This is a genomic window from Methylobacterium sp. 77 (assembly GCF_000372825.1).
GTDB lineage: Bacteria > Pseudomonadota > Alphaproteobacteria > Rhizobiales > Beijerinckiaceae > Methylobacterium.
The window spans coordinates 272524-328565 of the sequence record NZ_KB910516.1 but is presented as its reverse complement, the minus strand read 5'-3'; the positions used below and the strand labels follow the sequence as shown (position 1 = coordinate 328565).

General features: G+C 66.4%; 55 protein-coding genes and 1 tRNA gene (1 of these 56 running past the window's edge). 31 read left to right on the top strand and 25 right to left on the bottom strand.

All coding sequences use genetic code 11. From position 1 onward, the window contains the following. On the top strand, positions 1-669 hold the 3' end of the coding sequence (locus A3OK_RS0101485; RefSeq protein WP_019903160.1) for a DEAD/DEAH box helicase. It extends 963 nt beyond the left edge of the window; 669 of the gene's 1632 nt are visible here — the last part of the coding sequence; the start codon falls outside the window, past its left edge; it ends in the stop codon at positions 667-669. 13 nt (positions 670-682) lie between these two features. Here A3OK_RS0101485 and A3OK_RS0101480 read toward each other — a convergent pair whose 3' ends face one another. After that, a complete protein-coding gene (locus A3OK_RS0101480) occupies positions 683-1120 on the bottom strand; it encodes a nuclear transport factor 2 family protein (RefSeq protein ID WP_019903159.1) in 438 nt (145 codons plus the stop codon). 189 nt (positions 1121-1309) lie between these two features. Here A3OK_RS0101480 and A3OK_RS0101475 point away from each other — a divergent pair, with 189 nt between their 5' ends. The 11 genes from A3OK_RS0101475 to A3OK_RS0101420 all read left to right on the top strand — a co-directional run bounded on the left by A3OK_RS0101475 (position 1310) and on the right by A3OK_RS0101420 (position 12337). Continuing rightward, entirely contained in the window at positions 1310-2497 is a 1188-nt protein-coding gene (locus A3OK_RS0101475) for an ABC transporter substrate-binding protein (protein ID WP_019903158.1), read from the top strand. A gap of 142 nt (positions 2498-2639) precedes the next feature. Next, complete coding sequence (locus A3OK_RS0101470) at positions 2640-3509, top strand: branched-chain amino acid ABC transporter permease (protein WP_019903157.1); 870 nt, start codon at positions 2640-2642, stop codon at positions 3507-3509. 4 nt (positions 3510-3513) lie between these two features. Further along, positions 3514-5994 carry a branched-chain amino acid ABC transporter ATP-binding protein/permease gene (locus A3OK_RS0101465; protein WP_019903156.1) on the top strand — a complete coding sequence of 827 codons (2481 nt, stop codon included), beginning with the start codon at positions 3514-3516 and terminating at the stop codon, positions 5992-5994. 39 nt (positions 5995-6033) lie between these two features. After that, the gene (locus tag A3OK_RS0101460; RefSeq protein ID WP_019903155.1) at positions 6034-6939 is read left to right on the top strand and encodes a polysaccharide deacetylase family protein; all 906 of its coding nucleotides are present in this window, start codon (positions 6034-6036) and stop codon (positions 6937-6939) included. 120 nt (positions 6940-7059) lie between these two features. Next, positions 7060-7257 (top strand): hypothetical protein, encoded by a 198-nt coding sequence (locus tag A3OK_RS0101455; RefSeq protein WP_018042694.1) that lies wholly within the window; start codon positions 7060-7062, stop codon positions 7255-7257. A gap of 1009 nt (positions 7258-8266) precedes the next feature. Next, complete coding sequence (locus A3OK_RS0101445; RefSeq protein ID WP_019903153.1) at positions 8267-9724, top strand: helix-turn-helix transcriptional regulator; 1458 nt, start codon at positions 8267-8269, stop codon at positions 9722-9724. Positions 9725-9822: 98 nt separating this feature from the next. Beyond that, positions 9823-10008 carry a CsbD family protein gene (locus A3OK_RS24470; RefSeq protein ID WP_026596821.1) on the top strand — a complete coding sequence of 62 codons (186 nt, stop codon included), beginning with the start codon at positions 9823-9825 and terminating at the stop codon, positions 10006-10008. A 53-nt stretch (positions 10009-10061) separates the two neighbouring features. Then, the gene (locus A3OK_RS0101435) at positions 10062-10571 is read left to right on the top strand and encodes a CsbD family protein (protein ID WP_019903151.1); all 510 of its coding nucleotides are present in this window, start codon (positions 10062-10064) and stop codon (positions 10569-10571) included. 131 nt (positions 10572-10702) lie between these two features. Continuing rightward, complete coding sequence (locus tag A3OK_RS0101430; RefSeq protein WP_036302082.1) at positions 10703-11617, top strand: hypothetical protein; 915 nt, start codon at positions 10703-10705, stop codon at positions 11615-11617. 59 nt (positions 11618-11676) lie between these two features. Next, positions 11677-11880, top strand: coding sequence for a CsbD family protein (locus A3OK_RS0101425; protein ID WP_019903149.1), 204 nt, complete (start codon positions 11677-11679; stop codon positions 11878-11880). A gap of 73 nt (positions 11881-11953) precedes the next feature. After that, positions 11954-12337, top strand: a complete 384-nt coding sequence (locus A3OK_RS0101420) for a CsbD family protein (RefSeq protein ID WP_019903148.1) — start codon at positions 11954-11956, stop codon at positions 12335-12337. Between the two features lie 538 nt (positions 12338-12875). Here A3OK_RS0101420 and A3OK_RS0101410 read toward each other — a convergent pair. Beyond that, complete coding sequence (locus A3OK_RS0101410) at positions 12876-13286, bottom strand: helix-turn-helix domain-containing protein (protein WP_019903146.1); 411 nt, start codon at positions 13284-13286, stop codon at positions 12876-12878. A gap of 100 nt (positions 13287-13386) precedes the next feature. On the opposite strand from A3OK_RS0101410, the gene A3OK_RS0101405 reads away from it, so the two are divergent. Then, positions 13387-14376: a quinone oxidoreductase gene (locus A3OK_RS0101405; RefSeq protein ID WP_019903145.1), complete on the top strand. Its 990-nt coding sequence runs from the start codon at positions 13387-13389 to the stop codon at positions 14374-14376. A 440-nt stretch (positions 14377-14816) separates the two neighbouring features. Further along, positions 14817-15071: a hypothetical protein gene (locus A3OK_RS0101400; protein ID WP_019903144.1), complete on the top strand. Its 255-nt coding sequence runs from the start codon at positions 14817-14819 to the stop codon at positions 15069-15071. 124 nt (positions 15072-15195) lie between these two features. On the opposite strand, the gene A3OK_RS0101395 is transcribed toward A3OK_RS0101400, so the two are convergent. The 8 genes from A3OK_RS0101395 to A3OK_RS0101355 all read right to left on the bottom strand — a co-directional run bounded on the left by A3OK_RS0101395 (position 15196) and on the right by A3OK_RS0101355 (position 23895). Further along, positions 15196-16938 (bottom strand): PAS domain-containing hybrid sensor histidine kinase/response regulator, encoded by a 1743-nt coding sequence (locus tag A3OK_RS0101395; protein ID WP_019903143.1) that lies wholly within the window; start codon positions 16936-16938, stop codon positions 15196-15198. Further along, positions 16928-17263, bottom strand: a complete 336-nt coding sequence (locus A3OK_RS0101390) for a circadian clock KaiB family protein (protein ID WP_245259288.1) — start codon at positions 17261-17263, stop codon at positions 16928-16930. Before A3OK_RS0101390 ends, A3OK_RS0101395 begins: the two co-directional genes overlap by 11 nt. Further along, a complete protein-coding gene (locus A3OK_RS0101385; RefSeq protein WP_245259399.1) occupies positions 17260-17532 on the bottom strand; it encodes a circadian clock KaiB family protein in 273 nt (90 codons plus the stop codon). Before A3OK_RS0101385 ends, A3OK_RS0101390 begins: the two co-directional genes overlap by 4 nt. A 68-nt stretch (positions 17533-17600) precedes the next feature. Further along, on the bottom strand, positions 17601-19292 hold the full coding sequence (gene kaiC / locus A3OK_RS0101380; RefSeq protein WP_019903140.1) for a circadian clock protein KaiC: 1692 nt from the start codon (positions 19290-19292) through the stop codon (positions 17601-17603). A 669-nt stretch (positions 19293-19961) separates the two neighbouring features. After that, complete coding sequence (locus A3OK_RS23835) at positions 19962-20126, bottom strand: hypothetical protein (RefSeq protein WP_019903138.1); 165 nt, start codon at positions 20124-20126, stop codon at positions 19962-19964. Between the two features lie 18 nt (positions 20127-20144). Next, a complete protein-coding gene (locus A3OK_RS0101365; RefSeq protein WP_019903137.1) occupies positions 20145-22532 on the bottom strand; it encodes an EAL domain-containing protein in 2388 nt (795 codons plus the stop codon). Between the two features lie 141 nt (positions 22533-22673). Beyond that, complete coding sequence (locus A3OK_RS0101360) at positions 22674-23066, bottom strand: tautomerase (RefSeq protein ID WP_019903136.1); 393 nt, start codon at positions 23064-23066, stop codon at positions 22674-22676. A gap of 16 nt (positions 23067-23082) precedes the next feature. Next, entirely contained in the window at positions 23083-23895 is an 813-nt protein-coding gene (locus A3OK_RS0101355) for an SDR family oxidoreductase (RefSeq protein WP_019903135.1), read from the bottom strand. Between the two features lie 335 nt (positions 23896-24230). Here A3OK_RS0101355 and A3OK_RS0101350 point away from each other — a divergent pair, with 335 nt between their 5' ends. After that, positions 24231-25184 carry a GlxA family transcriptional regulator gene (locus A3OK_RS0101350; RefSeq protein ID WP_026596819.1) on the top strand — a complete coding sequence of 318 codons (954 nt, stop codon included), beginning with the start codon at positions 24231-24233 and terminating at the stop codon, positions 25182-25184. Between the two features lie 283 nt (positions 25185-25467). Here the strand turns inward: A3OK_RS0101350 and A3OK_RS0101345 are convergent. Beyond that, positions 25468-25557, bottom strand: a tRNA-Ser gene (locus A3OK_RS0101345). Positions 25558-25786: 229 nt separating this feature from the next. Here A3OK_RS0101345 and flhA point away from each other — a divergent pair. Then, complete coding sequence (gene flhA, locus A3OK_RS0101340) at positions 25787-27940, top strand: flagellar biosynthesis protein FlhA (protein WP_019903133.1); 2154 nt, start codon at positions 25787-25789, stop codon at positions 27938-27940. 301 nt (positions 27941-28241) lie between these two features. Here the strand turns inward: flhA and A3OK_RS0101335 are convergent, their stop codons facing one another. The 3 genes from A3OK_RS0101335 to fliI form a co-directional block, all read right to left on the bottom strand. Next, positions 28242-29297 (bottom strand): lysylphosphatidylglycerol synthase domain-containing protein, encoded by a 1056-nt coding sequence (locus A3OK_RS0101335; RefSeq protein ID WP_019903132.1) that lies wholly within the window; start codon positions 29295-29297, stop codon positions 28242-28244. Between the two features lie 140 nt (positions 29298-29437). Next, on the bottom strand, positions 29438-29845 hold the full coding sequence (gene fliJ, locus A3OK_RS0101330; RefSeq protein WP_019903131.1) for a flagellar export protein FliJ: 408 nt from the start codon (positions 29843-29845) through the stop codon (positions 29438-29440). An 83-nt stretch (positions 29846-29928) separates the two neighbouring features. Further along, the gene (fliI, locus tag A3OK_RS0101325) at positions 29929-31284 is read right to left on the bottom strand and encodes a flagellar protein export ATPase FliI (RefSeq protein WP_019903130.1); all 1356 of its coding nucleotides are present in this window, start codon (positions 31282-31284) and stop codon (positions 29929-29931) included. A 418-nt stretch (positions 31285-31702) separates the two neighbouring features. On the opposite strand from fliI, the gene A3OK_RS0101320 reads away from it, so the two are divergent. After that, positions 31703-32404, top strand: a complete 702-nt coding sequence (locus tag A3OK_RS0101320) for a response regulator transcription factor CtrA (protein ID WP_019903129.1) — start codon at positions 31703-31705, stop codon at positions 32402-32404. A gap of 115 nt (positions 32405-32519) precedes the next feature. Here A3OK_RS0101320 and A3OK_RS0101315 read toward each other — a convergent pair whose 3' ends face one another. The 7 genes from A3OK_RS0101315 to A3OK_RS0101285 all read right to left on the bottom strand — a co-directional run bounded on the left by A3OK_RS0101315 (position 32520) and on the right by A3OK_RS0101285 (position 39632). Then, positions 32520-32906, bottom strand: coding sequence for a hypothetical protein (locus tag A3OK_RS0101315; protein WP_019903128.1), 387 nt, complete (start codon positions 32904-32906; stop codon positions 32520-32522). A 74-nt stretch (positions 32907-32980) separates the two neighbouring features. Further along, on the bottom strand, positions 32981-33856 hold the full coding sequence (locus A3OK_RS0101310; protein ID WP_019903127.1) for a protein-glutamate O-methyltransferase CheR: 876 nt from the start codon (positions 33854-33856) through the stop codon (positions 32981-32983). Then, complete coding sequence (locus A3OK_RS0101305; RefSeq protein WP_019903126.1) at positions 33853-35022, bottom strand: chemotaxis response regulator protein-glutamate methylesterase; 1170 nt, start codon at positions 35020-35022, stop codon at positions 33853-33855. The genes A3OK_RS0101310 and A3OK_RS0101305 overlap by 4 nt, the downstream gene beginning before the upstream one ends. A gap of 78 nt (positions 35023-35100) precedes the next feature. Beyond that, complete coding sequence (locus A3OK_RS0101300; protein ID WP_019903125.1) at positions 35101-35481, bottom strand: response regulator; 381 nt, start codon at positions 35479-35481, stop codon at positions 35101-35103. Positions 35482-35504: 23 nt separating this feature from the next. Continuing rightward, entirely contained in the window at positions 35505-35993 is a 489-nt protein-coding gene (locus tag A3OK_RS0101295; RefSeq protein WP_026596818.1) for a chemotaxis protein CheW, read from the bottom strand. A gap of 38 nt (positions 35994-36031) precedes the next feature. Then, a complete protein-coding gene (locus A3OK_RS0101290; protein ID WP_019903123.1) occupies positions 36032-38752 on the bottom strand; it encodes a hybrid sensor histidine kinase/response regulator in 2721 nt (906 codons plus the stop codon). Between the two features lie 145 nt (positions 38753-38897). After that, on the bottom strand, positions 38898-39632 hold the full coding sequence (locus A3OK_RS0101285; RefSeq protein WP_019903122.1) for a histidine phosphotransferase family protein: 735 nt from the start codon (positions 39630-39632) through the stop codon (positions 38898-38900). Positions 39633-39842: 210 nt separating this feature from the next. On the opposite strand from A3OK_RS0101285, the gene A3OK_RS0101280 reads away from it, so the two are divergent. Beyond that, positions 39843-40697: a 3'(2'),5'-bisphosphate nucleotidase CysQ gene (locus A3OK_RS0101280; RefSeq protein ID WP_245259287.1), complete on the top strand. Its 855-nt coding sequence runs from the start codon at positions 39843-39845 to the stop codon at positions 40695-40697. Between the two features lie 14 nt (positions 40698-40711). Here A3OK_RS0101280 and A3OK_RS0101275 read toward each other — a convergent pair whose 3' ends face one another. Then, on the bottom strand, positions 40712-41188 hold the full coding sequence (locus tag A3OK_RS0101275; protein WP_036302466.1) for a hypothetical protein: 477 nt from the start codon (positions 41186-41188) through the stop codon (positions 40712-40714). Positions 41189-41311: 123 nt separating this feature from the next. Here A3OK_RS0101275 and A3OK_RS0101270 point away from each other — a divergent pair, with 123 nt between their 5' ends. The 12 genes from A3OK_RS0101270 to A3OK_RS0101215 all read left to right on the top strand — a co-directional run bounded on the left by A3OK_RS0101270 (position 41312) and on the right by A3OK_RS0101215 (position 52695). Next, positions 41312-41956, top strand: coding sequence for a DUF1134 domain-containing protein (locus A3OK_RS0101270; RefSeq protein WP_019903119.1), 645 nt, complete (start codon positions 41312-41314; stop codon positions 41954-41956). Between the two features lie 136 nt (positions 41957-42092). Beyond that, entirely contained in the window at positions 42093-42884 is a 792-nt protein-coding gene (locus A3OK_RS0101265) for a hypothetical protein (protein WP_019903118.1), read from the top strand. Between the two features lie 159 nt (positions 42885-43043). Further along, the gene (locus A3OK_RS0101260; protein ID WP_019903117.1) at positions 43044-43316 is read left to right on the top strand and encodes a hypothetical protein; all 273 of its coding nucleotides are present in this window, start codon (positions 43044-43046) and stop codon (positions 43314-43316) included. Between the two features lie 113 nt (positions 43317-43429). Beyond that, a complete protein-coding gene (locus A3OK_RS0101255) occupies positions 43430-43735 on the top strand; it encodes a hypothetical protein (RefSeq protein ID WP_019903116.1) in 306 nt (101 codons plus the stop codon). Between the two features lie 80 nt (positions 43736-43815). Beyond that, the gene (lysA, locus tag A3OK_RS0101250) at positions 43816-45090 is read left to right on the top strand and encodes a diaminopimelate decarboxylase (protein WP_019903115.1); all 1275 of its coding nucleotides are present in this window, start codon (positions 43816-43818) and stop codon (positions 45088-45090) included. Between the two features lie 193 nt (positions 45091-45283). Continuing rightward, positions 45284-47911, top strand: coding sequence for a TIGR02302 family protein (locus tag A3OK_RS0101245; RefSeq protein ID WP_019903114.1), 2628 nt, complete (start codon positions 45284-45286; stop codon positions 47909-47911). A gap of 100 nt (positions 47912-48011) precedes the next feature. Next, complete coding sequence (locus tag A3OK_RS0101240) at positions 48012-48197, top strand: twin transmembrane helix small protein (protein WP_019903113.1); 186 nt, start codon at positions 48012-48014, stop codon at positions 48195-48197. 144 nt (positions 48198-48341) lie between these two features. Beyond that, on the top strand, positions 48342-48959 hold the full coding sequence (locus A3OK_RS0101235) for an acyloxyacyl hydrolase (RefSeq protein WP_019903112.1): 618 nt from the start codon (positions 48342-48344) through the stop codon (positions 48957-48959). Between the two features lie 26 nt (positions 48960-48985). Next, the gene (locus A3OK_RS0101230; protein ID WP_019903111.1) at positions 48986-49558 is read left to right on the top strand and encodes a cob(I)yrinic acid a,c-diamide adenosyltransferase; all 573 of its coding nucleotides are present in this window, start codon (positions 48986-48988) and stop codon (positions 49556-49558) included. A gap of 220 nt (positions 49559-49778) precedes the next feature. Beyond that, complete coding sequence (locus A3OK_RS0101225; protein WP_019903110.1) at positions 49779-50528, top strand: electron transfer flavoprotein subunit beta/FixA family protein; 750 nt, start codon at positions 49779-49781, stop codon at positions 50526-50528. A 125-nt stretch (positions 50529-50653) separates the two neighbouring features. Continuing rightward, entirely contained in the window at positions 50654-51604 is a 951-nt protein-coding gene (locus A3OK_RS0101220) for an FAD-binding protein (RefSeq protein ID WP_019903109.1), read from the top strand. A 209-nt stretch (positions 51605-51813) separates the two neighbouring features. Beyond that, positions 51814-52695 carry a 3-hydroxybutyryl-CoA dehydrogenase gene (locus A3OK_RS0101215; RefSeq protein WP_019903108.1) on the top strand — a complete coding sequence of 294 codons (882 nt, stop codon included), beginning with the start codon at positions 51814-51816 and terminating at the stop codon, positions 52693-52695. A 191-nt stretch (positions 52696-52886) separates the two neighbouring features. Here the strand turns inward: A3OK_RS0101215 and A3OK_RS24685 are convergent, their stop codons facing one another. Both A3OK_RS24685 and A3OK_RS0101205 read right to left on the bottom strand, forming a co-directional pair. After that, positions 52887-53486 carry a hypothetical protein gene (locus A3OK_RS24685; RefSeq protein WP_019903107.1) on the bottom strand — a complete coding sequence of 200 codons (600 nt, stop codon included), beginning with the start codon at positions 53484-53486 and terminating at the stop codon, positions 52887-52889. Between the two features lie 322 nt (positions 53487-53808). After that, positions 53809-54288, bottom strand: a complete 480-nt coding sequence (locus tag A3OK_RS0101205; protein ID WP_026596816.1) for a DUF6101 family protein — start codon at positions 54286-54288, stop codon at positions 53809-53811. A gap of 359 nt (positions 54289-54647) precedes the next feature. On the opposite strand from A3OK_RS0101205, the gene A3OK_RS0101200 reads away from it, so the two are divergent. Further along, positions 54648-55490, top strand: a complete 843-nt coding sequence (locus A3OK_RS0101200) for a 3'(2'),5'-bisphosphate nucleotidase CysQ (RefSeq protein WP_019903105.1) — start codon at positions 54648-54650, stop codon at positions 55488-55490. A gap of 97 nt (positions 55491-55587) precedes the next feature. On the opposite strand, the gene A3OK_RS0101195 is transcribed toward A3OK_RS0101200, so the two are convergent. Next, the gene (locus A3OK_RS0101195) at positions 55588-55848 is read right to left on the bottom strand and encodes a hypothetical protein (RefSeq protein WP_019903104.1); all 261 of its coding nucleotides are present in this window, start codon (positions 55846-55848) and stop codon (positions 55588-55590) included. Between the last annotated feature and the right edge of the window lie 194 nt (positions 55849-56042).

Here is a 56042-nt window from a genome sequence, read left to right as displayed (position 1 = left end):
ACCCAGAGTACCGGCCTCTACGTCCAGCAGGTCGGGCGCGCGCTCCGCACCGCGCCGGGCAAGGCCGATGCGCTGATCCTCGACTATGCCGGGCTGGTGCGGATGCACGGTCCGGTGGACATCGTCACCGCCCGCAGCGCCGCCGCGATCAAGGGACGCGAGAACGAGGTTCGGGCCAAGCCCTGCCCCGACTGCGGCGCGCTCATCGCCCTCAATGCCAGCACCTGCGAAGGCTGCTGGATCGAGCCCGATGAGACCGAGGACGATGGGCCGAGCCACGAGGCGTCGGCCGAGGACGAGCATCCGATCCTCTCGCGCGATGTTCCGGTCTGGCGCGGCGTCACCCGATGGCGACTCGGACGCCATGCGGCCTCGGACAGTCTGGAGGTCGACCTCCACACCGAGGACGGCGCCAGCCACCGGGTGCGGATCGCCCTGGAACAGACCGGCTATCTCCGCGAGAAGGCGGTGCAATGGTGGCGCCAGCTCGGCGGAGGGCGGGACGTGCCGATGACGGTCGACGAAGCCCTGGCACGGGTGGACGACCTCAGCCGGCCGGCCGCGATCCTGATCCGGGCCAATGGCCGCCTGTCCGAGAGCATCAGCTATCGCTTCCCGGACGGCCGTACCTTCGTCGACACGCGGCGGCTGGCCGGAGCCGAGGCCTGACCGCGCACTCCGTCTAGGCGGAGACGCCGTGCTTGGTCAGCAGGCGTTCGGCGCTGTCGTTCCAGACCTCCATCGTCACGATCAGCCCGTCCCGGACGGTGAAGCGGTCGACGTAGCGATTGCCCTCGAACGGTGTTCCATCCGGCCATTCGCCGTAGAGCGTGCCGAGGCTGTAGACCGTCGTGAACCCCTCCCCCGGCACCACGTCGAGCCGCTCCATGCGCTTCTTCACGCGAGCGTAGCGACCGGCATTGAACGCGGTCACCTCGCGCGGATGCCGGAAGACCCGGGCACCGGTGAAGACGATCTCGATCCCCGGCGCCATGTAGCCCGCCGCCGTTTCCGGATCGGGCACCATCGAGGCTTCGAGATACGCGGTGACGATGGCTGCGTCGGTCTCGGTCCGGGTCTTCTCGATCGTGGTCTTCTCGGTCGTGGTCGTCTCGCTCATGGTTCCGCTCTCCGGTTGATGCCGAGAGTGCTCCAAGCTCGGCCAAAGTGCATGCAATAAGTGTATGCACTTTGGCGCCAAAGCAGGCAGACGGGCGATCCAGTCGCTAAATCCGTCAGGTTTTTCAAGCGTATGGCATATGGCACGGCGGTTGCGGCCAGAGATGCAAATCCTCCGGAGATCGCCCCCATGCGCAAGCACAGCCCGTCGCCGATGACCCGACGTCTCGCCATAGGGGCGACTGCCCTGATCGGTCTGGCGATAATCACGCCGGTCCGGGCGGCCGAGACGATCAAGATCGGGCTCGTCACCGCCCTGTCCGGCCAATCGGCCAAGTCGGGCGAGGCGATCTCCCGCGGCATCGGTCTTGCCATCGACGAGATCAACGCGGCCGGCGGCGTCCTCGGACGGCCCCTCGAACTTGTGTCCCGCGACGACGAGGCCAATCCGTCGAAGGGCGTGCTCGCCGCCCGCGAATTGATCCAGCGCGTGGGCGTCGTCGCCCTCGTCGGCGGCCTCGACACGCCGGTCTCGATGGCGATCGTACCCATCGCCAATCAGATGAAGGTTCCTTTCCTCGGCCCCTGGGCGGCGGGAACTGGCATCACCCGCAACGGCGCCGCCGACAATTTCGCCTTCCGCGTCTCGGCGGTGGATGCCCTCGTGGACGAGGCGCTCGTCGCCTACGCGGTCAAGACCTACCAGGCGAAGAAGCCCGGCATGATCCTGGTCAACAATGCCTGGGGCGAGTCGAACCAGCAGGGTCTCACGGCGGCCCTGAAGACCGCCGGCCTGCCCGCCGCCGGGATCGAGAAATACGAGGCGTCCGACGTCGACATGGTGCCTCAGCTGACCCGGCTGAAGGAGGCCGGCGCCGATACCCTGTTCATGGTCGGCAATGTCGGTCCCTCGGCCCAGGTGGTGAAGTCCCTCGACCGGATGGGCTGGAGCGTCCCCGTCGTGTCGCATTGGGGTCCGGCCGGCGGCCGTTTCGACGAGCTTGCCGGGCCGAGCGCGGCCAAGGTCCATTTCATCCAGACCTTCACCTTCGCCGGCAACGGCTCGCCCAAGGCCGTGGCCGTGCTCGATGCGCTGAAGGCGAAGTATCCGGCGATCAAATCCATGGCCGACGTGACCCCGGCGGTCGGCATCGCCAATGCCTATGACCTGACGCATCTCCTGGCCCTGGCGATCAAGGAGGCCAATTCCACCAAGGGACCCGACGTGCGCGACGGCTTCTACAAGATCTCGACCTATCCCGGCCTGATCAAGACCTACGACAAGCCCTTCGCCCCGGACCGGCACGACGCGCTCGGGCCGCAGGATTACGTTTTCACGCGGTTCAAGGACGGCGAGATCGTCGCGGTGACGAACTGATCCCCTCGCCCGCTCCGTAACCCCATTCTCCCCTCCCGCGATTTCACCCGTCGCGGCCGCTGCGCGGCGCCTCAGGATGAGGCCGCGAAGGAAAGATTGGGGCCTCGTCGCCCACGAGATTCCGTCAACAAGAGAGCATTCCATGCTGACCGGCTCCCTCGTGAGCGGCCTCGGTCTCGGGAGCATGTACGGGCTCATCGCCCTCGGCTTCCACGTGACCTATGCCGTCTCCGGCACGGTGAACTTCGCGCAAGGCAGCGCCGTCACCCTCGGTGCGGTGCTCGGCTACATGCTCGGTGTCACGCTGGGCTGGCCGATGCCCCTGGCGGTCGTGGCGGCCCTGGCCGGCTGCGCCTTCCTCGGCATCGTGGTCGAGCGCATCCTGGTGCGGCCCTTCGTCGAGCGGAACTCGGATGCCTGGCTGCTCGCCACCGTGGCGGGCGGCGTGGTGCTCGACAACGTCATCCTGTTCACCTTCGGCAAGGAGCCGCGCAGCCTGCCCTCCCCGCTCGCGCGCAACCCGGTCGACCTGTTCGGAACCGGGATTTACCCGCTGCAGATCGTGATTCCCGTGGTCGGCCTCGCCGTCGCCTTCGCCATCCGCACGGTGTTCCGCCGGACCGATCTCGGCCGCGTCTTGCTGGCGGTGGCGCAGAACGCCGATGCCGCGCGGCTGATGGGGATCGACGTGCGCCGCACCGTGGCCTGCGCCTTCGCGCTCTCGGCCCTGCTCGCGGGGGCGGCCGGCCTCCTCATCGCGCCGCTCTTCTCGGTCTCGGCCGAGATGGGCACCCTGTTCGGCATCAAGGCCTTCGCCGTCGCCATTCTCGGCGGCATCGGGTCCGCCACCGGAGTGGTGCTGGCCGGCCTGCTCTACGGCGTCGTCGAGGCACTGGTGACCGGCTATCTCGGCTCCGGCTACACCCAGATCGTCGTGTTCTCGGTGATCATCCTCGCGCTGGCCCTGCGCCCCGACGGCCTCCTCGGCCGGGCCGCCGTGAACAAGGTCTGAGCCGATGCGCGCCGGAACCGCCGCCCTGCCGCTCGTCATCCTCGCCCTCACCGCGGCGGGGATCGGGCTCGTCGCCGTCACCGACGGCTACAGCTACTTCATCATCGCCCTCGTGGCGCTGACCACCCTCGCCGGGACGGGACTGAACGTCCTCCTCGGCCTCACCGGCCTGATCTCCTTCGGCCATGCCGGCTTCTACGCGATCGGCGCCTATGCGAGCGCCATCCTCACCCTGTCGGGGATCAGCTTCTGGCTCGCGCTCCCTGCCGCCGGCCTGCTCTCGGCCGTGCTCGGCGGACTCCTCTCCATCCCTGCCATGCGGGTGAAGGGCCCCTACCTCGCCATGGTGACGATCGCCTTCGGCTTCATCGTCGAACATGGGCTGATCGAGGGCGGTGCACTCACCGGCGGCCAGAACGGCCTCGTCATCGCCACCGGCCCGACGCTGTTCGGACATCCGTTCCTGGAGCGCGAGCTCGCCATCCTGTCGGTGCTCGGCGCCGGCCTCGCCCTCTACGGCTTCCACCGCCTCGCGCGGAGCCGTCTCGGCCTCGCCATGCGGGCGGTGCGCGATGCCGATGTCGCCGCATCCTCGCTCGGTTTCGACCCGGTGCGGGTGAAGACCCTGGCCTTCATGATCTCGGCGGCGCTCACCGGCCTCGCCGGAGCGGTGCTGCCGCCGCTGATGCTGTTCATCGCGCCGAGTTCGTTCCCCTTCACCCAGTCGATCCTGTTCGTGCTCTCGGTGGTGGTGGGCGGTGCCGGCACCGTGCTCGGGCCGCTCTTCGGTGCCCTCGTCACCGTCCTCCTGCCGGAGACCCTGTCGGGGCTCGCGGAATACCGCCTGCTGTTCTTCGGCCTCGCGACGCTGGTCGTGCTGTGGCTGGTGCCGGCCGGCATCGTCGGCAGCCTCGCCCGGCTCCTGCCGCGCCGCGCCTCCGAGACCGCCCCCAAATCCGCCGGCGACGTCGCATCCTACCTCGCGCAGCAGCGATCCGAGGCGCTGTCGGTGGAGGGGATCGGCATCACCTTCGGCGGCATCAAGGCCGCGCAGGATGTCTCGCTGTCGGCCGCCCCCGGTGCCGTCACCAGCATCATCGGCCCGAACGGTGCCGGCAAGACCACCGTGCTCAACATGGTCTCGGGCTTCTACCGCCCGAGTGCCGGTGCGATCCGCCTCGCCGGGCAAGATGGCGCGGGCCGAAACCTCGCCGGCCTTCCCGCTCACCGCATCGCGCGTGCGGGGATCGCGCGGACCTACCAGACCACGCGGCTGTTCGGCTCGCTCTCGGTCCTCGACAACGTGGCGCTCGCCATCGCCCCCGGCCGGTTGTTCCGGGTCGGAATGCGAGGCGATTCCGCCGAGGCCGCCGCTCTCCTCGCCTTCGTCGGCTATGCCGGCGCGCTTCACCGCCCGGCCGCCGAACTGCCTCACGTGGACCGCCGACTCGTCGAGATCGCGCGGGCCCTGGCGGGCCGGCCGCGCGTCCTCCTCCTCGACGAGCCCGCGGCGGGCCTCACCCGCGCCGACACCGACCGGCTGGGAGAACTCCTGCGCCGCATCGCCCGCTGCGGTGTCGTGGTGGTCCTCGTCGAGCACGACATGCCCCTGGTCATGGGCATCTCGGACCACATCCTCGTCATGGATGCCGGCCGTCCCATCGCGCGGGGAGACGCCGCCACGGTGCGGGCCGATCCCGGCGTTCTGCGGGCCTATCTCGGCGGTGCCGACACGCCTGCCAGACCGCGCCAATCCCCCTGGACGGGGCCTGCGGACGCCGTGCTCTCGGCCCTCGATCTCACCGCGGGCTACGGCGCCGCCCCGGTCCTCGACCGATTGTCCCTCGACGTCCGCCCCGGCGAGACCGTGGCGCTTCTCGGCGCCAACGGGGCCGGAAAGTCCACCGCCATGCGCTCGCTCAGCGGCCTCTTGCGCCCGGTGGAAGGGGCGGTGATCCTGGAAGACCGCGCCATCGCCGGCCTTCCGGCCCACGCCATCGCCCGGCTCGGCCTCGCCCTGGTGCCCGAGGGCCGCCAGGTCTTCCCGGAATTGTCGGTGGTGGAGAATTTGCGTCTCGGCGCTCACGGACGCGGAACGCCCATCGATCCGAACGAGGTGGAGGCCCTACTCGACCGCTTTCCCCGCCTGCGCGACCGGGCCGATAGCCGGGCCGGCCTGCTCTCGGGCGGCGAGCAGCAGATGCTCGCCATTGCTCGGGGAATGATGGCGCATCCCCGCATCCTCCTCCTCGACGAACCCTCGCTCGGGCTCGCGCCGGCCATGATCAACGCCCTCTACGCCGTGGTGGCTGAGTTGCGCGACCAGGGCGTCACCATCCTCATCGTCGACCAGATGGCCGCACTGGCCTTGACCGTGGCGGATCGCGGCTACGTCTTGGAACAGGGCCGCGTCGTCGCGTCCGGAACGGCGGCGGAGCTTTCCGCCGATGAAGCCCTCGCCGCTGCCTATCTCGGCGCGGCTTGAGCATCATGGCGAACCCCATCGACAAAGAGGCGTAACGCGTTGACGAATGCTGCGAGACATCATGGCCGCTACGCCTACAGCGCCCTACCCGACCGACCGGCCTACGACTGGCCGGGGGGAAAGCGCCTCGCCGTCTATATCGCGCTCAATCTCGAAACCTTCGATTTCGGCTCCGGTCTCGGCGCCGAGCTTGCGCCCGGTGGCCCTCAGCCGGATGTGCTGAACTACGCCTGGCGCGATTGGGGCAACCGCGTCGGCGCCTGGAGGATGAAGGCGCTGTTCGACGAGCTCCGCCTCCCGGCCAGCGTCCTCGTGAACAGCCGGATCTACGAGGATTGTCCCGGCTTGATCGAAGCCTTCCGGGCACGGGGCGACGAGATCGTCGGGCACGGCCGCACCAATGCCGAGCGCCAGGGCAACCTCGATGAGGAGGCCGAGCGAGCGCTCATCGCCGAGGTCACCACCATCCTGACGCGTGAGGAAGGCAAGCCCCCTGCCGGTTGGCTCGGCCCCTGGATCTCGCAATCGCGCGCGACGCCCGATCTCCTGGCGGAAGCGGGATACCGCTATCTCCTCGACTGGGCTCACGACGACCAGCCGATCTGGTTCTCCACGCGCGATGGCGGGCGCATCCTCTCGGTGCCCTATCCACAGGAACTCAACGACATCCCCGCCATCGTCGCCAGGAAGGATTCAGGCCGCCAATTCGCCGAGACGATTGTCGATGCCTTCGACGAGATGCTGGCGCAATCGCGCGAGGCGCCCCTCGTCATGGGGATCGCCCTGCATCCCTACATCGTCGGCCAACCGCATCGGCTCCGGCCGCTTCGGGCGGCGCTCGCCCATATCGCGTCGCGACGCGACGACATCTGGCTGACGACGGCCGGCGGGATCGCGGACCATGCGCTGGCACAGGAGCAGCGGACCGTCGGTTCCGATTCGTGAAGGGTCGAGCCCTCGAAATCGGCCCCGGCCCCGTCAAAATCGCTTTTTTGCGAGCCTTCTCGCCCTCTGCCGGCGCTGTAAAGGGTGGAAGGCGCGCGGAGCTTGCGCCATATAGGGGACATGACTGAAACATCGACCTACCCCTACACCCTGGAAATCCTCAGCCCGCGGACCGAGGGTGCGACCTATCAATGGGCTATCCGCAAGGGCGGCAAGCTGGTCCAGCGATCCGATCGCAGCCTGACCAGCGAGGCCAAGGCGCGGGAGAACGGCCTCGCTCAGATCGAGAAGCTGCTCTCCGGCTTCGGCGAGCGCTGAGGCTCTTCCGGCCCTCGAACTCGGTATGCCGAGCGAGCGGTCGTGATGTGACGTCCGACCTCCGCATCCGATCTCGCTGATCGTCGTATTCCATGCCCGCGTTGGAGATGTCCGACGAGGGCATGACGCGTTGGTTCACGGCCCTGCACGCCCCTTGATCCTGTTCGCCCCGGATGCGCGCGATCCCGATTTTCTGACCGAATTGGCGGCAGCGCCCGAAAGGGCCGAGGCTTTTCAAAATCGTTGGCATATTATATCCCAGTCATCGCGTTCCTGATGCCGATCTCTGGGAGGCCGTTCCATGAAAAAGCCGATACAACCGGATCGCCCGATCTGGCCGCAGCTTCCGGACCTCCCGATCAATGTGTCGAGAAGGCCGGGCGAGACGGCGACGACCGCTGACGGTCCCGAACGCATGCCATTGGCCGATGCGGCACCCGTCGAAGCGGTGACGGCACCCGTTCCGGTACATCGCGACGGTATCTGACCCGGTCACCGGCAGACCTTATCGACTAGGTCCGGATCGGCCCGATGATGCGCCCGCATCGCGTTTCAATCTCGGGACCAAGCACCCGAAGCCTTCCGCGGATGACGCCGGCAGGCTCTCATCGCGCGGGATCGTGAGCGGCCTCGGCAGCGATGTCGGTCGCGGGGTTTGAACCGCGACCCGCTCTCCCAGTCTCCCATCAGGGCCATGTGTCCCGGATCGTCGGCTTCGGCGGCATTCCGGGTTTGGGCGAGCGCGGAGCGTCTGAGACGCAAGACAGCTTCGAGCCATTCGGCGATCCCTCAGTACTCTGACATCTGACGACGGCCTGGCGCTTGGACGGGGCCATCATTTGCGCCGCTGCCTCATGGGATGAGCGAGCGCATCATTTGCTGGTGAGCCGTAGAGTTCACGTCAATGGTGCAGATATACCAGGCATTGGAAAATATAGCCGGGAACCGCCATCGCATACGCTGGTTACGAGCTGGACCGTTACGCGGTGCACCGCACCAGGGAGCGACAGTGACACTCGGCGTAGACAGGCATGAACTTCGGCAGATCATCGCCGGCCTCAGCGAAGGGGTAATCCTGGTCGAACCGGACCAGACCATTGCCTATGCCAACGAGGCTGCACTGGCGATGCATGGCGCGGAGACCGTGGACGAGCTCGGCGCCACCGTGGATGCCTACCGTGAGCGTTTCTCCCTACGCTACCGCAACAACCGCGCGCCCGAACACTATCCCATCGAACGTGTCGTCTCCGGCGAGACCTTTCACGACGTCGTCGTCGAGGTGAAGCGAACCGATAAGCCGGATGTCGATTTCGTCCATTCTTTGAGAAGTCTCGTCGCCACCGATCGCGAAGGCAATCCGAGCTGCCTCGCCCTCATCCTCAAGGATGTCTCGGACCAGTTCGAGGCCGAGGAGCGCTTCGAGAAGACCTTCAACGCCAATCCGGCGCCCGCGGTGATCTGCCGGCTGTCGGATCTGCGCCACGTCAAGGTCAATCTCGGCTTCCTGGAGATGACCGGCTACACCCGCGACGCCGTCATCGGCCGCAGCGTCTACGAGGTCGACGTCCTCGCCAGCGCCCGTAATCGGGACCTCGCGATTGCCCGCCTGAACAGTGGCGACACCATCCCGCAGATGGAGGCCTGCCTCGACCTGCCCGATGGCGGGACGCGCTACGTGATCGTGGCCGGGCAACCGATGGAGCTCGGTGACGAGCCCTGCATGCTCTTCACCTTTGCCGACCTCGAACTTCGCCGTAAGGCCGAGACCGCCCTGCGGCAGAGCGAGGAGCGTTTCGCCAAGGCGTTCCGCCTGACGCCCGTGCCGACCCTGCTGGCGCGAGCGGACAGCTTCACCATCACGGGCGCCAACGAGGCCTTCAGCCGGATCTTCGGTTTTGGCAGCGACAAGGTGACCGGACGTTCGCCGGAAGATCTCGGCCTCTGGGTTCACGACGCGGCCCGGACCAAGTTCGAAAGCGCTCTGGCCCGAACCGGATACGTCCTCGGCCTCGAGGTCTGTCTCCGGCACGAGGACGGCACCAACCTCGATTGCCTCGTCTCGGCCGAGACGGTCGAGATCGGCGAGGAGGCTTACGCGCTACTCGTGTTGCAGGACATCACCGACCGCAAGCGCAGCGAACGTGACCTGTTCGGGGCCATCGAGACCGTGATGGCGGATACGTCGTGGTTCAGTCGCGGCCTGATCGAGAAACTCGCCAACCTGCGCCAGCCCGGCGGCGACTATCAGGACGCCGTGTCTCCGAACATGACGGTCCGGGAGCGCCAGATCCTCGATCTGATCTGCGCGGGTCTCGGCGATGACGCCATCGCCAAGCGCCTGAACCTGTCGCGCAACACGGTGCGAAACCATTCCGCCGCGCTGTACCGGAAGCTCGGTGTGCACAAGCGGTCCGAGGCCATCATCTGGGGCCGCGACAATGGCTTCCCGGTCGGCGCAGCCAGTTAAATAAAACCCCTCTACCGGTATATCCGCATCATTGATCGGGCAAACACAGACGCCAATTGGTGTGCGTATCGATGGCGCACAATCATTCGGAGACTCCCGTGAGCGAGCCTAAATCCGCCGCCGACACGCTCAAGGGATCGATGAAAGAGGCCATCGGAAAGTTGATCGGCGACGGCAAGGTCGAAGCCGAAGGCAAGGCTCAGCAGAAGTCATCAAAATCCGACGTGAAACCGAGCGATGATGAGATGAAATCGAAGACATCCGATAAATCCAAGCTTCGGTAACGCGCCGCACAACGTCTCTAACTTTACCGTCAACGCAGAAAGGATATCCCAACATGGTCGACACCACACGCATCACCGGCGCCGCCAAGGAACTCGGCGGCAAGATCCAGGGCGCCGTCGGCGACCTCACCGGCTCGAACAGGGATTCCGTCGAGGGTCGCGCCCGCGAAGTCCAGGGCGGTGCCGAGAACCTCTACGGCCAGGCCAAGGACGCGGTCCGCAATGCCGCCGACCAGGCCTCGGATGCCGCGCGCGACGTCGGTGGACGGGTCCGCGATGCGGTCGACGACGTCGCCGGTTCCGACGGTCGCGAGATCAGGGAGCGCGCACGCCAGGCGCGGGACGTCGCCGGGGACACCTACGAGCGCGCCGAGCGCTCCGTCCGCAATGCCGGCCGCGAAGCCTACGATTACGCCGAGGATGCCTACGAGAATGGCGGCCAGTACCTGCGCCAGGGCGGTCGCGAGGTGAGCCATCAGGTCGGCGAGCACCCGATTGCCGCGCTGCTCGTCGCCGGTCTCCTCGGCTATGGCATCGGCCTGCTCATCCACGGCCGCGACTGATACCGACCTGCGGCCCGACCCGGTTTTCCTAATCGGAGTGCCGAAGACCTCGAACTGCCGAAGACTTCGGAGCGCCAAAGACTTCGGACGACCCGACCCATCGACCAACGACGATTTCGGAGCATTGAAACGTGACTTCTTCCAGCATCCCCACATCGCCTCTCGTGGCGAGCGACACCCGTACCGTCCTGCTGAATCAGGTGTCATGGGGCGCCATTTTCGCCGGCGCCGTCACCGCGCTGGTGACCCAGGTCATCCTCAACATGGTCGGCGTCGGCATCGGCCTGTCCAGCGTCGGCACCACCGCCGCCGATAATCCCGCCGCCTCGACCCTGTCGATGAGCGCCGGCATCTGGTTCATCGTCTCGGGGATCGTCGCCGCGCTTGCCGGCGGCTTCATTGCCGGCCGCCTCTCCGGCAAGCCGGTCACGGGTGCCGCCGGGCTGCACGGCCTCGTCTCCTGGGCCGTCACCACCCTCGTCGTTCTGTACCTGCTGACCTCCGCTGCCGGCGGTCTCATCGGCGGTGCCTTCTCCGGCGTGACCAGCACCCTCGGCGGCGCCGGCTCCCTCGTCGGCGGCACCGTTCAGACCGCCGCCCAGGCCGCGGCCCCGTCGCTGTCCAAGATCGCGAACCCGCTCGACGGCATCGAGCAGTCGGTCCGCCAGCAGGCTGCCGGCCAGGATCCGCAGGCCGCCAAGGACGCAGCCGTCGCCGCCATCCGCGCAGTGTTCACGGGTGACCCGTCGCAGAAGGCCCAGGCCGAGAACCGCGCCGCCGACGCCCTCGCCAAGGCCCAGGGCATCCCTGCCGATCAGGCCAAGGCGCAGATCCAGGACTACAAGAAGCAGTACGAGGAGACCCTCGCCGTCGCCAAGCAGAAGGCCGAGGCCGCTGCCATCGCGACGAAGTCCGCCGCCACCCAGGGCGCCTTCTACGGCGCGCTCGCCCTGATCCTCGGTGCGCTCGCCGGCTTCTTCGGCGGCCGCCTCGGCGCTCCGAAGCTCACCACCCTCACCGACAGCTACGACGCCCGCCGCGTCTGAGCCGAAACACCGGCCGGTCGCCCCGACCGGCCGGTCTCTCTCGAACCAGGAACATCCTGATGAGCAGCACCACGGACAAGCTGAAGGGCCTCGCCAACGAAGCCGTCGGCAATCTCAAGGAAGGCGTCGGCAAGGTCACGGGCAACGACACGCTCGTGGCCGAAGGCAAGGCGCAGGAACTCAAGGGCGAGGCCCAGCGCACCGTCGGCGAGGCCAAGGACGGCGTGAAATCGGTCGTCGACTCGGTGACCCGCAAGTCCTGATGCGGCCGCGTCGAGGGGGCCGAGTGTCCCCTCGACGTCCGTCCCGAGCAACTCGAACACACAGGAGAGAGCCATGAACCGCGACCAATTCCGTGGCGCATCCCGTCACCTGAAGGGCCGTGCCCAGACCGCGCTGGGCGGCGTGACCGGCGACCCCGCGCGCCAGGTCCGCGGCGCGGTGAACCAAGTGGCCGGCGGGGCTCAGTACGCCTACGGACGCGCCCGCGACCGCGCCGAAGATTTCGCCGACGATGGCCGTCACCTCGCGCACGAGGTGCGGGACCGCGCCGGTTACCTGATCGAGGAGGGGCGCGACTTCGCCCGCGATGCCAGCAAGCGCGGCAAGACCTATGGCCGCCAAGCCGTCCGCTACGCCGACGACAACCGCACGTCCGCACTCCTCGGCCTCGCTGCAGTGGCCTTCGCGGTGGGCTGGCTCGCCCGTCCGAAGCGCTGATCCCCTCTAACCTGGAGAACCACCATGATCCGCAAGCTCTTGACCGCGTTCATCCTGCCGAAGGTCATCGCCTATGTGAGCCGCCGCTTCGGTGGCCGGGCGGCGACCACGCCCCGTCGGCCGCGCTGAAACGGGTCGACGACGTGACGGGGAGCCGGTGCCGGGCTCGCGGGCCCGGCAAAGCTCTCTTCGCGTCGCGTGTTCGGCGCCGGAACTACGGCGGCATATCGGATCTCGCGGGCCAGTCTCCACGATACCGTCGTCGCTCCGAAGGAGACGACCGGGCCCATCCCGATCCGAGGCTCCGGCCCAGCGGCTGAGACCTCAATGCGTGCGGTGGTGCGGCGAAGACCTGCGTCGACATGCGAGGATGGCCTTGGCGCAGAGCCGTATCGCTCGTCCATGCTCGCGGAAGGACCAGCCGCAATCCTATCGACACGGGCGCGTCGCCCTGCACCAGGGTGAGTGAGACCGGAAACGGGTACTCCGCCTGTTCGCCCAGAGCGCCGCAATCCGGGCGCGCCGCGCCGGCCGAGTGCTAGCCCGCGACCCGCATCGTGATGGGTTTCACGGCAGGCTGCTTCCCGGTTTCGCGATCGAACCGGTGCTGCGCTGCCTCTACGCCATCCCGGTACAGGCGCGCCCATTGGAACAGCGCCTGAAGGGGAGCGACGAGTGTTTCGCCCAGTGGGGTGACGCTGTACTCGACCGCCACGGGCGATACCGGGATCACCCGCCGGGCGATGATGCCGGAGCGTTCCAGCCGCCGAAGCGCCTGCGTCAACGACTTCTGCGTGATGCCGTTCACGTCTCTTTTCAGAGCGTTGAAACGCATCGGCCCACGGCAGAGCTCAGCCATGATGAGGATCGACCATTTATCGGCGATCTGGTCGAGAACCAGGCGGACGAGGTCTTCCGTGTCACCAAGAGAGCAAGTCGCATTCGCCATCTGGTTTCCTCGAGGATACTTGAGCGACATTAAGTGCCTAATTGACACTAGGTTTCCAAAATAGACCTATGCGCTGCGTCATGCAAACGGAGCACAGGCCATGAAAGCGGTACGTTTCCATCACACCGGGGGACCGGACGTCCTGGTGTATGAGGATGTCCCCGATCCCACTCCCGGCCCCGGTGAAATCCTCATCCGCGTCGAGGCTGTCGGGCTGAATTATGCCGATACCATGCGGCGACGCGGCGACGATTATCCGGACGCCTCGCCTCTCCCTTTCACGCTCGGCATCGAGGTTGCCGGCACGGTCGCAGCCCTGGGTGAGGGCGTGACGGCGCCGGCGGTCGGCACTCCCGTTCTGGCGACGCCCGGCGCCGGCGGATATGCGCAATACATCTCTGTCCCGGCCGCGATCGTCATTCCCCTGCCGCCGGGCTTCGACGCCGTGAACGCAGCGGCCTTGGTGGCACATGGCATGACCGCAGCGATTGCCCTGCGCAAATCCGGCCGGCTCGTCGAGGGCGAAACCGTGCTGATCGAGGCTGCAGCCGGAGGGCTCGGGTCGTTCCTGGTCCAGTTGGCCAAGCTCTACGGCGCCGGCAAGGTCATCGCCGCCGCGAGCACGCCCGAAAAACGGGCGATGGCGGAGACGCTCGGGGCCGATGCCACCGTCGACTACACGCAACCCGACTGGGCCGACCGGGTGAAGGAATTGACCGATGGTCGGGGCGTCGACCTGATCATGGAAACCGCTGGCGGCGACAACGTCCAGAGAGCTCTGGACGCCTTGGCTCCGTTCGGACGCATGGTCTATCTCGGGCAATCCAGCGGCAAGTCGGCTCAGATCGATCCTTGGCGTCTGACGAGTGTCAATCACAGCGTGATCGGTATCTACATCGCGGCCTATGCCGCCTTCCCGGACCTGATGGCCGAGACGATGAACGAGCTGATCGGCTTCCTGATGGCCGGAAAGCTCTCGATCAACATCGGCAAGGTGATGCCGCTGTCGCAGGCGGCGGAAGCCCATCGCCTGCTCGAAAATAGGCTCACCACCGGCAAGGTCGTGCTGCAGCCCTGGGTCGAAGTCTGAACCGGGCCTCCCCCCGGCGGCGCTTCTAGCACGCCGGGGGTAGGAGCGGTCGAAGCCGACGTCTCGTGGGGGGAGCACAGGGTGAGCGCCCGCTCCTCATCACGCACGGATGGTCCGGATCGCATTTCGAGTTCTGGCGGGTGATCGAACCGCTGGCCACTCTACACACCCCCGCCCCGGTCCTATGCCGAGCATGCCTACAACTTCGTCGGCTGGCGGGACATGCCACGAGGCGGCCACTTCGCGGCCATGGAGGAACCGCAGCTCAATGTCGACACTGTCAGGTCATGGGGCAGCGGATCCTGAGCGAAGACAATAAGTGGCGACCTTGCGCAAACCGGTACGATAGTGCACCAAGATGGCATCGTCGGCCACGAATATCGGGCGCTGACGGCTGAGAGAGTCGAGCGCTCCCGCCTTCGATATGGCTGGCGCAACTCATGCCGCGTTATCATTTCAACGTCTATGACGGCATAGAGATGCTGGACAAGGTCGGCGTCGAGCTGCCGGACAGTCAATACGCACGCAGAGAGGCCATCCGCTACGCGGGGTCTATCCTGGAGGGCGGCGCGTCGAAGGACAAAGTCGGTCCGGAGTGGCGAATGGAAGTCACGAACGAGGTCGGCTTGATATTGTTTCGCCTGGACTTTCAGGTGACAGAATCCGCCGCATTGCTCAAAGACAAGATACTTTAAGCTCAGCGTCAGGAGCTTTGAACTCTACGTCGCGATCGCTCACGGCATCGCACCGAACCGTGAAACCGGGCGCATTCGAGTTCGCTGGCCGGTCGCTCGAACCGGTATCGCCGCTTCTCCGGCGTCAGCGTCCACCGACCACCTTGCGCAGCACTCGGGACAGATCCTCGACCGCATAGGGCTTGCGAAGGAGTTCGAAACCGTGCCGTCCGTCCTCGGCGAGGACGTGGCTGTATCCGCTGGTCAGGATCACCGGCAGGGCCGGCCGGCGGACCCGGATGATCCGCCCGAGCTCGACCCCGTTCATGCCGGGCATGACCACGTCCGTGAACACCACGTCGAAACCATCCGGATCGGCTTCGAGGATGGCCAAAGCTTCCTCGGCATCGTGGGCCCAGATCGTCTGGTACCCGAGGTCGCGCAGCAACTGGGTCGAGAACGCCCCGACATCGGCATTGTCCTCGACGACGAGCACCCGGCGCCCACCGCCCGCATCCGATGCCATGGTGACGGGGTCCCTATCGCCGTCGTGACCGTCCGACACCTCGGACGTCACATATGGCAGGTAGAGGGTGAAGGTCGATCCGCGATCGACCTCGCTCACCACGTCGACATTCCCGCCCGACTGCTTGGCGAAGCCGAACACCTGCGACAACCCGAGACCGGTGCCCTTGCCGACTTCCTTGGTGGTGTAGAAGGGCTCGAAGATATGGGCGATGCGGTCCTGGGCGATGCCGCAGCCCGTATCGGATACGGAAACCGCGACGAACATCCCCGGGTCGGCGACATGGGCGCGGATGCCGGGCATCGTCGAACCGCAATGCACGCGGAGCCCCAGCGTCCCCACACCGTCCATGGCATCGCGGGCATTCACCGCCAAGTTCACAAGCGCCGTCTCGAACTGGCTGATATCGGCCTCGACGCAGCACGGATCGTCGATGCCGATATGCTCGATCCGGATGCGGGCGCCGACGATGGTGCCGAGCATGTCCGTGATGCGGGTCACCCGCCGGTTCACGTCGAACACTTCCGGCTTGAGGGATTGGCGACGGGCGAAGGCGAGGAGCTGGCCGGTGAGTTTGGCGGCCCGGTCGACGGTGTCGGCGATGGCGTCGACGTATTTGTGCCGCCGGTCCTCGGCCAGGTCCGGACGCCGAAGCAGGTCGGTCGACGACTTGATGATGGTCAGGAGGTTATTGAAATCATGCGCGATGCCGCCGGTAAGTTGGCCGACCGCCTCCATCTTCTGCGCCTGCCGCAGGGCCTCCTCGATGCGCTGCCGCTCGACGCCCTCGGTCCGAAGGCGGTCGCTCGCGTCGGCGAGGTCGCGCAGGTACAGGCGTTGCTCGCTCAGGTCGGTGAGCACACCGCAGAGGAGTGGCGTTTCCCCTTCGCGGTGAAGCGGGCTCAGGGACAGGTTGACCGGAAGGCCGACCGTCTCGGTGGCCCTCAAGGTCAGCTCACCCCGCACGACGCCTCCGGATGCGCCGTCGAGCAGCCGCATGAAGCCCGGGACCTCGCCCGCGATCATGAACGATTGCAGCGGAAGCCCGATGACGCGTTCCTGGGGCATGCCGAGCATGTCGGCCAGGCGCAGGTTGCAGTAGAGCACCGTGCCGTCGGTGCCGAGGGTGAAGGCACCCTCCTGAATACGTTCGATCAGCACACGGTAGGGCCGGTCGGCATCTTCCAGGGTGTAGATGTAGCGCTGGCCGCTGGGACCCTCGACCACGACCGCGTCGAAGTCTCCGCGTCGGATCGCGGCGACCGTGTCCTCTGCCTCCTCCAGCTTATCCTGCGTCGCGCGAAGGAGTGCCCGGCACTCGAGAAGGGCCGCGTCGCGCTCGTCCTGCGGCTCAGGCGCCATCGGTCCCGCCATCGTTTCCAATCGGGAGCCCCAGGCCCCTCAGGACCCTGCCCGTGTCGGTGAGGTCGCCGATGAGACGGCGTTGAGGAAGCGGCTTCAACCGAAGCAGGGTAGGTGCCGCCACGACCTGATGGAGTTCCGCGAGGTGCGGCTGCTGGTAGATGTCGACGGTCTCAAGGTCGACACGACCCGCGAGAGGCCCGTCGCAGATCCGCCGCAGGTTCTCGATGGCCTGACGCGAGCGCGGGGTCACGCCGGCGACGAACAGCCGAAGCACGTAATCCACGTCCGCGGGTGGCGGTTGCTGAACCGGGACCGCACTCAAGCGTCTTTGACCTTGGGGCGGATATCGAGCCCGACCAGCACCTTCTCGGTATTCGACAGGTCGCCGATGATCCGCTTCAGCGGCTCCGGGATGCGGCGGACCAGGGTCGGGATGGCCAGGATCTGGTCGCCCGCGGCGAGCTGCGGATTCTTGACGAGGTCGATGACCTCGATGTCGTAGCGGCCGGGCAGGTGCTCCTCGCAGATGCGCTTCAGGTTCGCCATCGCGGCCATCGACTTCACGGTCTGGCCGGCGACGTACAGGCGCATGTGGTAGGAGCCGCCGTCCGCATCCTCGTCGAGGAATGAGGAAGCGAGAGGGTCGATCTTGTCCTGGCTCATTCCGCAGCGCTCCGCCGTTGGGTGATGGCCTTCCGTTCGGTCGCCAGCAGGGCCTCGCGGTTCTCGTCCTCGCCAAGCAGGACGGCCTCCTCCTCCTCGGCGACCTCCAGGCCGGCACGCAGCTCGGCCATCTGTCGCTCGATGGCGTGGCGCCTGCGGACGACCTCGCGCCGACGGCGCTCGCTCTCCTGGCTCCGTCGCAGGGTCTCGGACTGCTCACGCGCCTCCTGGACGACGCGGGCGGTCCCGGTCAGGACACCGGCCGGTCCGACATAGGCGTCGACGAGCCTCACGCCCTCCCCCGACATCTGGAACTCGCGCACCTGGTTCGAGTGGCTCATGCCCCGCGCCTTGATCACGTAGAGGGTGCGCGAGCGCTCGCCGTTGGCCTCGACATCCATGAGCTTGATCCAGGCGTCCATCAGCGACGACAGGCCGAGGTCGCCGCGCTCGTCGAAGCCGCCGTCGGTGCGCAGGCTGGTGAACACGGCCGTGATACCACGGCTCTTCAGCATATCGACCATGCGCAGGAGCGTGGCCTGCAACTCGGTCGCCGGTCCCCTGAGGGCGGATACCGGATCGATGATGACGATGCTGGGTTTGAACCGTTCGATGTCACGGTGCATCCGGGCGAGATGGGTCTCCAGCCCGTAGAGCGTCGGGCGGGCCGCCTCGAAGCGCAGGAGCCCGCTCTCGACGTGACGCTTGAGATTCAGGCCGACCGAGCGGGCGTTGCGGCAGATCTGCTCGCCGCTCTCCTCGAAGACGAAGGACATCGCCCGCTCGCCGCGCGCGCAGGCAGCATCGACCATGTAGGAGCTGATCGTGGTCTTGCCGGTGCCGGCGACGCCGGAAATCAGGATGCTGGACCCGCGATAGAACCCACCGGGAGCCAGCATCGCGTCGAGGCCGGAGATGCCGCTCGGAACGATGTCCTGCGAGGTGCCGTAATCGAGATCGGCCGAGGTGACCGGGAGGACGCTGATACCGTCCTCATCAATCAGGAAGGGATATTCGTTCGTGCCGTGGGCGGAGCCGCGGTACTTCACCACCCGCAGGCGGCGGGTGGTGACCTGGTCCTCGACCCGGTTGTCGAGGAGGATCACGCAGTCGGAGACGTATTCCTCCAGACCCTGCCGGGTCAGGCCGCCCTCGCCGCGCTCGCCGGTGATCACCGTGGTGAGGCCGCGGTCCCTGAGCCAGCCGAACAGGCGTCGGAGCTCGGCCCGCAGAATGGCCGCGTCGGACAGGCCCGCGAACAGCGTCTCGATCGTGTCGAGGACCACGCGCTTGGCGCCGATGGTGTCGACCGCGTGGCCGAGCCTGATGAACAGGCCTTCGAGGTCGTACTCGCCGGTCTCCTCGATCTCGCTGCGCTCGACGCGGACATGGTCGATGGCGAGGCTGCCGTCGGCGACCAGCCCGTCGAGGTCGTATCCGAGCGAGGCGACGTTCGCCGCAAGATCCTCGGCCCGCTCCTCGAAGCTCATGAAGACGCCGGGCTCGCCGAACCGGGTGGCACCGTTCACGAGGAAGGTCACGGCGAACAGCGTCTTGCCGCACCCGGCACTGCCGCAGACGAGGCTGGGTCGGCCGACGGGAAGGCCCCCGAACGTGACGTCGTCGAAGCCGGAGATGCCTGTCGGCGCCTTCGCCAGGGACTTCGGGATGGATGCCTCGGACGTCACGCCATGTATCCTTTCCTCGTCGCCGTACTCGCCCCGGCGTCCTCCACGATCATCTCCTCGATGCGCCGCCTAAGGGCGGTCTCGATGAAGTCGATGAGGGTTCGATTGTCGCGACGGGCGTGGTCTCGGGTCGCTGCCAAAAGATTCGCACCGATCCGAATGGCGAGGGGCTTATTCAAACCGAAATCCCGCCGACCGTGCGTGCCTCGCGTATGGGCGTGTCCTGCATAAAGCAATACAACTCGGCGACATCCTCAGTGCGACCAAATCTCGACACCGGCGTCCGATTACGCACGCGCAGCCTGACAGATGTCTCGACAACGGCTGGTCGACGACAACCCCCCGGCCGTCGCAGGCTAAGCCGGAAGCCTGTTTCAACGTCGAGCTCCTCGCCCCCGTTCCCATCGGCGGATCGGCAAGCATCCAAGGACTCCGTCTTTGAGCTGACGGAGGAAGGCTCGACCACGTGTCGCCGCCGCTGAGCAGCGACCGGGATGACGGCACGACTCGGCGCGATGAGGGATGTCGCATCGGCGATCAGCCTAAGCTTAAAATCAGGGCATCGACTGAATAACGTCAGTATAGATTCAGATTGTTTCGTATCTGAGCGAGTGTAAATGGAATATCTATCTCTAAGACCCTTCTTGCCACCAGAACCTCATCATTTTCTTAGCTGCCGAATAGTGATTTTGGACAGCCGATAGCGTCGTGGCATTGAATGTGCTCGGCGCCGGTTCCCCTGGCGGCGATATCCTCGCCATCGGAATCATCAACATTCGCGGCATGAATGTCGTGATCGACGTGCCTCTCATCGAAAACCAGCATGGTTTTCATGAAGACCAGCTCGATCGTCTATGCGGCGACGCTCCGACCTTCGGGCTCGACAACGGCGCCATGGGTATGTCGAGCGAATTGCTCGATCATCGCCGGCTCCCCCATGAGGAAGCCTTGTGCTGCGGCGCATTCTTCCCGCTCCAGGAACCTCAGTTCGGCTTCCGTCTCCACACCCTCGGCGAGGACCGGCAGGCCCAGGCCGCGGCCAAGGCCGAGCACCGAGCGAACGATCGCTGCAGTTTGGTCATTCGTATCCACGGCTCGGATAAACGATCCGTCGATCTTGATCTTATCGAACGGGTAGACGCGCAGGTTGGAGAGGGAGGAGTAGCCCGTGCCGAAATCGTCCATGGCGAGCCCGACACCGAGCGATTTGAGCTGATTCAGGTTGGATTGCGCACGGGACGGGTCTCGAATGAGGGCCGTCTCGGTGATCTCGATCTCGAGCCTGTGTGGCTTCAAGCCGGTTTGAAACAGGACCTCATGCACGAGCTGGACAAAGTGAGGCACGAGAATCTGAACGGCCGACACGTTGACCGCCACCGATAGCGGGTTGGGCCAGCTCGCGGCTTCCCGACAGGCTTCGCGGAGGACCCATTCCCCGAGTTGCAGGATGACGCCGCACTCCTCCGCGATGGGAATGAACAGGGCGGGAGAAACCGCGCCGCGTTCGGGATGCTGCCAGCGGAGCAGTGCTTCGAAGCCTGTCACTGCTCCGGTCGTGACATCAGTCTGCGGCTGGTAGACGACATGCATCTCCCCGCGGGCGATCGCGTGGCGCATGTCGTGTTCCAGCAGCCGGCGGTCGCGCACCTGCATGCCCATTTTGGCTTCGAAGAACCGGTAGGTGCCACGTCCTTCGGCCTTGGCGCGATACAGGGCCGTATCGGCGTAGCTCAGGAGGGCGGCCCGCTCGATGGCGTCGTCCGGATAGAGGGCGATCCCCACGCTGGTGGCGATGACGGGGCCGGAGGCACCGGCATTGCCGTTACGAAGAGCTTCCAGGATACGCTCGGCCAAGCGTCCCGCGGCGACAGCATGATCGCAGGGCATCAGCACCGCGAACTCATCGCCGCCGAGCCGAGCCATCATCTGCGTGTCGTCCAACAGGTTCGACACCAGGCGTGCCACCTTGACCAGCATGGTATCGCCGGCTGCATGGCCGAACAGGTCGTTGACCTCCTTGAAACGATCCAGGTCGAGGCAGAACACCGCCATCTTGCGGCCCGCTGCTTCGGCCAGCTTCATTTCCTGTTCGATGCGCTGGTCGAAGCTCGTCCGGTTGGCCAACCCTGTCAGCGCGTCGTGACGGGCCAGGAATTCGATCTGGCCTTCGGCCCGTCGCCGAGCCCGGAGGTCGCGAATGGCGAGCGCGTAGTGAGGCTGATTACCATAGGTGATCGGGCGCATGATGAGCTCGATGGGGATCGTGCTGCCATTCGTCACCCGCAGCTCCGTCTCGACCGGCTGATCGGGGTGCCCGGCCAGTGCCAATCGGGTCGCGGCCTCCGGCAGAAAGCGCGCGAGGGCAGCCTCGGTGAGGTCGGAATTCCTTAAGTCCACCAGACTGGCAAAGCTGTCGTTGGCACTGACGATGATTTTGCCTCGGCAGACGAGAAGGCCCTCGACTGCCGCGTTCGCGAGACTGTGCAGCCGGTCCCGTTGCATCAGCGCATGGCGCCGTTCGCGGATGTCCAGGGCGAGAGCGCTGCAGGCGAGCAGCAGGATGGTCACACTCGCGAGCGCGACAGCCACGGCAAGCCAACGCGCGGGAATCGCGCCCTTCGAGATCATGATGCTCGGATCGGGAATGATGGTGACCGCGCTCATGGCGGTGAAGTGATGCCCGCAGATCGCAATGAGAAGCAGGAGAGCGCCAAAGGCCCGCGTGCCGAAACCCTGCCGGCTCAAGGCAATCGGCAACGCCACCGCGCCGATCGATGCTCCCAGGACAATCGAGAGTGCGACGAGCCCGAGATTCCACTCGGTATAGCCAGCGACTTCGAATGCCAGCATCCCGGTATAGTGCATGCCGGCAATGCCCAAACCAAGGATGGCACCGCCGATGGCCGGGGCGAAGGGAATGATCCTGATTAGTGCGACGGCGAGCCCGATACCGGTCAAGACGATGGCATAGACGAGCGAGAGAGCCGTGAGTTCGACATTGTAACCGCTGGGCAAGCTCGGCTCGAACGCCAGCATCGCGATGAAGTGTGTGGCCCAGATCCCCGATCCGCCCGCCAAAGCGGCAATGCCAAGCCAGACGCACCGTAAGAGCTGCGTCGCGCTTCGCGCATGACGCATCAATTCGACGGCTGTCATGGATGCCAAGGTGCAGATCGCCGCCGCGAGAGCGACGAGCCAGGGGTCGTGTGCCCCAATGAAACAACCGACGACTTGCAGCATTGCACCCAAACACAAGCGGTGACCTCCGCCTTCGTTGGACCGGCACCACTAAACGCACAATTAAATCGCACAAAACGAGACATCGCGTTCGAAAAGTGGTTAATTTTGCAGCGCGATCGCGTCTAATAATGAAAGCGCCGCTTATTCGTCGGGCGCCCAGTCAGGACTGTAGCCACCAAGACTGGGATGATACATCTCATCGCCGGTATGTTGCGTGAACTCCACGTTGAGGCGGTCTTCGTGTAGACCGAGGATTGCAATGCAGTGGGCACAAAGGGCCTTTGCGAGCGCCAGACGCAACTCGGCCGTGCGGCCCCTGCGGATGTCCAGCATCATCACGGAGACCGGAACGGGCTCACCGGCAGCATCCGGTATCCGCCACACGCCGCCGTCACCGAGCTCTCTGATCGCGACGCTGATCCGCCGAATATCGACCGCCATCATCGTCGCATAGGTCCGGCTCATCTCCGCAGCCAGGCGTTTCTTGGATGCCGCGGAATAGGTGCCGGTCACGTCGAGCTGGAGATAGGGCATGATCGGTTCCTCGGGATCAGGTCGCGCTTGCCGCCTCGAGCTGGTAGCGCGGCGAGGGCTTGGCATGGTTGAATTTTGGTCCGAGCACGCGACGGCCTTCCTCCCAGCGGGTCCAGTCCTCGCCATCCTGCAGGCCGGGAATCGTGACGAGTTCGCCGAGATCGAGGCCCGCGAGCGCGGCATCGACCAGATCGGCGGCCGACATCGTGGCCGGTGAGGTTTTTTGCGCCGCGTAGCCCGCGACATCCCAGAACTCGGTCGCCGTCGCGCCGGGCAGCACGGTCTGGATGCGCACGCCCTTGTCGGCCAAGTCCTTCTGCAGGGAGTGGCCGAAGCTGAGGACGTAGGACTTGGAGGCGCTGTACACGCCGTTCAGCGCCTCGACGGCGATACCGACCACCGACGAGATGTTGATGATCGTGCCCGCGCCGCGCGCCACGAAGGCCGGCGCGACCGCATAGGTGAGGCGGGTGAGCGCGGTGATGTTGAGGGCGATCATCGTTTCCATCTCGTCCACGTCCGCCTGCTGGATCGAGGCGACGGAACCGATGCCGGCATTGTTGACGAGCATGGCGATGCCGGCGTCGTCGCCCAGCCGGGTTTCCAGGCGGGCGAGATCGTCCTTGCGGCCGAGATCGGCTTTGAACGGCTCGACCGTCCGGCCGGTCTCGTTTGCGAGCTGATCGGCCAGCCTGCGCAGCCGGTCTTCATTGCGAGCGACCAGGATAAGGTCATAGCCGCGCTTGGCGACGCGGTCCGCGTAGACGGCACCGATGCCGGTCGACGCGCCGGTGACGACGGCAATGCCCTTGCTGGATTGAGCAATCATCGTGTGATCCTCCGTGTGTTGGCTCGCGGCTTCTGCTCAGGCCAAGCTAGACGCGCTCGCACGCAGCCGAAATGTCGAAGATGCGTCGTTTTCAGCCATAGCCACGAGCGCCCGATGGGCGGTGTATGCGTCCTGCGCGGATGCGACCGTGCTTGCCGCAACTGCCGCTGCGACGGCGAGGCTACGCACCACGAAGCTCGGGTTTCGACCGGGCATCGTCAGTCTCCAGCGTCCGCGCGTCGGCGGCTGCCGGCGTCTGCAGGGCGGACGCTTGTGTTGACCGGGTATGTCTCAAATGTCATGCATGAGTCGTTTAAAGACGGATGGATACGATCATGCAGCGCGTCGGTTTCGTCGTTTTTCCCGGCTACTCGATCATGGGACTGGCCGCGGCGCCGGCTTTCGAGCTCGCCAATCTGGTGGGCGATGCGCCCATCTACGACATCCGTTTCGTCTCCGAGCACGGGGGGGCGATCCGCACCTCGGCCGGCATGAGCGTGGACACGGAAGCCTTTGGAGACAGCGCATTCGACACGCTGATCGTCGGCGGCGGCACCTTCGTCCACCCTACGACACCCGGCCTACTGGCGCTGATCCGGAAAGCGGCCACGCAGTCCCGGCGGATCGCCGCGATTTGCACGGGAGCGTTCGTCCTCGGCGATGCCGGCCTGCTCGACGGCCGCCGGGCGACGACGCACTGGATGTATGCGCGGGAGCTGCAAACGCGGTTCCCCGACAGCGCGGTCGATGTGGACCGGATCTTCATCAACGACGGGTCGGTCTGGACCTCGGCCGGCATGAGCGCCGGCATCGACCTGGCCCTCGCACTCGTCGAGGACGATCTCGGTCATGAGGTAGCGCAGGCGGTCGCCAAGAAACTCGTGCTCTATCACCGGCGGGCGGGTGGGCAATCGCAGTTCTCGACCCTGCTCGACCTCGATGCGAAGTCGGACCGCATTCAATCCGCCCTGACCTATGCCAAGCAGAACCTCCACCGCCCGATATCAGTCGAGGAACTGGCGGAGGCGGCACGCCTCAGCCCACGTCAATTCAGTCGCGTCTTTCACGCGGAGACTGGTCAATCGCCGGCCAAGGCAGTGGAGAGCCTACGCGTCGAGGCCGCGCGGGTGCTGATGGAGCGCAGCCGTCATCCCATCGAGGTCGTCGCCGACCAGACCGGCTTCGCGGATCGCAACCGGATGCGCAGGGCCTTCCTGCGGGCATTCGGGCAACCACCGCAGGTCATCCGGCGCAATGCGCGTGGGGCATTGGACGCGGCGAACGCCTAAGCACGGGTGTCTGGTTGCCCCACGAATGCCGGCTACGCTCGTGGTTCGAGGCCTCGAGCGAAGCCGTTGCGTGCATCGGAGCCAATCTGACCTCGACGATGACCCTGGCCCAGCAAACTGGTCCATTCCGCATCCAGGGCGCCACCTTGCCCATCAACGGCTCGACCTCGCGCGAGGTGAAATCCGGCGAGCGCCAAATAATTCAGAATGTGGATCAGATGTCGGTGGACGACGAGGATCGCGCCAGATTCCGCTGCGTTCTGAACGGTTTGGCCGAGCTAGCTGGCGGAGGGAGCGGGATTCGAACCCGCGATACCGTTTCCGGTATACACACTTTCCAGGCGTGCGCCTTCAACCACTCGGCCACCCCTCCAGCCCCCAGATCGCTGGCCGGCTAAGCGGCGGAAGCGACGAGTGGGTGGCGTGCTGTACAAGCCGAGTCTCCACCGTGCAAGGGACCAGCGACCCGATCCGCTGAGGAAACGTCCTATTTCCGTCCTCTCGCCACCGACCTGTGCCCCGATGGCACCGCGTTAACGCTTCGCTAACCGTGAGGCCGGCAATTCTTGCCGGGTCCGGTCGAGGACGCGAGGGATCGAAAAATGAGTGAGACGGGCGCCGCCGCGCCGGCTCAAGGGACGAGCGTCGGGCAGTTCGCGAGTTTCGCGGTGCCGAACCGTGCCAACCTCACTGCGCTGTCGAAGCGCACCGACCTGTTCTTCGCGACAGCGGTCATGGGCATCCTCACGGTGCTCATCTTCCCGCTGCCGGCCTTCCTGCTCGACCTGCTGCTCGCCGTCTCGATCATCATCTCGGTGCTGATCATGATGACGGGCCTGTTCATCGACAATCCGCTCGAATTCACCGTCTTCCCGACCCTGCTGCTGGTGGCGACGCTGCTGCGGCTGGCTCTGAACCTCGCCTCGACGCGGCTCATCCTCGGTCATGGCCACGAGGGGAGTGCGGCGGCGGGCCACGTCATCGAAGCCTTCGGCAACTTCGTGATGGGCGGCAACTTCGTCATCGGGATCATCGTCTTCGCGATCCTGATCATCGTGAACTTCGTCGTCATCACCAAGGGCTCGGGCCGTATCGCGGAAGTCGCGGCCCGATTCACCCTCGACGCCATGCCCGGCAAGCAGATGGCGATCGATGCCGACCTCTCGGCCGGCCTCATCGACGAGAAGGTGGCGAAAGCCCGCCGCGCCGCTCTTGAGGAGGAATCCTCGTTCTTCGGCGCCATGGACGGTGCCTCGAAATTCGTGCGCGGAGATGCCATCGCCGCGCTGCTCATCACCTTCATCAACGTCATCGGCGGCATCATCATCGGCGTCGCCCAGCAGGGCATGCCGTTCATGGGGGCGGCCAAGACCTACACCCTCCTCACCATCGGCGACGGCCTCGCCAGCCAGGTGCCGGCGCTCATCGTCTCGACGGCGGCCGGCATCCTCGTCTCGAAGGCGGGCGTGAAGGGCTCGGCCGACAAGGCCCTCGGCAAGCAGCTCGCCAACTACCCGAAGGCGCTGGGCATGTCGGCCGGCGTCATGGTGCTGCTCTCCTTCCTGCCCGGCATGCCGATGCTGCCGTTCCTGGCGCTCGGCGGAGCCTCGGGCTACGCCGCCTGGCACTTCGCCAAGGTCGCCCGCGAGGCCCCTCCCCTGGATTCGGACGGCGCGCCGATGGACGCCACCGCCGTGGCCGCCGCCCAGGCCGCCAAGGAAGAGACGGTCACCGATCTGCTCAAGCTCGACGACCTCAAGCTCGAAATGGGCTACGCGCTCCTCGCCCTCGTCAACGGCCAGGAAGGCCAGGATCGGCTGACGGACCAGATCAAGGCGCTCCGTCGCCAACTCGCGGCGGAACTCGGCTTCGTGATGCCGTCGGTGCGCATCCTCGACAACGTCCAGCTCGATTCCAACGCCTACGTCGTCCGGGTGAAGGAGATCGAGGCCGGGACCGGCCAGATCTTCCCCGGACAGTTCATGGCGATGGATCCGATGGGTGGCCAGGTCCAGCTTCCCGGTCAGCACATGTTGGAGCCGACCTTCGGCTTGCCGGCGACCTGGATCGACGCGTCACTGCGCGATCAGGCCCAGCTCAAGGGATACACCGTGGTGGATGCCGCCACCGTGGTCTCGACCCATCTCACCGAGATCATCAAGGCGCATGTCTCTGAACTGCTCAACCATGTGGAGGTGCAGAAGCTCTTGAAGGAGCTCTCGAAGGACCATGCCGACCTCCTCAAGGAGGTGGTCCCGTCGCAGATCGCAACCACGGGGATTCAGCGCGTGCTGCAATACCTGCTCGCCGAACGGGTCTCGATCCGCGATCTCGGCGCCATCGTCGAGGGCATCGCCGAGGTGGCGGGCCACGTGAAGAACCCGCGCGACATCGTCGAGCATGTCCGCGCCCGCCTCGGCCGCCAGATCTGCGCCCAGTACCAGGGCCATGACGGCATGCTGCCGATCATCACCCTGTCACCGGCCTGGGAGCAGGCCTTCCTCGATTCCATCGCCGGCGAACGCGACGAGCGCTACCTCGCCATGCAGCCGTCCAAGCTCTCGGAATTCGTCAACACGGTCCGTGACCGTTTCGAGCAGGCCGCCCGCATGGGTGAGATGCCGGTCCTCGTCACCTCGGTCCAGGCACGGCCCTTCGTCCGCTCGATCATCGAACGCTTCCGCCGCGAGACGCCGGTGATGAGCCAGGCGGAGATTCATCCCCGCGCGCGGCTGCGGACGGTGGGTTCGGTCTAGCCGCCGCTTCTCCCGGCGCGCGCATCGCCGAAGTCGATGCCCCTCGCGACGATATGGAAGACGTCGGGGCGGCAAGCGGCGCTGCCGGGCGAAGGCCGCACGTCGCATCACGCCGCCCCTTCCGGCAATCGACCACGGGCGCCGGCCATCGAAGCCGCGCCCGGTGCGATGCCGTCGATCAGTCTCGATCCGTCAGGCGACGATGCGATCCCGATGGCGGCTGGCCCGAGGCCTCGAAGCGACGCCTTTGGGGGGCTTCCTCTGTCCCGAGAACCGCTGTCCCACTTGCCGGGATGAGGCTTCAGAGCGGCCTCTTCTCCAGCTTCTTCTCGATCCGATGGGCATCGAGGCCTGGAACGACGACCGGCGGTTCGGGCACGGCGGAGGCCTGGGGGGTTCTCGCGAGTTCGGCGAGGCGGGAGCGCTCGTAGAGCAGGACGACGACCACCGAGATCAGCGCCGGGATCCAGAAATAGAAAACGCGGAACACGATGACGGCGGCGATGATCGCGTCCTTCTGGCCCGGATCGGTGATCTGCATCGCCGTGATGAAGACCAGTTCGAAGACGCCGAGGCCGCCCGGAGCGTTCGAGACGAGGGCGACCGAGAAGGACGCGAGAAAGATCGCGATGACGGCGATCGGTCCGGGATTCACGGCCTCCGGCAGCGCGAAATAGAGGATGCCGGCTGCTCCCAGAAGCTCGAGCGGAGCCGCCAGGAGTTGCCGGCCCATGATTCCCGGACGGGGATATTCCAGCTTGAACGTGCGGATATGCAGCGGCGGAAGCCGCAGGATCGAGCCGGCGACATAGAGGGCGACGAAGGCGAGAAGACCGATGCCGACGGTGAGCGCCGTCTTTGGGTCGGTCAGGAAGCCCGGCAAGATGCCCTTGAGCCGCGACAGCAGCTGCGGTTCGACCACGAGGACGACACCGCCGAGCAGAATCGTCCCGAGGAAGAAGGTGAAGGAGCAAAGGGCCACCAGCACCGCGACTTGGGCGGCCGACAGGCCCTTGGCCGTATAGGCCCGGTAGCGCACCAGCGCGCCGGAGAAGACCGAGGCACCGATATTGTGGGAGAGTGCGTAGGTCGTGAACGAACACACCGACACGAAGAACCACGAGATTCCGCGAACCCCGAGATGCAGCAGCGCAATGCGGTCGTACCAGGCGAGGGCCGCGTAGGCGACGAGGGTCGAGAGCCCGGCCAGGACCATGCGATGCGGCGGGATGGCGACGATCGCCGTCCATACCGCCGCCATCGAGGTCGTCTTCAGCTCCTGATACAGGAAGTAGCCGGAGACGGCGATCGCCAGGAGGCCGATGAGCGGCCAGGCGAAGTCCTTGATTGTCTTCATTACGAACCGGTCATGCCCCCGCCGCCCGGCCTACCTGCACGACCGCGCGGAGCATCGCAAGCGAGACGGCAGGCCCTGGCCTTCGCCGACGGATGTCATGCGAACATGACGACTTCGTGCCGGTCCGTTAAGCGGATCGTTCAGGCGCGGGCTCGGGCCAGACCGATACCGTCCATCGCGGCCTGATCGCGGGCCGCCTCGGCGACCCGTTCGGCCGTGCGCTCGCGGTCCTCGAGGATCTCGATCTTCTTGAGGTCCTCGAAGGCTTCGCCGAGTTCGGCCTTGGCGTCGGCGAGCTGGCCTTCCAGGGCGAGCGCGGATTGGCGCATGTTGTCCCGGCGCGTAGCGGCGGCGCGGGCATAGGTGGGATAGGCGAAATGGCCCGGATCGGTGATGCCGGCGCGGCCTTCCTCGTGGGCGACTTCGCGGTCGAGCTCGGAGGCCATGCGATTGAAATCGGCCATCATCATCTCGATCTGCGACACGCGCCGACGCTTCTCGTCGACCTGGAAGCGGCGCAGCCGGATCAGCGTGTCACGCGATTTCATGTTGAGGGTCCCATTCCACGCAACGTACGAAAGGCCGGCACCGAGAATGCCGGGGACGAAAGCGAGGAGGTTGCGAGCGGCACTCAGGCACCGCCGACGATCTCTGCCAGTCGACGGTAACCCTCGCCTATCGAGGTTGCTTCTTCCTTACTTTGACCCAGAAAAGCCTCGATACTCGGCATCAACGCCACCGCTTCGTCCACTTCCGCCGATGCGCCGGCCCGGTACGCTCCGAGCCGGATGAGTTCCTCCATGTCAGCGAAGGTCGAGAGGATTCGGCGCGCCCGCCGGACGGTGGGCAGATGGGCCGGGTCGCAGGATCGCGGCATGGTGCGGGAGACCGAGCGCAGAACGTTGATCGCGGGATAGCGTCCCCGCTCGGCGATGCCGCGCTCCATGACGATGTGGCCGTCGAGAATGCCGCGCACCGCATCGGCCACCGGCTCGTTGTGGTCATCGCCTTCCACCAGCACGGTGAACAGCCCAGAGATCGCCCCCTGCCCGGTTCCGGGCCCGGCCCGCTCCAGCAGGCGCGGCAATTCGCTGAAGACGGTCGGCGTGTAGCCCTTGGCGGTAGGAGGTTCTCCGGCGGCAAGGCCGATATCGCGCTGGGCCATGGCGAAGCGCGTGATCGAATCGATCATGCAGAGAACCTGAGCGCCCTGATCGCGAAAGAACTCGGCGAGAGCCAGGGTGACGTAGGCCGCGTTGCGCCGCATCAGCGCCGGCTCGTCGGAGGTCGCCACCACCACCACCGAGCGGGCGAGGCCGCTGGGGCCGAGATCGTCCTGCAGAAATTCCTGCACCTCGCGCCCGCGCTCGCCGACGAGGCCGATCACCGCGACGTCGGCGGCGGTGTAGCGGGCGAGCATGGAGAGCAGGACCGACTTGCCGACGCCGGACCCGGCGAAGATGCCCATGCGCTGGCCGGCGCACATGGTGAGGAAGGTGTTGATGCAGCGGATGCCGAGATCCAGCGGCGGCCCGACCCTGCGCCGGGCATGCGCCGGAGGCGGATCGGCCCGGAGCGGATAGATCATCGGGCCGGGTGGCAGGGGGCCGAGGCCGTCGATGGGACGGCCGAGGGCGTCGATGGTTCGCCCGAGCCAGCCGGCGGACGGGCGAATCGCCCCGGCTGCCTCGTCCCGCACCATCGCCGGACATCCGCGGCGGACACCTTCGAGGGAGCCGAACGGCATCGCCAGTGCCCGCTCGCCCTGGAAGCCGATGATTTCGCACGGGACGGCGCCGGCGCCGTTCTCGACCATGATGTCGAGGCGCCCGCCGAGCCGCATCGCCGCGACCGGACCGGCGACTTCGACGAGGAGCCCCTTGATGGCCACGACCCGTCCGTAAGTCTCGAGGGTCTCGACGGCGGCCAGGGCAGCCAGGGCCGAGGCCAGGCTGAGGGTGGAGGAAACGCGGGTTCGCTCCGTCATCTGCGGTTCTCTCAACCTTTCGTTTACCTCCCTCCTTAACACTGCGTACATCGGGCTTGTAGCGGTCCGTCGTCGATCGGTGGCGGGCGCAGGCCCGTATCGACCGTGATGCGCCGCTTCAGCGTGTCTGTTGAGTCACACCTTGGGATGAAGGCAGATCTACCAAGTGCTTAGCTGAATGTTTTAGTGTGATGCGTTCGCCGACCCCTCGTCTCCTCGGGTCGGATCGCCGTCCGATGGCAGCATCATTTTACGCGACATTCAATTCCGTGCTTGCCACCGAGAATCAGGTTTTGTTAACGATTAACCATTAGCGTTTCACGTCAATGACGAGGGAGCGTCCGCCACGGGCCGGTGGCGGGCGAACGGCGGGGGCTTGCCCGAACGCTGCATACGGCCGGCTGGCTGGGGACCGACGATGCGGGTACTTCTGATCGAAGACGACAGCGCGACCGCGCAGAGCATCGAATTGATGCTCAAGTCGGAGAGCTTCAACACCTACACGACGGATCTCGGCGAGGAAGGAATCGACCTCGGCAAGCTCTACGATTACGATATCATCCTTCTCGACCTGAACCTCCCCGACATGTCGGGCTACGAGGTGCTCCGCAACCTCCGGGTGGCGAAGGTCAAGACGCCGATTCTGATCCTCTCCGGCATGGCCGGCATCGAGGACAAGGTGAAGGGCCTCGGCTTCGGTGCCGATGACTACCTCACCAAACCTTTCCACAAGGATGAGCTGGTCGCTCGCATTCATGCGATCGTCCGTCGCTCGAAGGGCCACGCCCAGTCGGTCATCACCACCGGCGACCTGATCGTGAACCTCGATCAGAAGACCGTCGAAGTCTCCGGCAGCCGCGTCCATCTCACCGGCAAGGAGTACCAGATGCTGGAACTCCTCTCGCTGCGGAAGGGCACGACCCTGACGAAGGAGATGTTCCTCAACCACCTCTACGGCGGCATGGACGAGCCCGAGCTGAAGATCATCGACGTGTTCATCTGCAAGCTGCGCAAGAAGCTCGCGAACGCCTCCTCCGGCAAGAACTACATCGAGACGGTCTGGGGCCGGGGCTACGTGCTCCGCGAGCCGAACGAAGGCGAAGAGCGCATCGCCGTCTGAGCCGACACGCTCCGCCTACGAAAAAGCCCCGCGCGAGCGGGGCTTTTTGTTCTGCGCGAACGCCGTATCGATCCGGACGTGAAATCTGAACAGCTCGAGGCCCGCGCCTTCCGCGTCAACGCGCGGTCGTTGCGGGATCGATCCGGATGGTGAGGTCGGCTTTTCCCTGGATGAGCCGGACGACCGTACTGCCTGCCTTCGACAGGGGCAGCCCGTTCAACGACAATTCGCCGGACGTGAAAGCGGGCGTCACCCGCTGGCGTTCGATCTCCTGTCCGTCGATGGCGAGAGTCGCGAGCCGACCCGAATTCTTGTTCGCCAGGACGGCCAGGCGCCGACCGCTTTCGGCATCGAGGATCAGACGCGCCGTCGCGCCGTTCGGCGCTTGCGAATCACGCTTGATCGCAGCTTTCGCGACCCGCAGGGACAGGGGTTCGGAGGCCATGGCGGGCTGAACCGCGGCCATCGCCCCGAGCAGTGGCAGGATTGTGAGGATTCTCATGGCGTCGTTCCATGCGCAACCGGCGCCCGAGCGCGGATCTGCCTCTCGTGACACGTGAATCGTGATGTGTCGCGCTACAATCCGACGACCCGGCGCAAGGCGAGCTGCGGCTGCGTGGCGAAGGTCGGCCGCGCGACGGCCGGAGCCTGGCCGTAGAGGCCCCTGTGCTGCGGGTGCGGCACGAGCCGGTCGGTGAGACCGATGACGGTTTCGGCGGCGCCCAGCAGGACGGCGCCGTCCGGAGCGAGGCTTGAGCTCAAGCGGCCCAACACGTCGCCCTTCGTCGGCGCATCGAAATAGATGAGCACGTTGCGGCAGTAGATGATGTCAAATGCACCCAGCGAATCGAACGGATTCAGCAGGTTCAGCGGGCGGAAATCCACCATCTGGCGCAAGCTCGCCGAGATGCGCCACTGCTCGCCCACCTGTTCGAAATGCTTGAGCAGGGATTGCACCGGAAGGCCGCGCTGCACCTCGAAATGGCTGTAGAGGCCGGCCTTGGCCTTTTCCAGCACTTCGGTCGAGAGGTCGGTGGCGACGATATCCACCTGCCAGCCGGCAAGGCGCGGCGCGGCGTCCTGTATCAGCATGGCCAGGGAATAGGGTTCCTGTCCCGTGGAGGACGCTGCGCACCAGATCCTCAGGCGGCGCTGAGCGGCGCGGCGGCTCAGGGCCTCCGGCAGCAGCACGTCCCTGAACAGGTCGAAGGGGACGCGGTCGCGGAAGAAGAAGGTCTCGTTCGTGGTCATCGCCTCGACGACGGACCGCTCCAGGCTCAGGTCCCGCGACGCCTTCAGCGCGTTGACCAGATCGTGGAGGGTCGCGAGGTTGAAGCGCCGGCAGACGGGCGTGAGCCGGCTCTCGATGAGGTAGCGTTTCTCGGCGCTGAGGGCGAGGCCCGACCGCGTCTTGAGGTATCCGCGCAGGAAGTCGAACTCGATGTCGGTCATGCGCCATGCCCCGTCAGAAGGTTGCGGAGCGCCGCGCCGATCTCGCCGAGCGGCAGGACGGCCTGGGCGAGCCCGGCTTTGGCGACGCTGCCCGGCATGCCCCAGACGGTGCTGGTCGCCTCGTCCTGGGCAAGCACGGCCGCGCCCGCGTCGGTGAGGGAGCGCGCGCCGTTGGTTCCGTCGGAACCCATTCCGGTCAGGACCACCGCGAGCGCCGCCGCGCCGTAGAGGGCCGCCGCATCATTGAACAGCACATCCACGGCGGGCCGACAGAAATTCACGACCGGTCCGTCGTCGAGGCGAATCGAGAGATCGTTTCGGCTGCCTTGGAGGCCCATATGGCGCCCCCCCGGCGCCACGTAGATCCGGCCGGGCTGGATGCGCTCGTCGGCCTTGCCTTCGGCGGCGGGCAAGCCGGTCCTCGCGCCGAGATGCTCGGCGAAGACCGCCGTGAAGACCGGCGGCATGTGCTGGACGATCAGGACGGGGAACTGACGCAGGGTCGCGCTGCCGATCTTCTCCAGCACCTCGCCGACCGCGCGCGGTCCGCCGGTGGAGGAGCCGATGAGAAGGCAGCGCGGCGGAATTCCCGTGCGGGCTTTCGGACGCAGGACCACCGGCGTCGCCGGACGCTGAACCGGTGCCGGTGCGTGATAGGCCGCTCCCTGCGGCGCTACGGGGGAAGGTCCACGGCGTCGGGCACGCGAGGCTCCGAAGACGCGCACCCGCTCGATCAGTTCGGCACGGAACGTGTCCGAGGTGGTGACGCCGCGATTGCTTTCCGGCTTGGCGAGATAATCGACGGCGCCGAGCGCGAGGCAGCGCAGGGAGATGTCGGCGTTGCGCGTCGTCAGGGTCGACATCATCACGACCTGCACGCCCGGGCTCTTGGCGAGAAGCAGAGGCAGGGCCTGCGTCCCGTCGAGTTCCGGCATGTCGATGTCGAGAAGCACGACGTCCGGGTCGACGCGCGACATGGCTTCGAGGGCGATGCGGCCATTGGAGGCCGTGGCCACCACCTCGAACCCGGCCTCGCCGATCCATCGGGCCACGAGGCCGCGGACCACCGCCGAATCATCGGCGATCAGAACGCGCACGCGGGCGGCGGTACTGGTGCCGGCACCGGCGGGCGGCGCGAAGGCAGGGGCGGAGGCGGCAGCGGCCATGGGACTCTACGCTTCGACGGCACGACGGGGAAAGGCGGTGACGATCCGGCGCGGAACGGCATCCGCGCCGTCATCGTGTCAGGCGGCGGCCTGCTGGCCGAACCCGACCTGTTCGAGCTTGGCCGTCACGATCTCGCGGTCGAACGGCTTCATGATGTACTCGTCGGCACCGGCATGCAGCGCCCGGGCGATGGCGCCGACATCGTTCTCGGTGGTGCAGAACAGGACCTTCGGCGCGGCGCCGCCGGGAGTCTGGCGCAGGGCGCGCAAGAACTCGTAGCCGTCCATGGTCGGCATGTTCCAGTCGAGCAGGATCACGTCGGGCATCGATTCGATACAGACCACCAAAGCCTTGGCGCCGTCCTCGGCCTCCCCGACCTTAAAGTTCATGGTCTCGAGGATACGCCGCGCGACCTTACGGATCACGGCGGAATCGTCGACGATGAGACAGTTCTTCATGGGGCTGTCCTCGCTCAGGATGGTCAGGCGGCGCCGGCGATATCGTGCTGCGTTCCGAAGGCGAGGAGCGCGTCGACATCGAGGATGACGAGCAGCCGGCCGTCGAGCCGGTGCACGCCGAGCGAGAGATTGCGCCAACGGGAATCGAGGTTGATCGGAACCGGCTCGTGTGTGTCGGCCCCCAGCTTCAGAACCTCGCCGACACCGTCGACCACGAGCGCGAAGGTTTCGCCGCCCTGTTCGAGACCGATCGCCATCTTCTCGCTGTCCTCGGCCCGCTCCGGCAGGCCGAGACGGCGGCGCAGGCACAGGGCCGTGACCACGCGTCCGCGCAGGTTCAGGAGGCCGACGATCTCCGGCGGAGCCAGCGGCACGGGCGTCACCCCGGCGGGGATGAAGACGTCGTGCACCCGGTCGATGGCGAGGCCGAACATGGTATCGGCGACGAACACCGTAATGAAGTCGTTGGTGGCGCCGTTCTCGACGCCCTTGTTGCTGTTGGCGGCCTGCATCATGGCTCAGAGTGTCCGATCTCGCTCGAAGGCAGGGTTCAGGCGGCTTTGGAAAGGCTGACGATGTCGATCTCGCCGAGGGCGGAGATCAGTCCGCTGCGATCGAACTTCGCCACCAGATCCACGATCGAGAGGGAGCGGGCTCGCTCGATGGCATCGATGCCGACGGTGCCGGACAGGCCGATCACCGGAAGCCGGGAGAGGCGCTCGTCGCCCTTGCGCATGGCGGCGACGAGGTCGAAGCCGTTGCGGCCGGGCATTTCCAGATCGCACACGACCACGTCGATGCGGCCGTTGTTCACCAGGGTCGTGAGGGCCGCCTCGGCGCTGCCGGCGGTGATCACGTTGTAGCCGGCGGCCTTGAGGACCGGGCTCAGCATGTCGCGGAAGAAGGCCGAATCGTCCACCAGGAGCAGCGTCGCGCTGCGCTTCTCGGGCTTGCGCGATCCCCGTGCCCAGTCGTCGTAGGCCAGGGGCAGGAAGTGGGCGATGTTGATGATCTCGGTGGCGCGGCCGCGCAGGACCGCCGAGCCGATGAGGTCCGACCGCTCGGCCGCTATCTCCACGTCGAGGCGTTCCTCGACGATGTCGACGATCTCGTCGACGACGAGGCCCATCGCCCGTTCGCCGTCCGAGAACACCACGAGGGCTTGCGTCCCCTCGCTTCTGATCTCGATCGACGGATCGGCCGGGACCAGCGGCATGAGCCGGCCGCGGTACTGGATCAGCGGACGGCCGCCGACCCATTCGATCTTGTTGGCCTCGATCTCTTCGAGGCGCGTGACCAGGGAAAGCGGCACGGCCTTGAAGCCGCCCCCGCCGCCCTTGAACACCAGCAGCGTCGCCTTGGCGTCGGCGGCATCCATCTCCTCCGGCTCGGCATCCACCGGGATACCGCCCGATTGGGCGCCCTGGCTGACCTGTCGGGCGATGCCGTTCGGATCGACGATCAGGACCACCGCGCCGTCACCGAGGATGGTGTTGCCGGCAAAGAGCGGCAGGTGGCGCAGCTTGGACGACATCGGCTTCACGACGATCTCTTCCGTGTGGAAGACCTCGTCGACGAGGATGCCGAAGCGCTGGCGTCCGACCTGGGCGACGACGACGAAACCGCTGTCGATGCTCTCGGCATTGTCCTTCTGACCGAGCACACCGGTGAGGGTGACGATCGGCAGCAGGCGTTCGCGGAGACGCAGGACCGGCGAGCCGTTGATGCGCTCCACCGTCTGGGCGGTGGCCTTGTCGACGCGCACGAGTTCCAGCACCGCCACCTGCGGCACGGCGTAGCGAAGGTCGCCGGCCTTCACGATGAGGGCGGCGATGATCGCCAGCGTCAGCGGTATCTTGATGGTGAAGGTGGTGCCGCGGCCGAGCTGCGTGTTGATGTCGATGACGCCGCCGATCAGCTCGATATTGGTCTTCACCACATCCATGCCGACGCCGCGGCCCGAGACCGAGGTGACCGCCTTCGCGGTGGAGAAGCCGGGATGGAAGATGAACTTCGCCACCTGGGCGTCGGTCATCTTGTCGATATCGGCCTGGCTCGCGACGTTGCGCTCCACCGCCTTGCGGCGGATGGCGGAGAGATCGAGGCCCTTGCCGTCATCGGCGATCTCGATCGTGATCGTGCCGCCCTCGTGATAGGCCGACAGGCGGATCGTGCCACGGGCCGGCTTGCCGGCGGATTTGCGGTCGGCGGCGGATTCGATGCCGTGATCGGCCGAATTCCGCACCATGTGGGTAAGCGGGTCCTTGATGACTTCGAGGACCTGACGGTCGAGCTCGGTCTCGGCGCCGCTCATGATCAGTTCGATCTGCTTGCCGAGTTCCGACGACAGATCGCGGACCACGCGCGGCAGCTTCTGCCAGGCATTGCCGATCGGCTGCATGCGCGTCTTCATGACGCCTTCCTGCAGCTCGGCCGTCACATGGCTGAGGCGCTGCAGGGGAACCTTGTAGGTCGAATCGTCGTGGCGACGGGCGATCTCGAGGAGCTGGTTGCGGGTCAGGACCAGCTCCGACACCATCGTCATCAGGTGTTCGAGCGTGTCGACGTTGACTCGGATGCTCTGGACTTTAGAGACCCCGCCCTCGGATTCGCCGCTCGGCGCATCCCCGGCAGTCTTCTTGGTGCCGGAAGCCTTCGCCGAAGGCTCTTCGACGAAGGACGCACTCTCTGGCTCCGGCAACCGAAGCTCGGGCAAGGCGACGGGCGCGGGCGATGCGGCGGGTGCCGGATCGGCGGCGACGGGCGCGAATTCGTCGGGACCTTCGGCTTCGAGGAAGGCGCGCTCCAGGTCGTCCAGGGAGACCTCTCCCGGCTTGAGCTCGCGCACCACCGGATCGGGGAGCTTGATCTCCGCCTTCGGTGCCGGCGCCACATGCGGGGCCGCCGACATGGCATCGAGGGCATCGATCAGGTCATTGTCGGTGCCGGTCGGCTCTGAGCCCGTATTCTCGAGGTCGCCGAGGATCTGTTTGAGGCGGTCCAGCGTCACCAGGATCAGGCTGACCGCGGGGGTGCTCACCGGCATGCCGTCGCGGAACTGGCCCATCAGCGTCTCGGCCGCGTGAGCCAGCGCTTCGAGCCGTGGCAGGCCGAGGAACCCGCAGGTTCCCTTGATCGTATGCACCAGACGGAAAATGTTCCGCAGGATCGTCTGGTTGTTCGGATCCTGCTCGAAGCGGACGAGTTCTGCGTCCACGGTATCGAGATGCTCTGCGCTCTCGGTCAGAAACTCACGCAGCAAGTCATCCATCAGAGGCACTCGGTCCAGACGCGCACTAAGTTTGTGCGCCTTCCACCTTGAGGCCGACAGGTTAGTGAAGAGTTTCGAGGGAGAGACAAATCCAAAAGTCCCGGCAGGGTCCGATTCAGAACTGCCGGAACTTTCAGCCCGTGGATCAGGCGAGCGAAGTCTCGGGCGGCTCGCTGTCAGAGGGACGCGTATCCTCCAGCGGCTGTTTCGCGGGGGTGGCGGCCGGCGCGACGCTGTCGGCCACCGGCTCGGCGCGGATCGTCACCTCGTCGCCCTCGATGCTGAAGCGGACGTTCATCGCGGCCGCGCGTGCCACCAGCCCGGCATAGAACGGTAGGATGCTGTGAGCGTCGACGGTGCCGCCCTCCGGCGTTCCCGCGATCAGGTCCTCGACATGGGCCGGGATGCGCGCGTGCGAGCCCTTCGACGTGAGGGTGATCGTCGGCGCCTCGCCGTCGCCGCGCACGACCACGTCGATCAGGCCGCCGCGAGGGATGGTGGTGGTCGCGATCATGACGAGGTTGAGCAGGAGCTTGACCTTGTTCTTCGGGTAGAGCGCCTGCGGTGCGCTCCAGGTGAGCTGGGTCTTCTCGTCGCCGAACATCCCGCGGGACACCTTCTCGGCATCGGCGAGGTCGATCGACGCGCCGGCCGAGCCGGCGGCACCGAAGGCGATGCGGGCGAATTGCAGCCTCGCCGAAGCCTGCTTCGCGCTCTTGCCGATGAGTTCGAGCGCGAATTCCCGCATCGAGGTGTCGCTCTCGTCCTCCAGGACTTCGAGACCGTTCACGATCGCGCCGACCGGACTGATGACATCATGACAGACGCGCGAGCAGAGCAGCGCGGAGAGATCGAGGGAATCGAGATCGACGGGGGTCATCGTGCTCTCCGCACAGGGCAATGGATGGGCCGCCGATGCGGCCGGTCCGTCGGCTTCGAGAAACGAAACCAACCGAGGGCGGCACCGATAGACGGCACCGGATGCTTTGAAAAGCGACGCGACGAGTGCGTAGAACGCTTTGGAGCAGACTCTAGAGTCGACAAGGCGCGGCTCGCAAGGCAAGACTTTCCTATGCCCCTCGATCCGCGGATGCGCGACAGCATCGCGACGACATTGACCGACATCGCCTGCGAGGCCGGCGACATCCTCCGGCGACATCACGGTGGCGATTGCCCGCACGTGCTCAAGCCGGATGGAACGCCGTCCAGCGAAGCCGATATCGAATCGGAAAAGCTGATCCTCGACGCGCTGAAGCGGCACTACCCCACGATTCCGGTGGTCTCTGAGGAATCCACCTACGACATTCCACCCTCGGATCTATTTTTCCTGGTCGATCCGCTCGACGGCACCCGCGATTTTCTGGCGGGCAATCCCGATTACAGCGTCAATATCTGCCTGATCGAGGGCAACCGGCCCGTCGCCTCCGCGGTGGCGGCGCCCGGGATCGGCCGTGTCTGGGGCGCGGGCGTCACCGCGTTCGAGGCGGCGATCCATCGCGGGCGACCGACGACGCGGTTCGCGATCCGTGTCCGCAAGGGGCCGGAGGATGGGCTCGTGGCACTGGTCAGCCGGCGGCATGGCGACACGGAGACGGAGGCCTGCCTCGCCGGGTTGCCCATCGGCCAGCGGCGCGGCGTCGCCTCGGCCCTCAAATTCTGCCTCATCGCCTCGGGCGAGGCCGATATCTACGTCCGCTGCGGCCCGACCATGGAATGGGACACCGCCGCCGGGGACCATGTTCTCACCAGCGCGGGCGGCTGCGTCATCGTGCCTTCGGGGCGCGAGATCACGTATGGCCATTACCGCATCTTCTACCGCAACGGCCCTTTCGCAGCGCTCGGCGATCCGAGCTACACCAGCCGTCTCGGCCTGCCCAATCGCGGGCCGACGCTGACCCCGATCCGGCCGGCCTGTTCTCCCGAGACGACGCCACCGCCGGTCTGATCATCGCGCTCGCATCAGGGCGCGTCGCCGTCATCGGTGAGCATGCGCAGGGCCGGCCACTTGTCCTCGGCCGCTGCGAGGATGGCGGGTGACGCCACGACCCTGGCGCGATGCTCGCCGTTGCGGAAGAGGTAGAGCGCGTCCCCCGCCGGACCGGGCAGGATCGCGAAGACCGCCGGGTCCGAATCGACGAGCCGTCCGTTCACGATGCCGATTGGATCGTAGCCGCCGAGCCGGGGCGCGTAGGTGGACGGCGCATCGCGGAAGGCTGCGAGGTTTCCGGCCCGCGAGAACCGCCAGGTCCGCCCCTTCCAGACCCATTCGAAGGCCGCGCGACCCGGTTGCGGTGGTCCGTCCGGATCGAGAAAATAGCTCACCGCGTCGAATCCGTTGAGCGCGATCAGCCCCTGCCCCGCCAGGGATCTGCGGGGTGCGGCGAGGCACGACGCCAGCATGGCGCCGACGAGGTGACGTCGCGTTAACCGTCTCATGCGGTAATTCATGCTGTACTCGTCGGTACGCGGGCTCGAACATCCGCCTGTCCCGGCTCGGACACGTCCGGCCGGGGAGAATGTGGGCGAAGAGGCCGGATGTCGAACCTTGGTTGAGCGAACATGGTGCTCCGGATGACAAATCCTTCGAACCCGCTCGCCGTATCGGCCGAGCCTTCCCCGCTCCCGACCCGGCGTCGCGGCCTCGTCCTGGGGGCGGTCGCCGCCTGCCTGCTGGCCGGCGTCTCCATCGCTCCCGCCTTCGCCTTCGACGAGGCTCCCCCCGGCCGGTTCCGTCCCGCCGAGATCGTCGATAACGGCCACAAGTTCTTCGGCTCGATGTCGCGTGGGCTCGCGCTCACGGTGGAGGAAGCGACCCGCCGCTGGGGCGAACCCAACGGCTACATCCTCGGACAGGAAGCTTCCGGCGCCATCGTCGGCGGCGTCCGCTACGGCGAGGGCACGCTCTATACCCGCAATGCCGGGCAGCGGCGGATCTACTGGCAGGGGCCGTCCATCGGCTTCGATGTCGGCGGCGACGGCGACCGCACGATGATGCTTCTCTACAACCTGCCCTCGGTCTCCGGCCTCTATCGCCGCTTCGGCGGCGTCGACGGATCGGCCTATTTCATCGGCGGGTTCGGAATGACCGCGGTCACCACCGACGGGATGGTGGTGGTGCCGATCAGGACCGGCGTCGGCGCGCGGCTCGGGATCAATGTCGGCTACCTGAAGTTCACGTCGAAACCGACCTGGAACCCGTTCTGATCCACTACGACGGCCTCTGCCGGCGCGGGCTCATTGGACGCTCGTCGAGGGATTGGTCTCGTCTGGCGGAAATGGTCTAAAGGCATGGGCGTTGCGGTCCCTCCGGCCGCGCCATGGCTAGGATGAGCATTCCCGCGTGATCGAAACCGTGATGATCTTCGCGCTCGGCTTCCTGGCCGCAAGCCTGTGCGCCCTCATGGTCCTGCCGGCGGTGAGCGCCCGCGCGACCCGCCTCGCCAAGCGCCGGCTCGAAGGCCTCGTGCCGTTCTCGACATCCGAGATCGCCGCGGAGAAGGATTATCTGCGCGCGCGTTTCGCGGTCGCTCAGCGGCGCCTGGAGCGCAAGGTCGAAGCGGCCCGCGCCAGCCGGCACGCGGATATGGCCGCGATCGGCGCGAGGACCATCGAGATCGCGGCCCTGTCACGGAACGTGGAGGAGCGGGACGCCGACCTCGCCTCGACGCGAGCGACCCTCGACGGCGTGGAGCGGGACCTGACCACGGCGCGCGCCGAGGGCACGCTGAGCCTCGCGACGCTCGAGGTCCTGGAAAACGCCCAGCGCGATCTCATCGACGACCTCCACGCCCTGCGGGAGGCGAAGGCATCGCCCGAGACAAATGGCCACGGCTCAACCGGCGAGGATTCCGGTGGTGAAATTTCCGCTGACCAGAAGTCCACCGGTCAAGATTCCACCGGTGACGACACCATCCGCGATCTGCCGGCGCGCTACGCGGCGCTTCTCGCCGAATGCGAAGCCCTGCGGACGGCACAGGCGACCCCCGACGAGGAGATTGCCGGGCTTCGTCGGCGCATCGTCGAGGTGGCCGATTCCCTGCTTCGCCACAATCGCCTTCCCTCCGTCGAAGCCTTCACCATGCCAGGTTCGCAGGCGGGCGCGGTCGCGATGAAACAGACGGAGCCCGTCTGATCCGAAGGCGAATGGCGCGGGCGCCATTGCAGGTGGCGAAGGGTGTGGCGTAGAAGCCGCATTCTTCATGGGATGACCACCGGCGTGCCTTGTTTCGACCATGCATAGGCATCATCGGGTTCGTCACATCCTCACTGTCTGAGACGGATCGCGTTCCCTATGGCTTTCAAGTCGACCTCGCTTGCCCTCGCTCTCGCCGCCATGGCCACATTGTCGTCGGCGGCGGCATTCGCGCAAAGCGCTCCCCAGACGAAGCGTGGAAACGAGACGCTGAAGAAGTACTGCACCGGCGATTACCTGACCTATTGCGGCAACCTCTCCCCCGATGATCCGGCCATGGACAAGTGCTTCCAGACCAACTGGACCAAGCTGTCCGAGAATTGCCGCCGCGCCATCGATGCCTATGAGAAGTCCCCCGGCAAGAAGGGCTGATCTCGAAGACTGAGGCGTCCCTGCCTCAGGCGGCACAAAGCGTGGCCGTTGCGCTCGCATCGGCGAGACGCAGCGGCTATGATGCCGCTGCCTGAGGTTCCGGACCCGCGTTGATGTTGTTTCGCTCCCGCCTGACGTTGATCCTCGTTCTGGGCTGCGTCGCCCTCGCCGGGGCCGGCTGCGGCCGGCGCGGCGCGCTGCAGGCGCCGGACACCCGCGCGCCCGCGCAACCCGCCGGGCTCGGCCTCGGTGGGCCGGTGGTGGACTCCACCGCGGTGGCAGATGGCGACGATCTCGATCCCTCGGCCATCTCCGGCACGCCCCAAGGTGTCGTCGAGGCACCGGTCCAGACGACGAAGGGCGCCAAGCGCGGCTACAACATCCCCAAGAAGCCCTTCATCCTCGACCCGCTGCTTTAGAAGCCAGCCTTCGCGACGTCGTTCCGCCATCCGGTGTCCGGCGCGCTCTCGATTCCGGGTACGTCCCCCAAGGCCCGCCGATGCATCATTTTCAATATCGCAACGGCCTGCTGGCTGCCGAGGACGTCGATCTGACCGGGTTGGCGGCGGAGGTCGGCACGCCGTTCTACTGCTACTCGTCGGCCACGTTGGCGCGGCATTACCGCGTCTTCGCCGAGGCGTTCGCGGGAGACGACGCCCTCGTCTGCTACGCGATGAAGGCCAATTCGAACCAGGCCGTCCTGACCACGCTCGCGCGCCTCGGCGCCGGCATGGACATCGTCTCCGAGGGTGAATTGCGGCGCGCGCTCGCCGCCGGCGTCGATCCGCAGCGGATCGTGTTCTCGGGGGTCGGCAAGACCCGCGAGGAGATGGCGGCCGCGCTGCATGCCGGCATCTACTGCTTCAACGTGGAGAGCGAGCCGGAACTCGACGTCCTGTCCGAGGTCGCCTCCAGCCTGGGCGCGACCGCGCCGGTCTCGGTCCGGGTCAACCCGGACGTCGATGCCGGGACGCATGCCAAGATCTCCACCGGTAAATCCGAGAACAAGTTCGGCATTCCGATCGGCCGCGCGCCGGAGGTCTATGCCCACGCGGCTTCCCTGCCGGGGATCGCGGTGTCGGGCGTCGACATGCATATCGGCAGCCAGATCACGGACCTCGCGCCCTTCGCCCATGCGGCCGGGCTCCTCGCCGAACTGGCGCGCAGCCTGATGGCGCAGGGCCACCCGCTCCACCACATCGATTTCGGCGGCGGCCTCGGCATCCCCTACCGCGAGGACAACGCCCCTCCCCCGGAGCCGAGCGCCCTGGCGGACATCCTGCGCCCGCATTTCCAGCCGCTCGGCCTGCGTCCGGTCTTCGAGATCGGCCGCATGATCGCCGGCAATGCCGGCATTCTCGTCACCCGCGTGCTCTACGTGAAGCGCACCGAGGGCCGGACCTTCGTCATCGTCGACGCGGCGATGAACGATCTCATCCGCCCGACGCTCTACGAGGCCTATCACGCCCTCCGTCCGGTCATCGAGCCCGGCGCCGACACGCCCCGCCTCGTCGCCGACGTGGTCGGTCCCGTCTGCGAGAGCGGCGACTACATCGCCCTCGCCCGCGACATCCCGGACGTGGCGCCGGGCGACCTCGTCGCGGTGATGACGGCCGGCGCCTACGGGGCGGTCCAGGCCGGAACCTACAACACCCGCCGCCTCGTGGCCGAGGTTCTGGTGAGCGGCGACAGGGCAGCCGTCGTCCGGCCACGCCAGACCTACGACGAGCTCATCGGCCTCGACCGCGTGCCCGACTGGCTGCGGGCGGAGTAAAGCATCGTCCCGAAAAGTGGGAACCGGTTTTCGGACAAGAGGATGCTCCACCCCGATGCATCGTCCCGAAAGGTCGATGCCCGGCCTTACCGCTCCGGGTGGGCCGATTTGACCCGATCGTCTCGCGTCGCCACCATGCTAGGCTGACAAGGCGGGATGCCGTGAGCATTCCCCGCCTCGGGAGCCCTGCAGAATGGACGAGGCCGACGCGACGACCTCCGGTGCGACGACCATGACGAAATCGGAACGGCCCGCCGCGCGAAGCCGGCTCGATCGGCTCGTGTCGCGATCGCAAGCGGCCGGCCTGTGGGAGCGGGCATGGCCGCTGCTCTGGCGCGGGCTCGCCGTCATCCTGGTCTTCCTCGCGGTGTCATGGCTCGGCCTCTGGCTCGACCTTCCTCCGATCTGGCGGATCGTGGGGCTCGCCGGCTTCGGCATCGCCCTCCTCGTCGCCCTGGTCCCGCTGATCCGCCTGTCGCGTCCGAGCCGCCGCGATGCCCTGGCGCGCCTCGACCGCGATGCCGCCATCCGTGACGGCGGCCTGTCCCACAATCCGGCCTCCGCGATCGAGGACACCCTCGCCGTCGGCACTTCCGATCCGGCGACGCAGGCCCTGTGGGCCCTGCATCAGCGCCGCGCGACGGAGGCGGTGGCGAGATTGAACGTCGGCATGCCCCGTCCGGGCATGCCGCGCCGTGATCCTTATGCCATGCGCGCGGCGCTCGCCGTGGCCGCCATCGCCAGCCTGTTCGTCGCCGGCTCGGAATGGCGCCAGCGCATCGGCAGCGCCTTCGATTGGCAGGAGGTGGCGGGTCCGGGTCCGAGTTTCCGCGTGGATGGGTGGATCGATCCGCCTCTCTACACCCGGCTTCCGCCCCTCGTCGTCACGATGAGCGGGCATGAGCAGCGCCTGCGCGCGCCGGTGAATTCGACGCTGATCGTCCGCATCGCCGGCCAGGGCGACGTGGTGTTGACCCCGAATGCGGGTTTCAAGCCGCTGCCCGGCAAGGAGGCCCGGCCGGACCTGCGCGAGGACCGCTTCCAGCTGGTCGGCGGCACCGCCGATCTCGTCATCGCCGCCGGCTCCGGGCCGAAGCAGCATCTCGTCGTCGAGACGATTCCCGACCTTGCGCCGGAGGTGAAGCGCGTCGGCGGGCTGGAGGTGAACGCGCGCGGTACCTTCAATATCACCTACCGCGCCAAGGACGATTACGGGATCGCCTCGGCCGATGGCATCGTCGAACCGCTCGTCGGCGCGCGCTCGCTGGTCCCCCTGCCGAAGATGCCCCTCGCCCTGCCCGCCGATGCGAGCGGCGAGGCCGATACGAAGACGCTGGTCGACCTGACCGACAATCCCTGGTCCGGCGCGCGGGTTCGCCTGACCCTCGTCGTCAAGGACGAGTCCGGGCAGGAGGGGCGGACCGAGACGGTGGAGATCACGCTGCCGGCGCGTCCGTTCCGCGATCCGCTGGCGCGCGCCCTCGCCGAGGAGCGTCGGCGCCTCGTGACCACGCCCGACGAGAGCCGCGGCCGAGTTCAGACCGCCCTCGACGCGCTGATGATCGCGCCGGATCAGTTCACGCCGCAGACGTCGATCTTCCTCGGGCTTCGCACCGCATCCCGCCGGCTGAAGGCGGCGCGCAGCGACGAGGCGTTGATCGAGGTGGCCGATCTGCTCTGGGAGATGGCGCTCAAGATCGAGGACGGCGATCTCTCCGACGCCGAGAAGAACCTGCGCACGGCCCAGGACAAGCTGAAGGATGCGATCGACCGCAACGCGCCGGACGACGAGATCAAGAAGCTGACCGAGGACCTGAAACAGGCTCTCGACAAGTTCATGAAGCAGATGGCCGAGCGCCAGCAGAAGCAGCCCCAGCAGCAGGGCGAGAAGGGCAAATCTCCGCCGAATGCCAAGTCCGTCACCCCGGACGACCTGAACAAAATGCTCAAGGACATGGAAGAGGCGATGAAGCGCGGCGACACCGCCGAAGCCCAGCGCCTCCTCGAACAGCTTCGCGGCATCCTCGAGAACCTTCAGACCGCCGAACAGGGCGGAAAGTCGGACCCGAGCGCCCGCGAGATGAACAAGCAGGCCGAGGAACTCGACAAGATGTCGCGCGAGCAGCAGGCCTTGCGCGACGAGACCTTCAAGGACGGACAGAACAAGCGCGGCCAGCAGCCGGGGCAGAAGCAGGGCCAGAAGCCCCAGCGCGGCCAGCAGGGTCAGCAGCAGGATGGCGACCAGGGCCAGCAGCAGGGCGGCGAGCAGGGTCAACAGGGCCAGCAAGGACAGAAGGGTCAGAAGGGGCAGCAGGGCCAGGGCGGAACGGGCGACCGCCAGCAGGCCTTGCGGCAGCGTCTCGAAGATCTGCAGAAGCGGATGAAGGAGCTCGGGATGCAGGGCGAGGACGGCCTCGCCGATGCCGAAGACGCCATGCGCGACGCCGAGGGCGCGCTCGGAGAGGGCAAGGAAGGCGATGCGGTCGACGCGCAGGGCCGTGCCCTCGACGGGCTGAAGCGCGGCGCCGAGGGCATGCAGAAGCAGATGGAGGACATGGCTCAGGGTGAGGGCGAGGGCGAGCAGGAGGGCGGCGACAACCCGAGCCAGCAAGGTCAGGCCGGCAACCGCGACGACGATCCGCTCGGCCGTCCGACCAAGGGCCGTGACCTCTCCGACGGGCGCGGCAAGGTTCCGACCGCCGACGAATCCGCGGTCCAGCGCACCCGCCGGATCATGGAGGAATTGCGCCGCAAGCTCGGCGATCCGAGCCGCCCGAGGGAAGAACTCGATTATTTCGAGCGCCTGCTCCGGCGAAACTGACGGGCACGCCCGTTCCACGGGTGCGATGCCCTGCCCTATGGGCTAGGGGGGTGCCGGAGCCATATGGGCTTCGTACCCCCCGTTGCGAGCGCGAGCCGTCATGTCATCCAACACCCTCGTCCTCGTCGCCTGCGTCGCCGTAGCCGTGGTGCTGTTCCTCGGCCTTCTCAACATGATGCGCGGCGGCAGCGCGAACACGTCCCAGCGCCTGATGCGCCTGCGCGTGCTGCTTCAGTTCCTGGCGATCATTTTCATCATGGGCGTGGTGTGGTGGCGCTCTGCCTGAGGCGCGATCACATCCCGGTGAGTGTGGCGGGCGGGTCTCACCTGCGATCTAACATGACGACGGGACGGGATTACTGACCGCTCGGACTGCCGCCGCGGTCTTTCGGCGTGGTAGACGAAGCATGTTCAACCGGATCCATCCCCGATGCATGCCATCTTCTCCCGTCTCCTCGTCGGCGCTCTCGCCCTCCCCGTGGTGTGCACGGCCCAGGCGGCCGACCTGCGGTCTCCGCCTCCCGCCGCCGCCTACCTGGCGCCGGTGCAGCCGATGAGCATCGTCTCCGAAGTCCGCATCGGCGGCTCGGTCCAGGATCCGGGCAGCGCCGAGAACGGCACCAACAACATCAACGGCGAAATCCTGTTCACCAAGCCGCTGGTGAGCCTCGACCCGTTCTGGCAGGCCTTCGTGCCGCGTCCGACCGTGGGCGGCAGCTACAATTTCGGCGGCCGCACCAGCTACGCCTATATCGGCGCGACCTGGACGGTGGACCTGTTCCCGCAGACCCTGAACAACGTCGTCTTCCTCGAAGGCTTCTTCGGCGCCGGCGCCCATAACGGCTATACCGGCCTGAAGGCCGATGCCCCTCCCGGCTTCAACTCGCTCGGCTGCAACCCGCTGTTCCGCGAGGCTGCCGCCCTGGGCTTCCGCCTGACCGAGCATTGGAGCATCATGGCCACCGTCGAGCACATGTCGAATGCCGGCCTGTGCCACGAGAATCGCGGCCTGACGAATTTCGGCGGCAAGCTCGGCTACACGTTCTGATTTGACGCCCTGAGATCGGATCTCCCTTGGTCACCCTGAATCGCATCTACACGCGCACCGGCGACAAGGGCTCTACGGCACTCGCCAATGGCGAGCGCCGCTCCAAGGCGGATCTGAGGATCGAGGCCTACGGCACGGTCGACGAGACCAATGCCTGTATCGGCCTCGTTCGTCTCCACGCCGATCCCGTCCTCGACGCGATGCTCGGCCGTATCCAGAACGACCTGTTCGATCTCGGAGCCGATCTCGCCACCCCGGAAGGCGACGAGCCGCCGAAATACGAGCCGCTGCGCATCGTCGCGAGCCAGGTGAAGCGGATCGAGACCGACATCGACACGCTCAACGCCGATCTGTCGCCGCTCAAGTCCTTCGTGCTTCCCGGCGGCTCCCCGGCTTCCGCCGCCCTGCATCTCGCCCGCACGATCTGCCGCCGGGCCGAACGCCTCACGGTGGCGCTGGCCGCCGTGGAGGGTGAGCGCGTCTCGTCCGAGGCACTGCAATACCTCAACCGCCTGTCGGATTTCCTGTTCGTGGCGAGCCGCACGGCGAATGCGAATGGCGCCGACGACGTGCTTTGGGTTCCGGGCAAGAACCGCTGAGGCGGCCACCTCCGCCGCTGCCGTCCCGAACGCTATAGATCCGACGCTGCATGTGCTCGACGCGGGGCAGGACCTTCGCACGCGTTGACAAGGCGGAAATCCGCCCGTTACGGTCCGCCGCTTCATTCCAAGAGGGTGCCCGGAACTTCGACCGCGTCGAAGCTCCCTCGCGCGCTGCGCCGGCCCTTGCCAAGAAAATCAGTGGAGGATTGTGACCGCCATGAAGGTTCTGGTGCCCGTCAAGCGGGTCGTCGATTACAACGTCAAGATCCGCGTCAAGGCCGACGGTTCGGGCGTTGAACTCGCCAACGTCAAGATGTCGATGAACCCCTTCGACGAGATCGCCGTCGAAGAGGCGATCCGTCTGAAGGAAAAGGGCAAGGCGACCGAGATCGTCGCCGTCTCCATCGGTCCGCAGCAGGCGCAGGAGACGTTGCGCACGGCCCTCGCCATGGGTGCCGACCGCGCCATCCTGGTCAAGACCGACGGGCTCGTGGAGCCGCTGGCGGTAGCCAAGATCCTGAAGGCGATCGTCGACAAGGAAGCTCCCGGCCTCGTCATCCTCGGCAAGCAGGCCATCGACGACGATTCCAACCAGACCGGTCAGATGCTCGCCGCCTTGCTCGACTGGCCGCAGGGCACCTTCGCCTTCAAGGTCGAGTTCGGCGAGGGATCGATCGACGTCACCCGCGAAGTCGATGGCGGATTGCAGACCGTGACCCTCGCCCTTCCGGCGATCGTGACGACCGACCTGCGCCTTAACGAGCCGCGCTACGCCTCGCTCCCCAACATCATGAAGGCGAAGAAGAAGCCGCTCGAGGAACTGAGCCCCGACGCGCTCGGTGTCGACGTGACGCCGCGGGTCAAGGTCCTGAAGACCGTCGAGCCTGCCGGTCGCAAGGCGGGCATCAAGGTCGGTTCGGCTGCCGAACTCGTCCAGAAGCTGAAGGGCGAAGCCTCGGTCATCTGAGCCGCCGGCCCTGTCCGGCCGCCGCGCGGCGGCCGGTGCCGGCCCATCATTCAACTTCGACCGCAGCCCGGCGCGACGCCGCGACGGAAGGCCGGTCACATTGCATACGAGGTTCGACGCATAGCATGGCCACTCTCCTCCTCATCGAACACGATAACGGCGCCGTGCGCGACGCCAGCCTGAAGGCGCTCACCGCCGCCAAGGAAATCGGTGGTCCGATCCACGCCTTGGTCGCCGGCGCCGGCAGCCGCCCCGCCGCGGATGCCGCGGCCGCCCTCGACGGGATCGAGAAGGTGCTGCTGGCCGAGGACGCCGCCTACGATCACGCCTTGGCCGAGCCGACCGCCGCGCTGATCGTCTCGCTCGCGGGCGATTACGAGATCGTCATCGCAGCCGCCTCCACCACGGGCAAGAACGTGCTGCCGCGCGTGGCCGCGCTTCTCGACGTAGCGCAGATCTCCGACATCATGAAGGTGGTCGCGCCCGACACCTACGATCGCCCGATCTATGCCGGCAACGCGATCCAGACCGTCCAGGCCGCCGAAGGCAAGAAGGTGATCACGGTCCGCATGGCCGCCTTCAAACCCGCTGCGGCGGGCGGTTCCGCCGCTCCCGTCGAGGCGGTCGGTGCGAGCGCGCCCGCATCTTCGAAATCGACCTTCAAGGGCGAGGAGATCGCCAAGTCCGACCGGCCCGAACTGGCGGCCGCCAAGATCATCGTCTCGGGCGGTCGCTCGCTCGGCTCGTCGGACAAGTTCAAGGAGCTGATCGAGCCGCTCGCCGACGCTCTCGGTGCCGCGGTGGGCGCCTCGCGCGCCGCCGTCGATGCCGGCTACGCTCCGAACGACTGGCAGGTCGGGCAGACCGGCAAGGTCGTGGCTCCGGATCTCTACGTGGCGGTCGGCATTTCGGGCGCGATCCAGCATCTCGCCGGCATGAAGGACTCGAAGGTCATCGTCGCGATCAACAAGGACGAGGACGCCCCGATCTTCCAGGTGGCGGATTACGGCCTCGTCGGCGACCTGTTCCAGATCGTTCCCGAGCTCCAGGCCGAGATCGCCAAGGCCAAGGGCTGATCCCGTCGGTCCGGAACACCAGCAACGCTCCGCCGTGCAACATCGCGGCGGAGTTCTTTCCGATTAAGCGATCGTCCGGGCTGCACCTCGACGAGAAAATGCTCTAGGAATTTTGTGCGCCGCATTTCATTGCCGGCGCCAACGCCTCGATCGCTAGGCGGGCGTTCTGCGGCCGAACCGGCCGAGCCTCAGGGGTGCGAGTTCAAGCGATGGCCATCGAGATCAAGACCGTCGGAATCATCGGCGCCGGCCAGATGGGAAGCGGCATCGCGCATGTCTGCGCCATGGCTGGCCTGGACGTGAGATTGAACGACCGCGACACCGCCAGGATCCATAGCGGCCTCGCGACGATCGACGGCAATCTGGCGCGGCAGGTCTCCAAGGGGACGATCACCGACGAGCAGCGGCGCAGCGGCGTCGCCCGTATCCTGGCCGCGGAAAGTTACGACGACCTCGCGCCCTGTGACCTCGTGATCGAGGCCGCCACGGAAGACGAGGCGACCAAGCGCCAGATCTTCACCGCGCTCTGTCCGTCGCTCCACCCGGAAGCCCTGGTCGCGACGAACACGTCCTCGATCTCGATCACCCGGCTTGCCGCCGCGACGGACCGGCCGGAGCGCTTCATCGGCATCCATTTCATGAATCCGGTCCCGGTCATGCAGCTCGTGGAGCTGATCCGCGGCATCGCGACGGCGGACCCGACCTACGTCTCGGCCAAGGCCTTCATCGCCAAGCTCGGCAAGACCTCGACGATGTCGGAGGATTTCCCGGCTTTCATCGTCAACCGCATCTTGCTGCCGATGATCAACGAAGCGATCTACACGCTCTACGAGGGCGTCGGCTCGGTCGAGGCCATCGATACGGCGATGAAGCTCGGCGCCAACCATCCGATGGGACCTCTGCAGCTCGCCGATTTCATCGGTCTCGACACCTGCCTCTCGGTGATGCAGGTGCTATACGAAGGCCTCGCGGATTCGAAATACCGCCCCTGCCCGCTCTTGGTGAAGTATGTCGAGGCCGGCTGGCTCGGCCGCAAGACGAAGCGCGGCTTCTACGATTACCGCGGCGAAGTTCCGGTCCCGACCCGCTAAGGCTTTTCGAACCCATAGCATTCGACGTCCGGCGGTTGGCCTCGACCACCGATCTCCCTTCGGAGATCGTCCATGGACCGTCGGCTCTCAGACGAAGAAGCTGGAATTGACCTCGCTCGCCGCGATGTAATCCAGGATCAGCGTGCCGCCGCCCGACAGGGCCAGGACGGCATTGCCCTCGTCATTCTGGCTCAGCGCATAGGTCTGCCCGACAGGTCGATGCGGTCGCCCTGGGCCTGGTGAAAATCGTCGATCCTGTCCCGGCCGGATTGCGTCTCGAAGACGAAGCGGTCTGCGCCCGCGCCGCCGGTGAGGTTGTCCGCGCCCTTGCCGCCAATGAGCCTGTCGTTGCCGGCGCCGCCGACCATCCTGTTGGCGCCCTCCCCGCCATCGAACGCATCGTCTCCCGCCAACTCGCCCGGCACGGTCTGGAGGCGCAGATTCTGGAAGTTGCCCGCGGCCGTCTTCACGGCGACGATGACGTTGGCGTAGATCAGGTTTCCGGCTTGCAGCGCGTAAGCATCGAGGGAGTCCTCGTCCCGTATCGTGGACGACCGGCCGGCTTCGAGCGTCTTGCCATTCCTGAGAATGGTCGTCGCGGAAGGATCTTTCGGGTTCCAGTAGCTGTAGGGCGTATAGCCCGGCGAGGTCTCGTAGAGGACCTGAAGCTTGGTGAAACCGGACACGGCGTCCTTGCCGTAAGCCTCTTCCAGCAGCGCACGCAGACCGATCACGGTTCCCGGATCACCGACGAACGGGACCGGCAAACTCGCCTGAATATAGGAGGCCATTGAGCGATCTCAGCATCGGATCGATGCGGAGAATCATGCCGCCGTACTCCTAATGGATAATGATCTGTCGCCGCGTCCTCGCTGAGCGTGTTCAGCCAGTTCTCCACGCGAGGTTAGCCAAGAGATCGCGGAGGTTCGGTTCTCACCGCTCGAACGACGGAGAATTTCCCAGATCAATCGATACGATGATCTTGCTAAGGCCATTCTCTGGCGCGGGTAGGAATTAGGAAATTTATCAAACGACTTTGGATGATTCGTGTAACGGTTTGGGGGCCTGGTAACGAATGTTCAGCTCAGATCACAGCGTCGGGTCGAGTCGAATTCAGGACAGGGCGCCGCCGATGATCTCGTTCTCGCCGCGATAGATCAGCGGGCGCACCGGCAGGACGCCGGTCTTGCGGCGGACGAGGAAGCGCGGGCGGCGGCCGTTGAGCAGGCCGTGGCGGCGGCGGGTGCGGGTGGTGCCCAGCGCGACGCGGCCGAGCTGATGCGACACGGTGGCGAGGGTGCCGTCCTCGCGCACGATCATCCGCGGCAGGCCGGTCCGGGCCGAGCAGTCGCGCCAGACCGCCACCACGTCGTCGTCTCCGAAAGGTCCGAGCCGGCCGAGCGTGGTGCCGGTGGCATCGACGATGAGGAGAGCGAATCGGTCCTCGTCGCAGGCATCGCTGTCCTCGGAGGCGAAGGCCAGGGCGATTCCGACGGCGGCGGTGCCGCCGCCGACGCTGCCGATGATGGGGAGGGGCGACGGCTGGAACGCGATGGCGCTGACATCGACGCCGTCCTGCAGGCATGTATCCATGCTGGTGCGGACATTTGTCTGGGTCGAATTCATGTTTGAGAAAGTGTTCATTGGATCGACGCCCTGTTGGTGTGATCGGCCTCTGTTGGGCCGTTCGTTATGCCAAGCAGATTCGCGTCTAACCTCATCACACCAGCTTAATAGCCAGAGTTAAGCGAATGTGGACGCAGGAGAAGCGTTCGGAATGCTCAACGGTTCCTTGCCGCGTTCGTCGGGATTCCGCCCCATCGGGTGCCGTTCGATCCTTGTGGGCGCCGGATGCCGCGCTTACAAAGGGCGCGACCTTCGTCGCGCCGCGATGCGCGACGGAGCCCGTTCCGCAAGCCGACACCGATAGAACCCCGACGATCCGGAGACGCATGTCCGACACGATGTCGACCGAGGCCGCCCAGGCGCTCGTCCCTGCCCTGCGTGAGGCGATCCGCGAAGCGGCATCCCTGGCGCTCCCCTTCTTCAGGTCGGGCGCCCAGACGACCGCGCGGACGTGGTCGAAGGCCGGCGGCTCGCCGGTGACGGAAGCCGACGTCGCGGTGGATACGTTTCTCAAGATCCGCCTGAGCGCGCTGCTGCCGAAAGCGGCGTGGCTGTCCGAAGAGACCAGCGACGACGCCATTCGCCTCGGTTCGGATCTGGTCTGGATTGTCGATCCCATCGACGGGACGCGGGCCTTCCTCACCGGGCACCCGGATTGGTCGATCTCGGTGGCGCTGCTCTCGCACGGTCAGCCGGTCATCGGCTTCGTCCATGCTCCCGTGAGCGACCGGTTCTACGAGGCCGTGGCCGGGGCCGGGGCGACCTGTAACGGGGAGCCGCTCTCGGTCTCGCGCCAGGCCCGACTCGCCGGAGCGCGCGTGACGGGTCCGAAGCCGATGATCGACAAGCTCGCGCGCGGCGCCGTCGCGCAGGGTGGTGCCGCCGATGTGGATGCCCTCGACTTCCACATCGTGCCGCGCGTTCCCTCCCTCGCCCTGCGGGTGGCGCGGGTCGCGGAAGGCTCGATCGATATCGGCCTCGTCTCGTCGGATGCGCGCGACTGGGATCTCGCAGGGGCCGACCTGCTCCTGCGCGAGGCCGGAGGGTCGGTAAGCGACCTCACGGGACGCGCCACGACCTACAATCGCACCGACCCCGTCCACGGCGCCCTGATCGCGATGTCGGACGGCCTGCGGAGCGACGTCGTCGCGGCCCTGGCCGGGGCATAGCTGGGCGCCGCGCACGCGAACGCCGAGCCCCCTGGAGAACTCGGCGTGAAACGTCCGTCAGCGCGAGGGTGAAACCTTCAGCGCAGGATGATTCCGATCAGGCGTGCTCGCGCACGGCCACCGCATCGGGAGTGACGCCCAGGCGCTCGGCGAGGTGCCAGCGCAGTTCACGGGGCGAATGGTAGTTGTAAGAGGTATCGATAAGATGGCTGAAATCGATGTCTTGCGTGATAAAGTCTTGCGCGGTAATGTTCTGCGCTTCACGTGACGTCGTCTGCTTCAGTTTACCCACCTTGAAGGTCGCCGCATCGGTGATGGGCGAACGGGCGCCGCGGCGCCGGGTGTATTCGAACAACATGTTTTCTTGTGATCTTTCAGATTTTTCTTGGTGTCCAGAACGCGCAAGTTCTGCTCTCGTTCCGTAAGTCGAAGGTTTGGGGTTGCTGTCGTGCCGTCCCTCGCGAACTCGTCCCCCCAGGAGAGATCGTCGGAATGGCGGCGGGGCCGGCTAGTTCTGCCGGTAGGTGACGCCAGCCTTGCGGGCTGGCGCCG

Excerpts from the sequence above, each read along its gene's own strand:
- A3OK_RS0101480 (WP_019903159.1), bottom strand. The coding sequence starts at position 1,120 with ATGAGCGAGACGACCACGACCGAGAAGACCACGATCGAGAAGACCCGG.
- A3OK_RS0101475 (WP_019903158.1), top strand. The coding sequence starts at position 1,310 with ATGCGCAAGCACAGCCCGTCGCCGATGACCCGACGTCTCGCCATAGGG.
- A3OK_RS0101470 (WP_019903157.1), top strand. The coding sequence starts at position 2,640 with ATGCTGACCGGCTCCCTCGTGAGCGGCCTCGGTCTCGGGAGCATGTAC.
- A3OK_RS0101465 (WP_019903156.1), top strand. The coding sequence starts at position 3,514 with ATGCGCGCCGGAACCGCCGCCCTGCCGCTCGTCATCCTCGCCCTCACC.
- A3OK_RS0101455 (WP_018042694.1), top strand. The coding sequence starts at position 7,060 with ATGACTGAAACATCGACCTACCCCTACACCCTGGAAATCCTCAGCCCG.
- A3OK_RS0101435 (WP_019903151.1), top strand. The coding sequence starts at position 10,062 with ATGGTCGACACCACACGCATCACCGGCGCCGCCAAGGAACTCGGCGGC.
- A3OK_RS0101425 (WP_019903149.1), top strand. The coding sequence starts at position 11,677 with ATGAGCAGCACCACGGACAAGCTGAAGGGCCTCGCCAACGAAGCCGTC.
- A3OK_RS0101420 (WP_019903148.1), top strand. The coding sequence starts at position 11,954 with ATGAACCGCGACCAATTCCGTGGCGCATCCCGTCACCTGAAGGGCCGT.
- A3OK_RS0101410 (WP_019903146.1), bottom strand. The coding sequence starts at position 13,286 with ATGGCGAATGCGACTTGCTCTCTTGGTGACACGGAAGACCTCGTCCGC.
- A3OK_RS0101405 (WP_019903145.1), top strand. The coding sequence starts at position 13,387 with ATGAAAGCGGTACGTTTCCATCACACCGGGGGACCGGACGTCCTGGTG.
- A3OK_RS0101400 (WP_019903144.1), top strand. The coding sequence starts at position 14,817 with ATGCCGCGTTATCATTTCAACGTCTATGACGGCATAGAGATGCTGGAC.
- A3OK_RS0101395 (WP_019903143.1), bottom strand. The coding sequence starts at position 16,938 with ATGGCGCCTGAGCCGCAGGACGAGCGCGACGCGGCCCTTCTCGAGTGC.
- A3OK_RS0101385 (WP_245259399.1), bottom strand. The coding sequence starts at position 17,532 with ATGCGCCTGTACGTCGCCGGCCAGACCGTGAAGTCGATGGCCGCGATG.
- A3OK_RS23835 (WP_019903138.1), bottom strand. The coding sequence starts at position 20,126 with ATGAAAACCATGCTGGTTTTCGATGAGAGGCACGTCGATCACGACATT.
- A3OK_RS0101365 (WP_019903137.1), bottom strand. The coding sequence starts at position 22,532 with ATGCTGCAAGTCGTCGGTTGTTTCATTGGGGCACACGACCCCTGGCTC.
- A3OK_RS0101360 (WP_019903136.1), bottom strand. The coding sequence starts at position 23,066 with ATGCCCTATCTCCAGCTCGACGTGACCGGCACCTATTCCGCGGCATCC.
- A3OK_RS0101355 (WP_019903135.1), bottom strand. The coding sequence starts at position 23,895 with ATGATTGCTCAATCCAGCAAGGGCATTGCCGTCGTCACCGGCGCGTCG.
- A3OK_RS0101350 (WP_026596819.1), top strand. The coding sequence starts at position 24,231 with ATGCAGCGCGTCGGTTTCGTCGTTTTTCCCGGCTACTCGATCATGGGA.
- flhA (WP_019903133.1), top strand. The coding sequence starts at position 25,787 with ATGAGTGAGACGGGCGCCGCCGCGCCGGCTCAAGGGACGAGCGTCGGG.
- A3OK_RS0101335 (WP_019903132.1), bottom strand. The coding sequence starts at position 29,297 with ATGAAGACAATCAAGGACTTCGCCTGGCCGCTCATCGGCCTCCTGGCG.
- fliJ (WP_019903131.1), bottom strand. The coding sequence starts at position 29,845 with ATGAAATCGCGTGACACGCTGATCCGGCTGCGCCGCTTCCAGGTCGAC.
- fliI (WP_019903130.1), bottom strand. The coding sequence starts at position 31,284 with ATGACGGAGCGAACCCGCGTTTCCTCCACCCTCAGCCTGGCCTCGGCC.
- A3OK_RS0101320 (WP_019903129.1), top strand. The coding sequence starts at position 31,703 with ATGCGGGTACTTCTGATCGAAGACGACAGCGCGACCGCGCAGAGCATC.
- A3OK_RS0101315 (WP_019903128.1), bottom strand. The coding sequence starts at position 32,906 with ATGAGAATCCTCACAATCCTGCCACTGCTCGGGGCGATGGCCGCGGTT.
- A3OK_RS0101310 (WP_019903127.1), bottom strand. The coding sequence starts at position 33,856 with ATGACCGACATCGAGTTCGACTTCCTGCGCGGATACCTCAAGACGCGG.
- A3OK_RS0101305 (WP_019903126.1), bottom strand. The coding sequence starts at position 35,022 with ATGGCCGCTGCCGCCTCCGCCCCTGCCTTCGCGCCGCCCGCCGGTGCC.
- A3OK_RS0101300 (WP_019903125.1), bottom strand. The coding sequence starts at position 35,481 with ATGAAGAACTGTCTCATCGTCGACGATTCCGCCGTGATCCGTAAGGTC.
- A3OK_RS0101295 (WP_026596818.1), bottom strand. The coding sequence starts at position 35,993 with ATGCAGGCCGCCAACAGCAACAAGGGCGTCGAGAACGGCGCCACCAAC.
- A3OK_RS0101290 (WP_019903123.1), bottom strand. The coding sequence starts at position 38,752 with ATGGATGACTTGCTGCGTGAGTTTCTGACCGAGAGCGCAGAGCATCTC.
- A3OK_RS0101285 (WP_019903122.1), bottom strand. The coding sequence starts at position 39,632 with ATGACCCCCGTCGATCTCGATTCCCTCGATCTCTCCGCGCTGCTCTGC.
- A3OK_RS0101280 (WP_245259287.1), top strand. The coding sequence starts at position 39,843 with ATGCGCGACAGCATCGCGACGACATTGACCGACATCGCCTGCGAGGCC.
- A3OK_RS0101275 (WP_036302466.1), bottom strand. The coding sequence starts at position 41,188 with ATGAGACGGTTAACGCGACGTCACCTCGTCGGCGCCATGCTGGCGTCG.
- A3OK_RS0101270 (WP_019903119.1), top strand. The coding sequence starts at position 41,312 with ATGGTGCTCCGGATGACAAATCCTTCGAACCCGCTCGCCGTATCGGCC.
- A3OK_RS0101260 (WP_019903117.1), top strand. The coding sequence starts at position 43,044 with ATGGCTTTCAAGTCGACCTCGCTTGCCCTCGCTCTCGCCGCCATGGCC.
- A3OK_RS0101255 (WP_019903116.1), top strand. The coding sequence starts at position 43,430 with ATGTTGTTTCGCTCCCGCCTGACGTTGATCCTCGTTCTGGGCTGCGTC.
- lysA (WP_019903115.1), top strand. The coding sequence starts at position 43,816 with ATGCATCATTTTCAATATCGCAACGGCCTGCTGGCTGCCGAGGACGTC.
- A3OK_RS0101245 (WP_019903114.1), top strand. The coding sequence starts at position 45,284 with ATGGACGAGGCCGACGCGACGACCTCCGGTGCGACGACCATGACGAAA.
- A3OK_RS0101240 (WP_019903113.1), top strand. The coding sequence starts at position 48,012 with ATGTCATCCAACACCCTCGTCCTCGTCGCCTGCGTCGCCGTAGCCGTG.
- A3OK_RS0101235 (WP_019903112.1), top strand. The coding sequence starts at position 48,342 with ATGCATGCCATCTTCTCCCGTCTCCTCGTCGGCGCTCTCGCCCTCCCC.
- A3OK_RS0101225 (WP_019903110.1), top strand. The coding sequence starts at position 49,779 with ATGAAGGTTCTGGTGCCCGTCAAGCGGGTCGTCGATTACAACGTCAAG.
- A3OK_RS0101220 (WP_019903109.1), top strand. The coding sequence starts at position 50,654 with ATGGCCACTCTCCTCCTCATCGAACACGATAACGGCGCCGTGCGCGAC.
- A3OK_RS0101215 (WP_019903108.1), top strand. The coding sequence starts at position 51,814 with ATGGCCATCGAGATCAAGACCGTCGGAATCATCGGCGCCGGCCAGATG.
- A3OK_RS24685 (WP_019903107.1), bottom strand. The coding sequence starts at position 53,486 with ATGGCCTCCTATATTCAGGCGAGTTTGCCGGTCCCGTTCGTCGGTGAT.
- A3OK_RS0101205 (WP_026596816.1), bottom strand. The coding sequence starts at position 54,288 with ATGGATACATGCCTGCAGGACGGCGTCGATGTCAGCGCCATCGCGTTC.
- A3OK_RS0101200 (WP_019903105.1), top strand. The coding sequence starts at position 54,648 with ATGTCCGACACGATGTCGACCGAGGCCGCCCAGGCGCTCGTCCCTGCC.
- A3OK_RS0101195 (WP_019903104.1), bottom strand. The coding sequence starts at position 55,848 with ATGTTGTTCGAATACACCCGGCGCCGCGGCGCCCGTTCGCCCATCACC.